The organism is Candidatus Leptofilum sp. (genome assembly GCF_965223525.1).
In the GTDB taxonomy this organism is placed as follows: Bacteria; Chloroflexota; Anaerolineae; order Promineifilales; family Promineifilaceae; genus Leptofilum.
The window spans coordinates 1,036,829-1,094,336 of sequence record NZ_CBDCWX010000004.1 but is presented as its reverse complement, the minus strand read 5'-3'; the positions used below and the strand labels follow the sequence as shown (position 1 = coordinate 1,094,336).

Genomic DNA, 57,508 nt, shown 5'->3' with positions numbered 1-57,508 from the left:
AACCCGAACAGTTGTTGGGACATTGCAGTCCGTATCATTGCTAGTGCGGGTCACAAAGGAGTACCTGATGGCAAAGCAAACCGAAGAAACCTTTTTTGGCATTGACGTTTCCAAAAACCACCTGGATTTAGCCCAGTGGGGAATCGAAGAAGTGTTGCGACACGATAATGACGCAACCGGTATCGCCACCCTGGTGGAAATAATGTCAACGAAAACGGCTGTCACCTTGATAGTGGTTGAGGCCAGCGGTGGATTCGAGCAAGTTATGGTTACAGAACTGGCCGCTGCCTCTCTGCCCATTGTCGTCGTCAACCCGACACGAGTGCGTAACTTTGCTCGTGCCAAAGGGCAAGTAGCTAAGACAGACAAGATCGATGCCCAGATGATTGCCAGCTTTGCCCAGGCGGTCCGTCCAGAGGTACGTACTTTGAAGACGCAAGACCAGCAGCTCATCAAAGCATTGGTCACGCGTCGTCGCCAACTGATCGATATGCAAACAGCCGAGAAGAATCGGCACACCACGGTCAATCCAGAATTGCGGCCTCGTTTGGAGAAGCACCTGGATTGGTTAGCTACTGAATTAGCTGAAATTGAGGAAGACCTCAATGATTGGATCAACAAAAATGCCCAATGGCGCGAAAAACGAACCAGTTTAGAAAGCGTGCCCGGCGTGGGCCAGGTCACCTCCTTTACGTTGCTGGCTGAATTGCCCGAATTGGGTACATTGTCTCGACAAAAAATCGCCGCCTTAGTTGGCCTGGCTCCCTTCAATCGGGACAGCGGCTGTTCTCGCGGACGACGCCATATTTTTGGCGGACGTTCAGATGTTCGTTCTGTTTTGTACATGGCTGCTCTTTCAGGCATTCGTTATAACCCGGTTCTCAAAGCCTTTTATGACCGTTTGATTGCGAAAGGAAAACTCCCCAAAGTCGCTCTCACGGCCTGTATGCGTAAATTGTTAACCATTTTGAATGCCATCGTCCGTGATGGCTCTGCTTGGATATCAGCTTAACGAAATGCGCTTTTTGCTCTTGACTTTTATCACAGTTGCTCCTGCGAAGATGGGAATCCACACAACTGGCCTCTCGCCTTTGCGGGAGCGACAAATAGAAGTCTTGTATTAGACCACAAAAGTTTTACAAAACTTTTGTGGTCTTTTTTATTTCTGCCGTCGAGCCAGGGCATTCATTACCATGACAAAAGCGGTAATTATCCCCAGCATGAAGGTAATGGCGATGATGATGAGAAGGGTTGTGAGCGGGATGAACATATTGGTTACTCCTTCATAATTAGTGAACCTCCCGCAGGTTTCATTCAGAAATTTCTTCGTTGATGAAGCCTGCGGGAGGTTCAAAGTTGATAGCTGACTCTAGCTAAACATGCCTGCGGACATAGCTCCTTGCTGGCTCATGCTAATGGTAGATTGCGACACCAGGTTGAAGATGCGGCACAGTTCCTGGTGGCTGAGGCCAGTGGCCAGTACGTCTGGGAAGCCGATTTCGTCGGCGAGTTGGCGCAGTTCAGCGGGGTTGATGCCGCCGTTGCGGAAGCCGACATATGCTAACGTGTAGATTTCGTGCTTCAGTAGCTCAGTGGCAGCGCGGCGAATTTGCTTGGCACGCTGTTTGGAGGCATTGTCGCCGCCGTCTGAGTAGACGATGACGATACAGCGCACCATCACCCCGCTTTGGCGGAGCTGCTGGGCGTACAGCACCATGTTGGTGAAGCCGCCAGCAACGGCATCGTACAGGGCGGTGGAACCGCTGGGATCGTAACTGCTGCGGTTGAGTGATGGCACATCCTTGAGCGGTATATAGCCGTGCAAAAGGGTGACGGCCTGGTTGAAAACGATGGTGCTCATGAGGATGTCATCGGCGGCGCTGGAGCCAAGCATGGCGGCCAGGTAGTCTTTGTTGTAGGCAGTGATGAGATCGCTGGCGTGTGGTCCCATTGAGCCGCTCATGTCTATGATGTTCATAGCCAGCGTGACTTCATTGCTGGTGAGCTGGTGGAGAGGTGTGCCAACGGCCGTTGCCATCGTTGGCCCATTCAGATTAGAAATCACCAAATCCATTGTGTTGTCCGTCAAACCATCTGCCTGGGCGGATTGAAACAAGTTGTCCAGGTTGCCTAGTCCGTTGTTGTTTGTCATGTTGTTCTCCTTAGTTTTAAAAGCGGGACACGGAGCTTCACAGAGATGCACGGAGAAAATCCGTGAAAATCCGTAGCCAATTTCTTAAAAGGGCAGCTTGTCTGTGCTGTTGATGAAGTTGACGCCCTGCTTCTCGAACTCGGCAAAGCGCGCCTGGGCGATGGCGTGAAAATCAACGTCCGGGTGCAGCACGGGGGAGGTGCAGTCACGCAGGAAGTAGATTTTCTGCAACGCCTCTGGTTGGCTACCAAAATCTTCCACCAAGTCTTCCACCGTTTCTAGTACGCAGTGGCTTTCAGCCTCGCCCGCGATGACGACAACATCTGCTTTGGAGAGCGTATCCAGGAAGGGCTTGTTTTTGCCGCCCATCGGGTGATTGGCGACCGGCACCTCTGGCTGGATGATGGAGTAATGTTCGGTGAGCGGGATGCTGCCTTTGGTGAGCCAGGTTGGTTGGGTTTTGCGGGCGATGCTGTGGTAGAGAACGGCCGTAAACAACTCTGGGTCTAGCGCATTGCCGATGCTGCCAATCATTACGTGGTAGGGCCAGATGGTGAGCTGCTTTTTGGCTTCCTGCTCCAGCGTTTTTACGTAGTTAGTAGATTGCACGGGCGCAACCAGTGGTCGCCACTTGCCTTGCTTAATGTCATCGTAGGTGATGAGCGTGAACGGGGCGGGATGATTACCCGCTTCATCTGCCCACCAGGCGGGGTGGAAAATTTGGTGGGGCAGGTGAGAGTCCAGCGAGCAGGTGATGTTGGTAATGCGCTCGGCATTGTTGTAGATAAATTCGATGGTGCGCTGAATGTCGCCAATTGCGCCGGGAACGTAGAGGCTGCCTTTTTCGTGGCAAAAATCAATTTGCATATCAATGATGACCAAATGGACATCTTCTTTATCTTCAACAGCAGGTTTCAGGCCAACGGCCGTTGCCTCGGCGGCAATCGTGGCAACATCTGGGTAGAACAGCGTCCCAATGCGGTTGGGATCATAAAAGCTGGGAAATTTACTCATAGTTGAGGCTCCTTTTGTTCAATCTGAGATAAGTGTATTATCTACACTAATTGAGATGTGAGAAGTATAGTGTATTTATTACACTTTGTCAAGTGGCAACTATTGCCCTCAACCTCCCGCAGGGTTTATTCGCAAACATTGTACAGGTACAAGCCTGCGGGAGGTTAATTTGTGGGCGGGCTAGATGCGCCAGTAGATGTTGTTTTCGCGGGTCATGAGCTTGTGGTCTATAAGGTAGCGGCGTAGAGAGGCAAAATCGGGGTGGAACTGCTTGAGCGTTTCATTGAGGTCGGCTTCGGGGTAGCGCACGCCGGGTTCAAAATGGTTGGCCACCCATTTCATGACGACGAACTGTTTTTTGTAGCGGGCGGGAAGTTGGGCGAGACGGCCGTCTACCACAAAGCTGCTTAAAATCTTCTGCTCCCAGGCCTGGGTGCTGTCGTCTGTTACCAAGTTTGCAAGCTGCGCCTGTGACAAAATATCCTTACTCATGTTTTCCAGAAATTTCACATCCAGCCAGTAAATGCGGTTGTTGCCTTCGGCACGGCCGTTTATTAGCCCCAGCGCTTTCATCGCTGCCAAGTGGTGAGAAACGGTTGGTTCACGCAGCTCCAGCAGCGCGGCCAATTCGCCCACGCTCCGTTCCTGATTGGCCAGCAGACCCAGAATTTTCAGGCGGCTTTCGTTGCCTAACACCTTGAAAAAACGCAATAATTGCTGAAACTGTTCGTCACCCATTTTATAAAATTGACCCTAGGACAAGACGAAAACCGTTCAGCGCATCCAGGGCGTGCGGTTTGTCGTCATCGGCATACTTTGTGGTTGCATTTTGCAAATTGTACCCCCAATCACCACCCCGCAACACCTTGCTGCCTTTGCTGGCAATGTTGGTATTGGCGGGATTAACTTTATCGTTAAGGCACCATTCCATTAGGTTTCCTGCCATGTCTAGTGCACCACAGGCGGCCGCACCATGAGGGAACATGCCTACGGCCGTTGTCTGCTTCAGCCCAGTTTCAATCGTGTTAGCAAAATTTGGCTGTGCGTCACCCCAGGGATACGGCCGTTCCTCATCACCATTTTGTGCCGCCCACTGCCATTCCCACTCTGTTGGCAGGCGAATTTGAGCATTTTCGCCAACTACCAATTGATGGGCCTTGCTGGGATGGGGCAGCGAAAATCCGGTAAGCCGATAATTAAGCCAGCGGGCAAAAGCAACGCATTGATACCAGGAAATGGTATCGCGCGGATGGTTTGGCCATTCGTTGTACTGGTTAGCCAGCGGTTGCCGCTGAAACCTTTCTGGGAACCCCGCCCACCGGAGCAGGTTCCTAAACCCATCCACAGCTTCCACAAACGCCTGATACTGGGCGTGGGTGACCAAATATTTGGCAATGTAAAATGGCTCTACGACAAATGGGCCAATTTGCTTGAACCTTTCCGCCTGATCTGGCGTGTCGGGCTGCCAATGGCGCAGCAGCATCAGCTCTCCGCCAGGGCTGATGGGCAGCCAGGCAATAGCTGGCAGGCCGTTTTGTACAGTAACGCCGGGGCGCGGATCATCCATTTTTGCCAGTTCCTGGCCGATTTTTAGACGTTGGGTGACGGCCGTTTCCTCGTCTTCCAACGCATCTAACAACACCGTCGCGGTACCCATTTCTTTCCCTCACTGGTTTCTAAAATCAAGCCCTTGTAACTTAGACAGAAATCTAAATAGAATGTTATCTAAATAGTGAGACTTTGTCAATCTGCAATTTGCTTTTGGCGGCTTCACCTGCGTACAATCTGCCTATGAGCTTATCCAGCCTGATTTGGCAAACCTTCCTCTTTTTCCTCACCTTTTGGCTAGGCTGCTACCTCATCGCCCGCGACACAAGCCGCTTGCAGCTTTGGCTGGCAGGGGCGGGCATGCTGGCGTTTGCAGCGGGCATTGTCACCACGTTGTTGGGGACTTTTGCGCCATCGGCTAGCCTAGCGCTGACGCTGTACCGCTTGCAGCGACTGTTTGTGGTGTTGCCTGCGCTCTTTTGGCTGGCAGCGATGGTGTGGCTTATTCCTAATAGAGAGGCTTGGGTGGCGCGATACGGCCGTCAGCAACTGCTGCTTGGTTTAAGCCTGGCCTGCATTTTGGCGTACGGCATTGCCATTGGCATGATCATTATCCCCGGCAGCCAAACAATACCCACCTGGTTGGCAACGGTCATCGGCCTCGATTTGTTCATCTTCGGCCTGGTCATCATCCAGCTCGACGCTTCGGACAAAGGCGAAGCCTGGTTTTACCACTTTTTGCGGGCGTTAGATTACTCATTTTTCACTGCGCTCATTTTTGGCGTGCAGATCATTTTGGTAATGCACTTTTGGATTGGCCTGAATTTTCCGCTCGTTGGTTTGCTGCTCACCAGTGTTGCTGCTTCCGTGCTCATCCAAACCTTTTCTGATCCTGTGCAATCACTTATTGATCGCATTGCCTTCGTTAATGCACCCGCCTTACGCCAATCCCGCGCCGCACAGCGTGTTGAAGATGACGTGGCTCAGCGGCTAGAGACTGCACAAAACCCGCTGGATTTACCCCCTGCTGAATTTGAGCGCCTCACGCGCCGGGCCCTAAGCCAGATGGGCAATTTGCCAAAATTGGCCAGCAGTCCGCTCACTCGCCTCCCTTTGGTGTCTAATCGGCTCTCACAAAATGGGCGGGCGGATGGCACCCTGGCGCGCGCGGCCGAGCTAAAAACGTTGCTCACCGAGAGCATTGCCAAATTGCAGCCCCGCGATGGCGGTGAATTTGGCACGACAGATGCGTGGCGACATTACAATGCGCTCTACTTTCCGTATGTGGTGGGGTTACGGCCGTACAGCCGCCGCACCATTCAAAATGAGGAATACCAGGAAGTGCTTGACTGGTTTCGCCGCCAGGTACCTGAACGCACCTTGTACAATTGGCAAACGGCCGCTGCCCGCCTGGTAGCCCGCGACCTCCGCGAACGCTCCCGCCGCCTTTCTCAACCGCCCCCCCCAGAGTAGCCGCGGATTCTTTCCGCTTTCCCAATATCCGCAAACCTTTCTCCAAATTTGGCACTGTTTGGCACCACTTTTCATAGACTTGGCACAGCCTAAACAGGTAATTTTGCATTGTCTCTGTACAAAAAGTTTTGGAGGAATGCAAATGGAATTGACCCTGATTGATTTTTTGACTGGCTTTTTTCTGATGAACGCGATGCCTCACCTGCTCGTTGGGCTGTTTGAAATCCGTTTTTTAAGCGCATTTGGCTATAAGCCAATGGCAAACTTGGGTTATGCCTTGCTAAATGTTGTTGTTGCACTGCTGTTGTTTCATGTGCAGCATAGTATTCAGGCATTATCAACGCACGGCATTTTGCTTGGTGCTTTAGCAATGTTGTTCATCTATTTGGTAACAGGCCGCTATTTTTACAATCGTTTTCATCTAAAAGCATAAATCTCTGGAGGAAATCACATGCAAACACAATCTTTCTCATCTAATCAACAACATCCCCGTGCAACTTTTCTGCGCCGTGCGTTACAAGCCAATGCGCTCTTCTCGCTGCTAACAGGATTGGCTTTTGTGGTGGCGTCTGGGCCAATTGCCCGCTTCTTGGGGCCGCAAATCCCTGGTTGGAGCGTGCTTGTTGTGGGGCTGGGCCTGCTGCCTTTTGGCGTCATGGTGTACCGTGCTGCAGCCAACGATCTGCAGCAAGCGCGGCTCATCTCCGGCATGGATATTGCCTGGGTTATTGGCAGCTTTTTGCTTTTGGGTCTGGGCTGGTCGCTGTTTACCGTGGCTGGGCGATGGTTTATTGGCTTACAAGCCGAGGCGGTAGCCACGTTTGCCATCTTGCAGCTCATTGGGTTGCGTCGCCTGCAAAAGTGATTTTAATTAAGCCCTTAATTAACCAATCGTGATGAGGTGGAAACCCTTATTCCAGAATTGCAACAACAACTTCCTTACTAACATTCTTGTCGCAATATTGGATTAATACGTTTAATTTTTTCGCTTTGCTGAATTACTAACCCAACTTCTGGCAGGCAGCTTCGATTTTGGTGGCGGGGGATAAGATTTCGCTCCAGGATTGGCTGGGCAGCGGGGCGTGCCACAGTGAGCCGTTGGACATGACGGCAAAAAGCTGGTCATCTCCCTGGACAAAGCGCTCGACCATGTTGCGGGGCTGCGGCTCCGTGAGCGGTTGCCACGTTTGCCCACCGTCGGTTGTGTACTCGATACGGCCGTTCCTTCCCCCAGCATTCTCCGCGGGTCCCAACACCATTTCCTGGCTGTTGGCCGGGTTCACCCAGACCGCCCGCACATAGCAATCGGCATACAGCGGCTGCCAGCTTACGCCCCCGTTGTTTGAGTGGTAAAAACCGCCGCCCGTCGGCGCGTAGAGCAAGTTGTGGCTGCTTGGATGCACCACAATCGAATGCACGTCTGGGTGGATGAGTCCATCTGGCGGCGTGCCAAATTCGGGACGGCCGTTGCTGCCGTCGGCCAGCTGCCAGGAGTCGCCACCATCGTCGGAGCAGAGCAGACCGCCCACTTCCACCGCCGCAAAAGTGTGCTGCCCATGAAAGGCAAAGCCGCGCACGCAGCCCGCTTCTGGCGAGTAGGGCAGCCACCAGCCGTGCTCGTCACGCAATTCTGCCACTTCGGGCCGCTCCACCCAATTTTCGCCGCCGTCGCGGGAGACAAAGAGGGCAGCCGGTTCCGTCCCGGCAAACTCCAAATCGGAGATGTCTGGGTGATACGCTAGCCAGCGGACGTGCTTTTCCGTCAGGCCGTTGCTTTGCGCGTACCAGCTTGCCCCCAAATCATCGGAGCGGAAGATGCCTTCGGTAGTGCCCGCCAAAATCACCCCCTCGCGGGCGATGATGCTGGTGACGATACGGCCGTTCAACCCCCGCGCCTCAGTTTGCCAATTTCCGGTTCGATTATGCGCCAGCAAGACGCCATTTTGCGTTGCTAAAAATAATTCCATAACGATTGCTCCAGACTTTTGAAGTTTCCGAAACTTTAAAAGTCTCCAAAAACCAAAGTTGACAGTCGCATAAACTTTTTGCGACTGCCAACTGTTTGGGAAGATAGGCGTGCTTTTATTTAATCAAAACGTTCTAGGCCACACATCGGCCATTGGGACAGGATCGTCATCTGGCTGAGATCAGTTATGGATGCCAAACTGGGGCAGATTCCTCTTCTGGCGTTTCTGTTACCTGGGTTATTTCCCCCGTTTCAATTTGAATGAGCCAAATGTCGCCATCCTTAACAAAAGCAATCATTTTTCCATCAGGTGACCACACTGGCGTAGCGAGATTCGCATCTTCAAAGCTGGTCAAAACTTCTCTTTCCTTAGTATCCAAATTGATCAAATAGATTTGCGTTTCATAAGCATCGGTCTTAAATTGCCCGACAAATGCAATCTGCGACCCATCAGGTGACCAATTGGGCTGAATAACAAAACCATCTTGTGTAAGTCGTGTGGATTCACCATCTGCTAAGCTTACAATGGTCAGAAATATGTCTTCATTTTCAGTGACTTGTGGCAGTGGCGTATTGCCCAACACGCTCACCAACCCCCCTGAATTAATTGTATCAACCACTGCTACCGAACTGCTGTCAGGGGAACAAGCAATATCCATATACCCTGATCGGTTTGAGACCGTCTCGTCCAGCTCGCCAGATGAATTTAAGATTTCTACCCAACCAAAATCTGGCGAAACACCAGTCCCTGTCACGACAAAGCGCTCAATTCCAGAGCACCAGTCAAGCGAGCCGACCATACTCCTGTACTTTCTAAATAAAGACCTCTGATGAGATTGCAATACGATTGCCTTGCCAGACTCCAGATTGAGCTCGATAAAGTCTTGTTGTGCAGAAACAAAGAGGACATGATTTTTATCGCGCCAGACCAGCGAGTCGGGTGACTCGCCCTGCAAGAAAACATCGAGGGCCAAGTTAGATCCATTCGAAAAATCATATTGATGGAGTTGTTTTTGGCTTTCGTCTCCCTTTAGATAAAGCAAGATAAGGGGGCGTGAAGCTGGCTCATTTTCTGACTGAGAGGTCAGCGAAAGGTTAGCTGTAGAGCTAAGCACGAGATAAGCGATCAGAAAGGTGAAGAAAAGAGCGGTGCTCAAGACGACCCATTTTGTTGGTGTCGAGCTGAATTTGTTTGAATTGCTATTATTTTCTTGCACTGGTAATTGTTCCGCATAATTTTGTATGAAGCGTGGTAAGGATGGTGGTAACGGCCGTTACCATCGTCTCCAAGGCCATGCTAGGGAATTTTCCGGGGCGAACGGCCGCTTGCTGGGGCAAAAAGGGCAGATGCACAAAGCCAGCGGGCATATCTAGCTGCTGCTTGGCCAAAAAGTGCAGCAGTTCGTAAGTCACCTGATTGCACAAATAGGCTCCGGCCGTCAGCGAAAGTTCCGCCGGGATGCCCCCGTTTTGCACCGCCAGCATCAGCTTGCGCACGGGTAGCGTGGTGAAATATGCGGCCGGGCCGTCTGGCTCAATGGGCGCATCTTGCACGAGCTGACCGTCGTTATCGGCCAGACCGTAATCCATCAAGTTGATGGCGACCCGCTCGATGGAGATAGCGTGGCGACCGCCTGCTTCGCCCAAGCAGATGATGGCGTCTGGCTGGGTTTGCAGAACGGCCGTTATCAAAGCCTCTGACCCACGAGTGCGATGTACGGGCAGTACGGCCGTTGCCACACCAAATTCCTCAAACTGCATCGCAGCCAAATGCCGCACCACCTGCTCTGAGGGATTGATGCTGCTTTGGCCAAATGGTTCAAATCCGGTAACTAGAAATTTCATCATTAGAGATCACAGAGATTTTTGAGATTGTTCTCTTTTTCCTCTGCGGTAAAAAAAGAACCGCTAGGTTGATTGCTTGCGGTGCAGCCAGACGGCCGTTCCCATTCCCAAAATTAGCAAAATCCCCCCAAAAAACCAGGGGGTGGGATTCGCATGACCCGGTCTGCCGTCTATGCCGAGGCTGTAGCTGCCGCGGATAGGGTGGCCATCGGCGCTGATGACTGACCACTGCACCGTGTACACGCCATCTGGCAGGGGCGGAACGGCCGTTACCAACTCACTCTCATTTTCCACTACCGGCTGCAAATCTGCCGCCGAAATGAAGTTTTGATGCAGTTGAATTTGCCCGTTGAGGCCAATTGGCTCGCTGAACGTGAGCCGCAGTTCGGTGAGTTCAGCGATGGTACTGCCCGGTTCTGGCATGGCTGAGACCAGTTCTGCATGGGCAAAAACGGTGGGAATGAACACAAAAACGGCCGCTCCCCACAAAATCAGCCAAAATTTTCTCACGGCAGAACCTCATCCAGGGCTTGTGAGAGTTCGCGGGGCGAAACTGGCCCCGGCAAACTAGCTGTCACCTGCCCATCCCCGTCCAGTACAAAAATGTACGGCTCTGTTTCCAGACCCCACTCGGCCATCTCTGGCACGTAGGTCAGTGCCTGGAAATCCTCATACACCTCGATGTGAATGAAGTTGACAGCATCCCCCACCTGCTCGCGCACGGTGGCGACGCTGTTGAGGACGGGGGCGCACCATTTTGTTTCACACAGGCCAGGGGTGATGAAGCCCACGACCGTTGGCTTGCCGCTGGCCACCGCATCGGCCACGGTGAGTTGGTAAAAGGCGGGGTCTGGGTCGTTGCCGGAGCTGAGTTTGAAGATGTCTGGCTCGGTAGCTAGTGTGCGGTTGAGGCTTAATGGTGCCATTTCGCCCGCGCTCACTGCCTCACTTTCTGCTTTGGCTTCAATGGTGAACTGGCTGGTGACGGTACGGCCGTCTGCCAAAACCACCTCTGCCGTGATGCCCCAAAAACCGGGGCTGGGAATAGTGGGATGGGCTACCCAGTACGGCACTTCGTAGTCGCTGTAATTTTCGGCGGAGCCTTGCCAGATTGGTTCAGCTGCTGCTTCGCCTACCTCAGCCATGCTTAGCGCCACGCTTTGGGCATCGGCAACCGCGTCGGGACCATCGAACAGGCCAAATACAATGCGCGGATTGCCAACGGCCGTATCCGCGCTCATCCGGATAATTTGAATGGGCGAAACGGCATCCTGCACCTGTATAGCCTCATCTGCCCCTCCACATGCCACCAGAAAAATAGCGAACACAAGTAGAAAAATCCGTAGTTTAATCATGAATGAACTGTAGCAAAGGGAAATGGCGTGGACAACAACATTAATTTAACGGTTGTGCATAGGGAGATTTTCCTGTAGGGGCACACCCCCGTGTGTGCCCAGCTTTGTCAGGGTAGGATGCTCATATCGGACAGACACGGGGGTCTGTCCCTACCGCTGTTTTAGCATCATGAGGCGGAAGCCGTAGCTGCTGTTTTGGTCATTAGGGCTGCGGCGGGCGCGGAAGGTAGCATTGGCGGCGCGGGTGTCGCTCCAGTACGCCCCGCCGCGCAGTACCATCTCTTCATACAGCTTCACGTCTGGGTCTTCACGGCCGTCTGCTGGATCATACGGAAACGGCCGAAAACGGCTCCCCGTCCATTCCCACACATTGCCGCACATCTCCTGGCAACCTACAGGGGATGGCTGCGGGAAACAGCCAACGGCGCTGCTGGTGGCCACGGCCGTTTCGTTCACGTTAGCGGTTTGTGGGGTGAGGCTGGTTTGGCCGGGATACGGCCGTTGCGGGGCAGGATTTTTGGTAAGTTGCAGGGTAGGGTGCGGATTTTCCATGGCGATGGCAGCCGACACAATCATCGGCCATTGGGGGATTTGCAAACCGCCACGCGCGGCTTTTTCCCAAGCGACTTCGGTGGGGAGCTGCACCTGCCAGCCATCGAGCAAAACGCCAGAATCGCGCCAATGTTGTGTTAGCCAGCGCGTAAATGCCAACGCCTCGAACCAGGTGATGCCCACGATGGGATGATTGGGCAGGTTGAAGGGACGGCCGTACGCAAATGGTTCTGCGCGCCAGCCGCGCTGTGCCCAATCCTGCACCTCGCCCGGTCGCCAGCGGTTAACGGCAGCCGCCTCCGGCCACAGTTCTGGCTGGCTGTAGCCACCTGCGGCCACAAATTGGGTAAACTGCGCCTGCGTTACTGGGAATTGGCTTATCCAATACGGATTTGGCAAGCCATTGTAGAGGGTGGCTTCATCGGCGCGGCCGAGCCAAAATGAGCCGCCCGGTACGTAGCAAAACAGAGCCTGTTCCAGCGTCAGCACGTCGGCGCGGGGATCGCCCAATTGACCCAATAATTGCCCCGCCTGCACCCGCTGGCTGGCTGGCCGACGCACCGTTGTGGTGGTGTGGACAAGTGCTTGGGGAACGGCCGTTTGCAATGCCTCACTCAAATCGGTGTGCAGGAGAACGGCCGTCTCTCCCAATAGCAGCATCGTTTCCCCATCTTCCGCCGGATTTGCCTCTGCCAATAGCTGTTGCAAGATTTGGTTGGCTAAATTGGGGCGGAACTGCACCTGCGCCACAATGCCCAGCGTCAGCAAGATGACCTCGTGCCAGCCGAGGTCGGTTAGTCGTGCCTGGATGGCGGCTAGCAAAGGCACGGTGTCCGTTTCATCGGCCAAATTAGCCAGGGCGAGGGCAGCGGCGTACTCCTGAAAGGTGAGGTGCAAAAAGCCGGCAGTGTTGGGCGCGGGGCTGATCATCAGGCCGGTGATGGTTTGCAGCATTTGCAAAAAGGTGGCGGCGTTGGTGCTGGGTGCCGGATCATCTTGGTCGGCCAGCAGCGCGGTTAGCTGCTGCTGCAATGCGGCCGTTGGCACCTGGCTGCGCTGTGGGCTGGTTTCGTGCATCCACAGTGCCAGCGGGGGCAAAAGTTGGAGCATTTGCTCTGGTGAAAATTGATTCTGCGGAGGGCGATCCAGGCTGCGACCGGTTTGCCAATGGAGCAGCAGGGTGTGCAGGTACAAATCGTACAGGGCGATGCGTTTTTGGGGCAGGAGCGTCCCTTGCCGTTGCAGCAGCAGCAAAATGGTGAGCAGCAGCGGAATCGAAGCCAATTCCTGCACGGCCGTATTTTCATCCAGCAAGGTAAGCAAGCGGTTTTGCTGGGTAGCGGATGCTTTTGGTGAATCTTGTGGGGTGAGGACGGCCGTCCACTGGCGCACAAACTGTTCAATTTGAGAGTGATCTAGCGGCACGACGGTGCATTCCAGTAGGCCATCTGCCAGCAGGCGCGCTCCCTGATACCCGGCCGGGCGGCTGGTGATGACAAATTTGTTGCCATTTTGCCGCTGGATGGTAAAGAGGTCGAGCAGGCGGCTGCTGACGAGATGGCGGAGGGCAGGATCAGTAATCTCATCCAGGCCGTCTAGCAGCAGGAGCGCGTTGCCCGCAGCCAGCGTGGTCTGGAACAGGCCGTCCAGCGGCGCATCAAAACCGATGGCCTGGTAGAAGTCGGCCAAAAACTGGGGGAGCGGCATGTCTTCGCCAGCCAGGGCAGTGGCGTAGGCAGACAGCGAAAGCACCAGCGGCAGCCGGTTGCCCAGGCCGAGTTGCTCACCATGCCCGCTGGCTAGCTGGTGTGCCAAATATTTGAGCCAGGTGGTTTTTCCGCTGCCAGGGTTGCCCAGCACAATGAGGCCATCTTTTTGTTGCAGCAGGGTGAGCAGTGGCTGGATGGGCGGGGGCTGGTTGTGGTCACGGGTGAGGGTGCGGTTGATACGGCCGTTCAGCGGCACATACACGGCATCCAGCGGCAGGCGAATCGGTTGCTCGCTAGCGGGCCCCATCCCGCGAAAATCCAGATATTGGTACCGATTTTGCAGATGCGCCACATATTTTTGGCGAACGGCATCGCTGGCGGGTTGAAATTGAGCGCGTGACCAGGTTTGAGACGGCCGTTTCTCAGCACAAATAGCCAAGAGCTGGTCAGTCAAGCTGCGCCGCTCGCAGTAAAGCACCAAAGCCAGCGCTTTGTCATCAATCGTTTCCCCACGCAAACTTTCGTACCGAATGTTCAAATCAAAGCAGAGGCTGCGTAGCTCATCCAGGCTAAAAGCGTGGCTAATTTGGTCGGGCAAACTGAGCAAAGACATGCTAACTCTCCTACGGCGTGGGGGTTGGGGTGCTGGTGGCCGTTGGGGTCTCTGTGGGTGTATTGGTTGGCGTAGCCGTGGCTGTGTTGGTCGCAGTGGGCGTGGCCGATGGCGTTGGTGTGCTACTGGGTATGGTCGTGGGTGATGCCGTTGGCGTGTTGCTAGGTACGGGCGTACTGCTGGGTGATGTGGTTGGCGTGGCTGTGGCCGTTGGTGTGCTGCTAGGCGGGGGCGTGAGGCTGGCAGTTGGGGTACTGCTGGCGGTTGGTGATGGTGTTTGTGTGGCCGTTGCTGTGCCTGTAGTCGTGCTGGTAGGCGTGGCAGAGGCGGTGGGCAGCGGCGGGACAGTGCCGGTGGGGGTGTTGGTGCTGGTAGCGGTTGAGGTAGCTGTGGCTGTTGCCGTCGCGGTGCTAGTGGCAGTAGGCGTGGCTGTGGCCGTTGCTGGGATGATGTTTGCACCAGGCAGGTAGATGGGTTGGCCAGCATACAGGGTGATAGAGATTAGGCAGTTGGCCTGGACGATGGCGTTAACCGACACGTTAAAGCGTTGGGACAAACGGAAAAGGGTTTGGCCGCGCTGCACGGTGGTAAGCACCCAATTGCTGGGCGGACGGCCGCATATCGGCGTGGCAGATGGCGTCGCGGCTGGATTTGGCAGGTACAGGGCGGTACTGCTGAGCAAGCTGTTGTTAGGCAGGCAGTTGGCCAGCCGAATTTTTTCGGCAGACAGGTTATAGCGCACGGAAAGCGAGAGTAAGGTTTCACCCTCGCTAATTGGGGTCAGCACCCAATCGAGCGGGGTGGTATTGCAGCCCGGCAAAATGCCATTTTCGTCTGAAATGGAGGGTACACCGGGCGGTGTGGGCGTGGCAGAGGCCAGCGGGATGGCAGGTAGGGGAGTGTTGGTGGGCGTGGCGTTGAGATTGCTAATGGCGACGGCAATTGGCGAGGGCAAAATTTGCCGCTGGAGGCCATCTAGCTGGGCCAAAATAAGTGCCAGAAAGACGGTAAACAGCACGCCACCAGTGATGAGCAGATGGGTGCGCCAACTGCCGGAGGGGAGCGTTTGTTCGGTCATGGCTGTCTTTGGCTACCGTTGCTGGGCACATCTGCGGGCATGTGCGGCTCTGGGGCGATGGGGAAGAGCAGCGAGAAGGTGCTGCCGCTGCCTGGCTCACTTTCTACCCAGAGGCGGCCACCATGTTTGTTGGTGAGTTCGTAGGCCATTGAGAGGCCAGCCCCTGTGTCCCCCAGCCCGGCGATGAGCGGCCGTTTCGCATCGTAGTTGGGGTCAAAGACGTAGGGTAAATCTTCCTGGCGAATGCCACTGCCGCTGTCGGTGATGTTGATTTGCAGGAAGCGGATGGTTTCGTTGATGCTGTGTTTGCTGTCGGAAATGGCCTGGGCGTAAGCGGTGGCAACCACACGGCCGTTTTTGCCGGAGGCCAGACACGCGTTACTAAGCAAATTGCTGAAAATCTGGTGCAAGGCGCTGCGGCTGACGGGCAGGGCGGGCAAATCCTGATCAATGTCCAGATCAAGCTGTAGATTTTTATCGCGCAAATGGCTGACGACGCCGTTGACAGCTGTTTCCAGCATTTCGCGTACGTTGACCATCTCTTCTTCCGGGGTGGCTTGGGGTTCTTGTACGGCCGTAAGCTGTAAAATTTGCTCTAGCAAACTGCCCATTCGCTCTGTGTTGGCTTGAATCCGCTGCAAAAAGTCGCGCTGCTTCACGCCCAAAATACCCAGAGTTTCACCCAGCAGCAGGTCGGCAAAGCCGCCAATCGAGGTCATGGGGGTTCGCAATTCCTGAATCAGCGAAATGAGCATGTCGTCAGACAGGCCGCGCTCTCGCTTGGCGAGTTCGCTTTCTAGCTGGGCAATGCGTGCCTGGGCTTCCTCAAGCTGGCCAGAGTAGCGGGTGATGGTGAGCATCACCCATTCGGTGCTGAGTCCGCCTTCGCCAGCAGCGGCCAGCGCCATTGCCTCTTCTGCTTCAATGAGCGATTCGCGCAGGGTGGCGATCTCTTCTTCCAGAGCATTGATTTTTTCATCCCGACTGAGGGTTTCTATCTCTTCCAGGGCAGCAGCTAAATCCTGAGCCCGGCGGGTGGCGGTGGCGGCGCGGGTTTCGGCTTGCAGCAGCCGATTGTTGGCAATTTCCAGATTTTGCACCAGCCGCTCGCGCTCTTCAGTTAGGGCGATGAGACGGCCGCTTAAATTGGGGTCGGTTTCGCTGGGCAGGGGAGTGTCTGGTACGGTCGTTTCCAGCGGCGGCGGTGTTGGGGCGGGCTGGGTTTGGCCGTGGAGGGCAGCCTGCGCCACAAATTTGGCCAGGCCGGGTAACATTTTTTGCTGTGAGGTGGGCCATTGGATACGGCCGTCTGGCAAGGCCAAAATCATCAAGCCAATTATTTCATCTCCCGCTTTGAGCGGTTCTAGCAGCAGCCCCCCCAGCGCGCCAATGCCTAGCGCTTCGTACAAAGCATATACCAGCCGCGCTTTAGAGCCGGTGAGGGGTAGATGCCGCCTTTTGCCAGACTGCATAAGCTGGGCCATCGGCTCCCAATCGGACAGATGGAGCTGCCAGGTGCGGGGGGCGTTGGTTTGCGGCTGGGGCAAATTGCTGATGAGCCGGATGGTGTCTGGTGCTTCGTCGGGCTTTAGGCCGATGCCCACAAAGGCAGCATCGGTGAGGCGGGCAGTCATCTCGGCGGCAGTTTGCAGGCGGCTGCGACGGTTGTCTGTCTCGATGACATTAGCAGCGAGAGCCAGCGAGCGGTTTAGCTGTTGGTGGGCAGGCAGGGTGTTTAGCTGCAAAGCCACCAGCGGGGCGAGCGATTCGCGATAGGTCATGATGGCCCACAGCGGCAGCGCAGCCAGGTAGCCGAGGCGAATCCAGTAGGGAATGTCGGTGCCGGAGGGGATGAGTTCAGGGTAGTTCCAGAAGTGGGCCAGGTGGGTCAGCAGCAGCAAGCCTAAAATGAAGGGGCGGAAGGTGGGGCGGAGACAGCCGTTCACCAAGGTCACAATCAAGCCAACTGCCAGCAACACAATCTGCACCAGCCCCCAAATGGTGGCTTGTGGCGTACCGTTGTAGGGTAGTTGGTTTGGCACGGGGGCATCGGCAACTTGGGCAGCCCACGCTTGGGCAAACGACAAGCCCATGATGCCGATCATCAACAGAGCCAGCAGCAGCAAAATGTGTCCAAGGCGCGGCAGCTTTTGTGGGGAAGGTATGAAGGCCCAGAGGAGGAAAACGGCCGCTACCGTGTTAATCGTCTGCTCCAGAAGCGGCAAAATCACTATGGAGGAGACGTCGTTGTTGATGATGAGCAAGCTGGCGATCATGATGATCAATCGGCCAGCGATGAGGAAAGCAGCGGCGAGGGCGGTGCGAACGGCCGTTTTGTCTTGTCTGTTGCGCCGCCACTGGCTCAAAGTAATCCCTAGCACCGTCTGAAGAGCAAAAAGCGTCACCAAGTGATAGACAATGTTGCCGGGGGATTCAGTTAGAAGCTGGATAATCTGTGGTAACAACGTCATGGGTATGGTAAAAACCTGCTGGTGCAGGAAAAAGCATCTAAAGTTAAGAAGCAAATTATAGCATAACAGAGTGTATTGGTACTGGTGGTGAAAGAGGAGTAAAAGGTGCGGGAGGAAGGGGTGAACGGGTGACAAGGTTTCAGAGGAATTTGATATGACAAAAGAGGCAGAAAAAAAACCGGGACGGGATGCGGCCGTTTCTTTGCGAGAAATTACGAAGGAGACGTTACGGCCGTTTCTCAACATGAAGGTATCTAAACCACAGGAAGAGATGGTGGCCAACAATGCGGTTTCCATTGCCCAGGCTCATTTTGAAGAAAAGGCGTGGTTCCGGGGCATTTATGCAGATGAGACACCGGTGGGGTTCATCATGTTGTTTGACGATCCGGAGGAGCCGGTCTACTTTTTGTGGCGGCTAATGGTGGCTGAGGAGTTTCAGGGGATGGGATACGGCCGTAAAGCTGTAGATCATCTCGTCGAGTACGTCAAAACGCGTCCCGACGCTAAAGAACTGTTGGTTAGCCATGTCAAAGAGCTGCCCGGCAATCCTGGGCCGTTTTACGAAAAGTTGGGCTTTGAATACACGGGCAAAGAAGATCATGGCGAACTGGTGATGCGGCTGCCCCTACGGTAATAGGTGAGCGGCTAAAAAGCGAGCGGCTTCTTGTTCAGCCCAGCAGTTGAGGTTGCCGGGTTGTCCCTCTACAAAGCCCAAATGCCCGCCCTGCGCGGTAATGCCTGCCGTGAGGCAAGGATTAGCCGCGATTGTGTCGTAAGGCACATCGTCTGGCTCAAAAAGGGGATCGTCTAGAGCGCGTAGCAGCAGCGTGGGCACCTGAATGTGGGGCAAAAATTGGGCGGTGCTGCACTTCTCGTAATAATCATCGGCGCCGAGAAAACCGGCTAACGGAGCGGTACCGTAATGATCAAATTCGCGGAACGTTTTGGCAGCCAGCACTTTGTCTAAATCCACCACCGGAGCCAGCGAATCAGCTTTTGCCCTCACTTTTTCGTGTAGAGAATGTAGAAAGTAGCGGGTGTAAAAGCGGGAAAATCCTCGCTCCATCAAAGCGGAGCTGCTTTTCATATCGAAGGGTGGGGAGACGGCAACGGCCGTTTCCACCCAATCTTTGACCCCTACACCCCGTTCCCCCAAAAACTTTAGCGTTTGGTTTGCCCCCAGCGAGAAGCCAATTAGCCCCCGCCTACTGTTGGGGAACCAGTTTGCCAGCGTTTCCAGCACAAAAGCGACATCATCCGTTGCGCCGGAATGGTAAAAGCGAGCTTTGCGATTCATCTCGCCACTGCACGAGCGGTAGTTGATGCCAACGCTGCGAATGCCCAGCTTTGCCAGACGGCGGTACGTTTCGCAAGCGTAGCCGCGCCGGGCGTTGCCCTCCAACCCGTGCAGCAACAACACCAGCGGCGCATCCTCTGGCAGCAAATGGCCTGCTACCTCTGGGAAATCAATGTCAATAAAGTCGCCATCTGGCGTATCCAGGCGACGACGATGAAAGATGATGCCATCTTTGCGTCGCACCAGCCGCCCAAAGATGGTTTGTCCATGGCCACCCCGCAGCCATTTGGTGGGTGTGTATGGATTTAGTTGAAAATCAGCCATTCTCTTGTGTGATTTTTGATTTTAAGGCAGCGAATTATCTCGAATCTTTCGCGGTAATTCGCCCTAATTTGTTGCCAAAATTAAAGAGCATCCTCTGTGAACTCTTTGGCAAAATTATCTTCTTTTTCCGAATCTGACCAAGTTTGATAAGATTCTGTCTATGTCCAACTATCCTTACCCTCAAGTTCCCCGATTTGAGACAGATGCCCTCGGCATTCACACCAGTTATTATGAGATTGGCGAGCGAAACGGCCGTCCCATCATTATGCTGCACGGTATGTCTACCTCTGCCGACAGCTTCCGTGAGATGATGCACGAGTTGGCAGATGAACATTGGCTGATTGCGCCAGACATTCCCGGCTTTGGCTACACCGCCTCAACCACACCGTACAATTTTCCGCATTTGGTGGAGTGGCTGGCAGCGTTTTGTGAGGCGCTCCATTTGCCGTCGGTGGTGCTGCTGGGACATTCATTTGGCGGCACGCTGGCGGTGACTTATGCCAGAGATTATCCGGAGCAGGTAGAAAAGCTGTTGCTTTTAGCCCCGGCGGTGCTGTCATCTGGCGGCTACCCTGAATTCGTGAAGCGCATTGGGGTGGGGCTGGGGCTGATTGATTTGGGATCGGCCGTTTCGCAATCCAAAATCTGGGTGCGGCGGCAAATCAAGACGCCATTTTACAATCCAGATTCAATTGATGATTCGGTGTGGGATAGGCGGCTGGCGGATTATGAATTGGCGCGGCAGTCGGCGGATGTGTTGAAGGCGTCGGCGTTTCATGATTTACGGCCGTTCCTCAAAAACCTCCACCACGAAATTTGCCTGATCTGGGGCGAAAATGACGGCGTGGTGCCGCCCAGCGATGCGGAGGTGCTGGCTGGACAATTTCCCAATAGCCAAACCCACATTGTGCCTGAATGCGGCCACGCACCGATGATCGAGAAGCAGGCTGAGGTGCAGGCGATTGCGAGGCAGTTTTTGAGGTAGGTGTGCAAGTGGGCAAGTAAAAATGCGAACTTACATACTTGCAAACAGAAAAGGAATCTAAATGACCCGACATACGATTTCCGTTTTTGGCAGCTCTGCACCGCAGGCGGGCAGCACGGCGTATGAGGAGGCTCGTCTGGTGGGCAAGCTGTTGGCGGAAGCGGGGTTTGCTGTGGCCACAGGCGGCTATTCGGGAACGATGACGGCCGTTTCCCAAGGTGCATCTGAAGCGGGTGGGCATGTCATCGGGGTAACGTGTGACCAGATTGAACATTTTCGGCCCCTGGGGCCAAATCGCTGGGTGGAAGAGGAAATTCGCTACCCCACACTGCGCGATCGGCTGCTGCATCTGGTGACGCAAAGCGACGGCATGATTGTGCTGCCCGGCGGCATCGGCACGTTGTCTGAGATGACGCTGGCCTGGAGCTTTTTGCAAGTAGGCGAGGTGCCTACCCAGCCGTTGGTGCTGCTGGGCGACCTCTGGCGGCAAACGGTGCAAACCTTTTACTCGCCGGAATATGTGCGAGACCGTGACATGACTTTGCTTTCGTATGCGGATGATCCGGAAACGGCCGTGTTGCACATTATCAACCATTTCAACCATTAACTCTTATATGTAGATCAATTCCAGTTGCTGATTTTCAACCAACCAGATTTTGGTAGCGAACTGCTCGATGAAGTAGCGGTCGTGGACGACGGCAAGGATGGTGCCTTCGAACTGGCTGAGCGCTTCCTCGAACATAGTGCGGGAGGGGATGTCCAGGTGGTTAGTGGGTTCATCCAGCAGCAAAAAGTTGCAGCCAGAGGCCACCAATCGTGCCAAAGCCAGCCGCGCCCGCTCACCGTAGCTCAGTTGGCCGTTGGACCGTAATGAATCATCCCCCGTGAACAAAAAGTAGTGCAAAAAGGAGCGTGCGTCTGTCTCATTTAGTGGGGCGACGGCCTGAATAGTGCTCAGTGGCGTCTTGCCTGGATCGAGAAGTTCTTGCTCCTGCGCCATGTAGCCAAGCTGGACGCTTTGCCCCAGCCGCACCTGCCCGGCTAGCGGCGTAAGCTGTCTGGCGATGGTTCGTAGTAAGGTGGTTTTACCGCTGCCGTTCACGCCTGTTAGGATGATGCGGTCGCCTGCCTGCGCTTGCTGGTTGATTTGGGTAAGCAGTGGCGCGTGGCCGAGATAGCCAACGGCCAAATCTTCCAAAAAGAGGACATCTTTGCCTAAGTGGGGGGCTTCGTCCAAATCAAGCTTCATTTGCCAGCTACGTAGCGGCTTTTCCACACGCTCGTCGGATTCCAGGTAGCGTTCCAGCTTTTTCTCGCGGGATTTGGCTTTTTGCGCCACTTTTTTGGCGAGGCGACGCACGTTGGGCTGTCGAGGTGTGGTGGTGCGCTCTACAGAGCGGGCTTGCTCGAAGGTGCGTTGGATATCTTGCTTCATGCGGCGGATTTCGTACTGCTGGTCTTTCCAGGCAGACAGATGTTTTTCCTGCTCGGTGAGGTATTGGCGCAGGTAGTCGCTATAGTTGCCGGGGTATTCGCGGATGGCGTGGCTGTGCGGATTGAGATTGAGGATGCGGGTGACGGTTTGGTCTAAAAAGGCGCGGTCGTGGGAGACGATGAGGACGCCGCCATTGAACCCGCGTAACCATACTTCTAGCCATTCCAACATGCCAATGTCCAGGTGGTTGGTCGGCTCGTCTAGCAGGAGCAGTTGGGGTTCATCTAGCAGGATGAGAACGAGGGCAAGGCGCGTTTTTTGGCCGCCACTGAGGCTGCGGACTGGCAAATCAGGGTCGAGATGGTCGAGTTGAAAGGTGGCGAGGAGGGGTTGGATACGGCCGTAATCCGCCCGCGCCAATTTATCCAAGGTTGCATCATAAGCAACCTGCACCGCTGCTTGATCTGGATTTTCTGCCAAAGCCAGAGCAAGATTGCCCAATTCAGCTTCCAGCGCATCAGGATCACCCGCGACTTCGTGTAGCAATTCGCCGAGCGTCTGATTTTCATCCTGCAAGAAGCCCTGTGCCAGATAGCCAATTCGCAAGTTCGGTGGGTTGAGCGTGATGCCGCCGCTATCTGGCCGCTCCTGCCCAATGAGCAGGCGCATGAGCGTGCTTTTGCCACAGCCGTTGGGGCCAATAAGCCCCACACGCTCGCCAGCGTTGATGGAGAAGGTGATATTTTTGAGAATGGGGGAAAGCCCGTAGGCTTTTGAGAGATTGTGTGCCGTTAACATGAGTTTACCCAGAGCTAGCCAACAAGGTGCCAGCTAACGATATTCCGCAAGCGGAAAATTCAATAATTAAGAAGAACATTTGGGAAAACTCAGTCTGTCATTGGCCAACCTCGTTTGAAGATGAATCTATTATCCAGAAGCATGTGAATCGTGCAAATTTTATTCGTGCATTTGCCAGGTTCGTGGTAGACTTCCGCCCGGTCGGGGCAAGCCCGGCAATTTATCAACAAGATGTTTTGGAAATTCCAGGTGGTGGCCCGACACATGTAGTCGGGTTCTTTTTTGCCACAGACACGCTCTGAATTTGATTGGTTATTGGGTACGAGCAGGCTGTGGGCAGGATTTTGGCTGATAAACCGCAAGGTCACAGCCGCACAGTGGACGACTCAAAGCCTTTTTTGCCACAGAGGGCACAGAGATAAAAGAGAAATTTTCTCTAAATCCTCTGTGTTCTCTGTGGCCAATATTTAGGAGCATGTCATGACAACCGAATTTAATGATTTAAGCCTGCATCCGCAGCTGGTGCAGGCTGTAGCCGAGCGTGGTTATACCTCGCCAACCCCCATTCAAGCAGGCGTCGTTCCCGTGATGCTGACTGGTAAAGATATTTTAGGCCAGGCGCAGACGGGCACTGGCAAAACGGCCGCTTTTGCCCTCCCCATTTTACACAACATCACCCCCGGACTTGGCCCCGTGCAGGCGTTGGTTTTAGCACCCACCCGTGAGCTTGGGTTGCAGGTGGCAGAGGCGATGGAGATTTACGGTCGTTTCCGACAAATTTCCGTGCTGGCAGTGTACGGCGGCACGGCCTACGGTCCGCAAATAGGGGCATTGCAGCGTGGGGTAGATGTGGTCGTCGGCACGCCGGGTCGCCTCCTCGATTTGCTCAAAAGTAACAAGCTAGATCTAAGCCAAGTGCAAACCATCGTGTTGGATGAGGCGGACGAGATGCTCAGTATGGGCTTTATCGAAGATATTGAAGCGATTTTGGAAGCCACACCTGCCGAGCGGCAGACTGCCCTCTTTTCCGCCACGTTGCCCCGCCAAATTCGCCACTTGGCCGACAAATACATGACCGAACCAGAAGCGATCAGCATTGAGCGTTCCCAGCGTACCGTAGCGGCCATTGAGCAGCGGGCTTACCTGGTCAATGAGAAGGATAAGCTAGCTGCACTGACGCGATTATTTGAAATGGAGCCGATCAGCAGCGCGTTGATTTTTGCCCGCACACGTCTGGGCACGGCCGAATTGGCGAACGAACTTAGCGTGCGTGGCTTTCCTGCCGAAGCGCTCAACGGCGATTTGAGTCAGCAAGCACGCGAACAGGTGCTCAACCGCTTCCGCAAAAACCAGATCAAGGTGCTGGTGGCGACAGACGTGGCAGCACGCGGCCTGGACATTGACGACATTTCCCATGTATTCAACTTTGATTTACCGCAGGATTCTGAAATTTATGTGCATCGCGTGGGGCGAACGGGGCGTGCTGGGCGAACGGGCATCGCTTTGTCTTTGGTAACGCCAAAAGAACAGTGGCGACTGCGTAAAATTGAGCAGTACACCAAGCAAAAAGTCACCCAGATAGCGTTGCCAACCATCGAAGATATTCAAAATCGACGGGAGGCGGAGCTGCTGGAGAAGATGTCAGTTTGGCTGCGGCGGGGTCGCTGCGCCCGCGAGCGCGAGCTGGTCGCAGAACTGGCTAAAGATGGTCATGACTTGCTGGAGATTGCGGCCGTTGCACTCAAGTTAGCTCGCGCCGAGGAAAAGCAGCGGCCCATTGCCCGCATCAGTGAGGTGGTTGCGGAACCGTCTCGTCGAGGGAGAAGGGGGAAGTTTGGAAACGGCCGTACCCACAAAAACAAAAAACAGTCTTCAAGCAACGGCCGAGGCGAGAACGCCAGTCATCGTTCCCATGAGCGCGGCATGGTTCGCATGAGCCTCAGCGCAGGCAAAGTAGATGGCTTGCGGGTAAACGATGTTGTTGGAACCATTGCCTTCCATGCCGATATTCCCGGTTCCACTATTGGTGCCATTCACATTCAGGATGATCGCACATTAGTAGACGTGCCAGAACAGTTTGCCCAGCAAGTGCTAGACAAAACAGGCAACTACCGCGTCCGCAAAAAGCGGCTCTCCATCGAACGGGCTTAGATTATTGGCCACAGAGAACACAGAGCTTTTTGAGATTTTCTCTTTTCCCTCTGTGTTCTCTATGGCTAACTGTTTTTCAAAAGGAAGGTGAGGGGAATGTGGACGCGGGCGCGCCAGGCGGGTTCATTGTGTTCGGCTCCCCCAAAGCGGCGCGTAAGCCAATCAACATTTGGTTGATAGCCTTTTTGCACCATGAGCGTATCCACTGGCTTTTGCAACGGTTCATAAAGTGCATCCAGCGTCTTTGTACCGTAATCAAAGTAGATTTTGTGTTGGCCGGGTGGGGGCAGCGCCTCTTCCAGGTACGGTAAAATGATGCCCTCTACGGCTGGCCAATGAGTGGAGAGACAGCCCGCACCCGCAAAAACCTGCGGATATTCACACAGCGCATAAAGCGAAATCAGCCCGCCCATGCTGGACCCCATAATGAACGTTTCTTCCCTCTCTGGTTTGGTACGGTAGGTGTGATCGATAAATGGCTTTAGCTCTTCGATTAGAAATCTGAGATAGTTGTCTGAGCGGATGGGCACTGCGAAGAATGATCGGAATTTCTGCCACAGATTTTTAGCGTTTGAGTGGGTTAACGGCCGTTCTGGACAGTACTCCTCCCACCGATTCTTGTGATTAAAGATGCCCACAATGATCGTTGGACGCACTTCATTTGATGCGATTAATGTCTGCAATGCTTCAGCCACGCCCCATGTCTGCCCATCGGTTGCTGTCTCTGGGCTGAATAGATTTTGCCCATCGTGCATGTACAGCACGCTGTACCGTGAATTTGGCTGCTGTTCATAATTGTCAAGTAGCCAAACGTGTACGTGCCGCGCGGGAATAAATTGTGAAGGAAAGTTGTCGTGGCGGACGATCATAGTTGGGTACACAACCACCAGTAATCGGTGAATGAAACTGATTACTGATAACCGGTTACGACAATGCTGCGGCAACGCGCTTCAGACGCTCTTCTGCATCACAGGCAATGGCTTCTAAGTCTGGGTGCTCAACCACGCCCAGCATTTGCTGGGGGTTGATGATGCTGATGTGAATACGGCCGTCTTCCTCTTGAGCCACCGTCACATTGCATGGCAGCAACAGGCCGACTTCTGGTACCAGACTCAATGCTTGGTGGGCCAGGGTAGGGTTGCAGGCACCCAGAATTTTGTATGGCCGAAAATCAACATCTAGCTTCTTCTTCAATGTCGCTTTCACATCAATTTCCGTGAGAACGCCAAACCCTTCTTTTTGTAATTCAGCAGTAACGGCCGTAATGGCCTCGTCATAAGAACTGTTCAGGTAAACGTCAAATCCAAGTGATTGTTGCATAGTAACTCCCTAAAAAATGTTGCCGAACATGTCTGGCAAACGGTTTTGTTTGACTTTGCTTAAATTTTACGATCGATTGAAACGGGGGTAAAGAGGCGTGGCGAGACCCGACTTGATTAAAAAGATTAGACAGGCCTCAGGCAATCTTGTTTAGGCAACAGGTGCGCCATACATAGATGATTTAATTTCCATGCAGTCGCGGCGAATTTGGGAATCTGCATCAATGAGGGTAGCGATTTTTTCATAGCCGTAAAGCACAGTTGTGTGGTCACGATTGCCCAACTTTTCACCAATTTGGGGGAGTGAGGCATTGGTTTCTGTACGGGCTAGATACATTGCCATTTGGCGGGGGTAAGCAATTGTTTTCTTGCGGCTGGCGCCAATCAGATCATCATTGGTGACGTTGTAATATTTACAGACGGCTTCAAAGACGTGCTCCACCGTTAATTTTTCGGGGCGGTGCATCAAGTCAGCCAGAGCCATATTGACCAGTTCCATATTGACCCGACCGCCAGACAGATGGGCATAGGCCATCACTTTGTTGAACGCCCCTTCCAATTCGCGGATGCTGTGGCGCACTTGCTGGGCAATAAAATCCATCAGTTCGTCAGGAACAACGAGACCGTTCGCCTCTGCTTTCGTTTGTAAAATCGCTTTACGCGTTTCAATGTCTGGCATTTGAATATCAGCCATCAGCCCCCACTCAAAGCGAGATTGCAGCCGTTCTTCTAGCGTGGCCATCGCTTTCGGGGCGCGGTCGCTTGAGATGACAACCTGCTTGCCCTGGCTGTGCAGTTCGTTAAAGGTGTGGAACAGTTCTTCCTGGGTACTTTCTTTACCAGCAATGAACTGAATATCATCAATGAGCAGCACATCCGGGGTGCGATACCGCTCACGGAATTGTTCCATTTGCTTGTTGCGAATGGATTGCACCAGATCGTTGGTGAATGTTTCTGAGGGAATGTAGCAAACAGAAAGACCTTCTTGCTGGCATTTGTGGCCAATGGCATGTAGTAGATGGGTTTTGCCAAGCCCTACGCCGCCGTAAATGAAGAGTGGGTTGTATGTTTGTCCAGGATGTTCTGCCACAGAAAGTGCGGCTGCGTGGGCTAGCCGGTTGCTGGACCCAACCACAAAGTTGCCAAACGTGAAGCGGCGGGTGAGGCTATTGCCGTTGGTTGAAGGGGGAGACTTTTGGGTTTTTACGGCCGTTTCCCCCATACTTGTCCCATTCAAAGCTGGCTGGGGTTGGGGGTATTCAGCAGCCTCTTCAATTACTGTTTCCAAAGGCACTTCATCTGTCCAAACCATAAATTGAATTTCGACCGGGGCATCTACAATCGCTGAGAGCGTGCGGAGAATGGTGTCGCGCAACCGATTTTCCAGCCAATCTTTAGCATAAGCGTTACGCACACCCACAACGTAAAGATTGTCACTGTAGCGTAACAAGCAGGTATCCTTCAACCAAGTATTAAAAGTTGCTTTGGTCATCTGGAGTTCTAGCTCACCCAGGGTTGCTTTCCATGCGTTCTCAGGAATCATAATGTGTACCATACGGAAGTTTATGCCAGCAATTTTGCGGTCAACAGGCGTGCGGACAGAAACGGCCGTACGCCTCAGCTAACAGATCAATTGCGAGAAATTATTACTGGCCGTTAGACACAGTTTGTGGGTTATGCTTAGAAGTCCCTCAACCCAGAAGTTGTTGCTAGCAACTATCTTTGCCCCGTTAATTGGCTCCTCGTTTTATGGGGCAAAAAAATTATTGATGATCCCTCTTGACCTCAATTTTGTGCTAGTTTTGTTATGCAGATTATTGTGCAACGGCGTAATCATTCTAACAGATGGCTAGCTGTGATGCAATGGAAATTTGCAAATTTTCCCTTAAAAGCTTAGAGATTTTTAGACTTTAAAAACCTTAAAAAAAACAATTTTTAAGGTTTGAATCTTGACAACGGCTATGCTAACCAAGATATACCGTGCAGCGAGCGAATGACCCCATATATGTGGGATTGGCTCCTCAGAATTCGGTGCGAATTCCCATATTTTGCACCGTTGGTTGCAAGAACTTAGCAAAAAAGCGGCAGTGGAAAATGTATTTTTGTGCATTAGCTAAAAAATAACTATGCGTTTCTTTTGCTGGCAAATTCCTGGTTTTGTACTTCAGCTTAAACTTGATTGCAGATGTTATGTAAACGTTAAAGAATTCTGCCAGACGCAGTAGCGTATAAAGCAACGTAACGAATCTTGACAGCCTGTTTTCACTGTGTTAGATTGCCTTGAATTTGTATTTGGTGCAATTTTAGGATGCCTTATGCCAGAAATTGAATCCTTGCCAGATGGTAGTTCGCGGCAGCGGCACAACCTGAACCATCAGGCAATTGAAGATTACCTCAAAACCATTTACATGCTGGCTCAAGATGAGTCGCCAGTATCAACATCGCGTATTGCCGACGCGCGGGATGTAAAACCGGCTTCTGCTACGAGCATGATCAAGCGGCTGGCAAAGTTAAAGATGGTGAATTATGAGAAGCATTATGGTGTTACCCTCACGCCTTCTGGTGAAAAGTTGGCGTTGGAGGTTATTCGGCACCATCGGCTCATTGAACTATATTTGATTGAAGCGCTTGGCTTTTCCTGGGATGAGGTGCATGAGCAGGCAGATATTTTGGAGCATGTAATTAGTGAAAAGCTGGAAGAGCGTATTGCGGCCGCTTTGAATTACCCTGAGTTTGATCCACATGGTGATCCCATTCCGGCCAAAGATGGTAGCATGACGACTGTTGCGGTTGAGAAGCTCTCTACGGTTCCGTCTGGGCAGACAGTGTGGGTGCGCCGCATCATAGATGATGAAAATAGTGAACTGCTGCGTTATTTGGCTGATATGGGGCTTGTGCCGGGAACGGCCGTTACCATTCAAACCGTCGCCCCCTTTGACGGGCCAATGACACTAGTAATTAACGATGAAGCCAAAGTAATTGGTCGAAATGTCGCTGCCTCTGTGCTTGTGGAGCTCGCCTAGACCCCACCATCGTACACAAAATTGAAATCTGCTTCTGCCAAGGTGGGCAGTTTTTGGTCTCTGGCTGAGAGAAGCGGGTTGGAGATAGGCCACGCAATGCCGATTTGGGGATCGTTCCACATGATACCTTTCTCGCTTGCCGGGTGGTAGTAGTCGGTGGTTTTGTACATGAGATCGGCCGTTTCGCTGAGAACACAGAAGCCGTGGGCAAAACCGGGGGGAACGTAGAGGAGACGGCCGTTTTCTGCCGACAAAATCTCCCCAACCCATTGCCCAAACGTGGGCGAACTGCGCCGAATATCTACCGCAACATCGAAAATTTCACCAATGACCACCTTGAGCAGCTTGCCCTGGGCGTGTGGCTCTTTTTGGTAATGCAGCCCGCGCAGTACCCCTTTTGCTGAACGAGAATGATTATCCTGCACAAAGCTGGCTGCGATGCCATTGGCAGCAAATATTTCAAATTGGTACGTCTCCATAAAAAAGCCGCGTGAGTCACCAAAAAGCTGTGGCTCCACTGAGATGACTTCTGGGATGGCAAGCTGGCGAAATTGAAAAGGCATGAATGTGTTCCTCCGTGAACAAAAATACAAATCCTGGCGAATTATAGCACTCCGCTGCCCACAGTTCGATTCTGCATTTATTTTGCTTCTTCGTTACAATTTGTCGGTGCATGAATGAAAATCGTATTGCGCGTTTCGTATTCCGTCATCTTCTACGTAATACGAAATATGCTCTACTTTTGAAGGAGACTTTGGACGTATGCCCTCTCATCCCAACATTGAATTAAATGATATTGTGCAGTTCCCTCTGCCTGGTATGAACATGCCTGGTTCGCTCAAGTTTGCGCCAGACGGCCGTTCCCTCACCTACCTCTTTAGCCCAGAGGGTGGCCTGGTGCGGCAGCTTTATGCTTACGATTTGGAGAGCGGTACGTCTCGCTTGCTCATTGCGCCATCGGCAGAGAGCGGCAGCGAGGAAAATTTGTCGCTGGAGGAGAAGCTGCGGCGCGAGCGGTTGCGCCAGCGTGAATTGGGCATCACCCAGTATCAATGGTCGCCCAAAACGGGCCACATGCTCATCCCGCAGCCTGACGGCCTGTACATTTTTGAGGGAGAAGGGGAAGCGTTACGGCCGTTGCTCACCAATCCCGCTAAACCCATTCAAGATGCCCGCTTCTCACCTGATGGCCAGTGGGTTTCCTTTGTGCAAGATGCAGAGCTGTACGTGATGCTTGCTACTGGTGGCGAGCCGCAGCAAATTACCAGCGGGGTGCGCGGCACGGGCAAAACCAACGGTCTGGCCGAATACATTGCTCAGGAGGAGTTGGGCCGTCGGCGCGGCTACTGGTGGTCGCCAGATAGCCAAACGTTGGCGTTTGTGGAAGTGGATAAGGCGCACATCCCTGTGTATCGCATTATGCACCAGGGCAAAGACGCCGTTGGCGAGGCGGCGCAGGAAGATCATCGCTATCCGTTTGCAGGAATGCCCAATGCGAAGGTGCGCCTGGGCGTGGTGAGCTACACTAGTGGCGCAGTGCAGTGGCTAGATTTGGGTGATAATGAGGACATTTATTTGGCACGGGTGAACTGGCTGCCAAACGACCGTCTCACTGCCCAAATTCTCAACCGCGAGCAAAGCCAGCTAGATTTGCTTGAATTTGAGCTGGCCACGGGCGAAAAACGACTGCTTCTGCGTGAAACCAGCGATGTTTGGATTAACCTGCATAACATCTTTCGCCCGCTCAAAAACCTGCCAGAAAGCCGGGGCAGTGGCTTCATTTGGGCCTCAGAGCGGACGGGCTTCCAACATTTGTATTTATATGATGGGGATGGGCAGGAGATACGGCCGTTAACCTCCGGCAATTGGCAAGTAGACAGCTTGGCCGGCGTGGACGTGAAGAACCAAACGGCCTACTTCATGGCGACCAAAGAATCGCCAACCGAAAGCCATCTGTATCGCGTGTCGCTGCTGGGCGGCGAGCCAGAACGACTCACGCCAGAGCCGGGGATGCACAGCGTGATGCTAGACATCAAGCACAATCGCTTTGTGGATGTGCAGCAGGCAGTTAACGTGGCTCCGAAAATTGTGCTGCGCTCGTTGGCGGACGGCCGTTTGCACAAAACCATCTTCAACCAGCCAGATGATCGGATTGGGCGGCATAACCTGCCCACGCCAGAAATTAGCACCCTGCAAAACCGGGATGGGGTGCTGCTATACGGAGCCATTTACCGCCCGCCGACCAGTTTTGGCAATGGGCCATTCCCGACGATCGTGAGCGTGTATGGCGGGCCACACGCCCAGCGCGTCACAAACGGCTGGCTCCTGACGGTGGATATGCGCGCTCAATATTTAGCCAGTCGCGGCTTTTTGGTTTTCAAATTGGATAATCAGGGCAGTGCTCGGCGCGGTTTGGCCTTTGAAGCCCCTATCAAACACAACATGGGTAGCGTAGAAGTGACCGACCAGGTAGATGGCGTGTGCTGGCTGGTGGCGCAAGGGCTAGCAGACCCCAAGCGGGTGGGCATTTACGGCTGGAGCTATGGTGGTTACATGGCGGCGCTCTGTTTGGCCAAAGCGGGCGATGCGTTTCAGATGGCAGTGGCGGGCGCGCCCGTGACTCATTGGGATGGCTACGACACGGGCTACACGGAGCGGTACATGGGCTTGCCTCAGCAAAATCCAGACGGGTATGAAGTAAGCAGTGTGATGCACCATCTAGACAAAATTGAAGGTAAACTGCTGTTGGTGCATGGCCTCATTGATGAAAATGTGCATTTTCGCCACACGGCACGGCTTATCAACGGCCTGATTGCAGCAAGAAAGCGATACGATTTGCTGCTATTCCCAGATGAACGGCACATGCCGCGCAAAGCAGACGGCCGTCTTTATATGGAAGAGCAAATTGCTGATTACTTTAAGAAGCACCTTTAACGGCATATTGCGTATAGCGTATTCCGTTCTGCCTCGATTTTTACGCAATACGCAATACTTCTATTTTTGCAAGAGCAGGTTGATGACTCCCATATTTTGCATGAGATGGTTGGTGAGGGTTTGCAGATGATCTGGCTGATGGGTGAGGTTGGTTAAACGGCAGTTTGACTCAATTGCCTCCACTTTGGCAAAGCCAAAAGACTGGATTTCTTGCAATGCAGCGACGGGATCATGCCCAAAGGCTTTCAGTGCCTGGGGGTTGTACTCCATGATGAGCTTCAGGTTAGGGGAGTTGGCAATTGTTTGCCGCATCCCGCGCAAAGCCCCAATTTCTGCCCCTTCGATGTCCATCTTCACCAAATCTACCCGCTCGACCTCCTGTGCGGCCAAAAAATCATCTACGGGTGTGGTACGAACAGTGAAAGTTTGAGCGGCAAAGGTTTGCCCAATGCGAGGGGCGATGTCGGTTTCGTGGGTTTGGGCCTTTTGCAAAGCCACCATTGCCTCATCGTAATGCAATGAGCCGCTGGCAGACATCATCAAGTAGTCGTGCAGCTCGGCGGTGCCTTCGTGTTCAGCCAGGGCCAGGTTTACGGCTGTTACCTGCGGCAGATGTTTCACATTGTGTTGCAGAGTGGCAAAAGTGCGGGGGTGGGGTTCAAAGGCAAAGATACGGCCGTTCTCCCCCAAAATCTTCGCGTAGCGACGAGAGTAGTAACCAACATGTGCGCCAATGTCCAGCATTGTCATGCCAGGCGCAGCCAGCCTGTCTAGCTGGGCAACTGTTTCCGTCTCATGGCGATTGGTGAGCAGCTCTAGTCGAAACCAGAAAGGATCATCTGGCATAGTGCGAAAGTGGCGGGTTTTCTCTAAAACTGGTATCGCGCCGTGGGTCATCAGCCAGTGGGTGGCTACGTGTGCGGAACGAAATCGCTTGATTGTTTTGCGGTAGAGCCGCAGGCTCAAATCTGTAATGCTCATGCCCCACTTTTACCAGAAAACAAGGTTGGGAGCGAATTTTGCGGCTAAATTTGAGGAAACAACAAGGTTTTCAATTGTCGCAATTTTAGGACGCAGACTAGCGCGGATGACGCGGAAAACAAATGATTTATCCGCGTCCCACCGGCTAATAATGTAGACTTTTGGAAAACCATGAAGCTGAAAATCGATCTGTTGGACAAAGGAAATAAACAGGGGATAATTCGCAACAATATTAGCATTCCATGCGTGCCAGGTTCCTGTGTTACAGAGTGGAAATAGTATAGGAGATAAACCTTTGTCCAAGAAAATTTATGTAGGAAATTTACCGTTTTCGGCAAGCGAAGATGAAGTGTATGATTTGTTTACGCCATTTGGCAACGTAGACTCTTTGGCGATGATCAATGATCGAGACACAGGTCGTTTTCGTGGCTTTTGCTTTGTAGAAATGGCAGATGCGGAGGCTGAGGCGGCTATTGAAGCATTAGATGGACACGACTTTAACGGCCGTGCTTTGCGCGTCAATGAAGCACGACCACGCGAAAATCGCGGGGGCGGTGGCCGACGCGGCGGTGGAGGTTACCGTGGCGGTGGCAATCGTGATAACTACGGCGGCGGTCGCGGCTGGGGATAATTTCACTTCTAATCAAATCACAAACTGAAGATGGAGGTCAAGCTTATTAGCTTGGCCTTTTTGTTGCTACTGATTCGTTTTATAAATTTGCAGCAGTTGCAATGCAGCGGTGGTTGGGGGGAGTTTGCCCTGGCGCACGGCCGTTTCCAAATCCGGCAGTGCAGCCTGCACGGTAGGCTGGGCATAAAAACTTTGCTTGAGCTGCTCGGCAATAACTGTGTGTAGCCACTCCTGCAGCTGGGCCTTGCGCCGGGCTTGCCACGCCCCGGACTCGGTCATTTTCTCCTGGAACGACTCAATCGCCGACCAAATCTTGTCAATACCTGCATCTTCCAGGGCAGAGGCGGTGTAGGCACGCGGCCGCCAGCCTTCTATGGCGGGTGTCAGGTAATGCAAGGCGCGATTGTACTCAGTCCGTGCTGCCTCAGCTCGCACCTTGTTTTCCCCATCGGCCTTGTTGATCAATATCGCGTCGGCAATCTCCACCACCCCTTTTTTGATCCCTTGCAGTTCGTCGCCAGCGCCGGGAACCAGCAGCAGCAGGAAAAAATCTACCATCGAGCGCACCGTAATTTCGCTTTGTCCGGTGCCCACCGTTTCCACCAAAATCACGTCGTAGCCCGCCGCTTCACACACCAGAATGGACTCCCGCGTTTTGCGGGCCACCCCACCCAACATGCCGCCAGTTGGAGACGGCCGTACAAACGCATTCTCCTCTCGCGTTAGCATCTCCATCCGGGTTTTGTCTCCCAAGATGGAGCCTTTGGTGATGGAACTGGTAGGATCCACAGCCAAAACTGCTACCTTGTGCCCTGCCTGCACTAACTTTAGCCCCAACGTTTCAATGAGGGTAGATTTACCTGCCCCCGGCACGCCGGTTACGCCGACCCGGAGCGATTGGCCGGTGTGAGGCAGCAAGTGGCTCAAAACCGCCTGCGCCTGTTCAAAGTGGCGCTGGGCATTGCTTTCTACCAGCGTAATTGTACGGGCCAGCATCACCCGGTTGCCCGCCAGCACGCCCTCGACGTAAGCTTCTGTTGTTACTTTGCTCATGTGGGTAATGGTAGCGGAAACGGCTGTTCCTGCACAGCCACAAGCGTCCTACGCCTGTCATTTCGACCAAAGGGAAAAACCCCTCTAAACTTGCCCCACTTTGACGTTTAGTAAGCATTGTCAGTAGATCGAAGAGAGGATGCTCACTCCTCCATTTCGAAGGACTGATTATGGAGAGGTAATTATGCGCCCAAGCTTGAGCGTTGTTTCCCCTGAACTTATCACCCAGATTTTGGACGAAGCCAAGCGCATTTTAAGCGAAATTGGCATTGAGGTGCGCGGCCCAGTGCTGCGCCAGCGGCTGCTCGATTATGGTTTGAAGCTGGATGCTGCGGGCGAGCGCATTTTGTTCCCTGCCGATGTGGTGGAGTGGGCCATTGAAGCCACGCCGTCTTCATTTACGCTGTATGACCGCGAAGGAAACCCTCACGCGGAGCTGGGCGGAGACAGCGTGCATTTTGTACCTGGTTCCAGCGGTCTCAAGGTGCTGGATCGCCGCACGGGTGAAACGCGGTTGGCTAATACGGCCGATTTCGCGGAATACGTGCGCCTGGCCGACGGTTTGGAACATATTGCCTACCTGGCCACCGCCTTCTCTACCAACGACGATATTGAAGCGGCCGTTTCTGACGCATGGCGCCTCTATCTTTGTCTTACCAATTCGCACAAGCCCGTGGTTTCCGGTGCATTTACGGAGCGTGGCGTGCCGCGCATGGCGGAAATGATGAGGCTCTTCCGACAAGATCAGGCTGATTTGGCGGCGCGTCCCCTGTCAATATTTACCATCACGGCGACGGGTAACTTCCGCTACGGGGAAGATTCTTGCCAAAACTTGCTGGATTGCGTAGAAGCGGGCATTCCCGTTGAGATTGTCCCCGTCACGCTGATGGGGCTTATCGCTCCGGTGACGTTGGTGGGGGCAACCGTGTTCCATACGGCCGATGTGTTGGCGGGGTTAACGATGGCTCAAATTGTGAAGCCGGGTGCACCAGTGCTGTTTGGCGGCGCACCGGCAACATTTCACATGAAAGCGGCTACCTCGCCGATGGTGGCCATCGAAGCCTTGCATTTGGACGTGGCGTATACGGCCGTTGCCAAGCACCTCAGCCTCCCCACCCAGGCGTACATGGCCCTGAGCGACGGCAAGTTTCTGGATGCCCAGGCCGGGGCAGAAACATTTGGCAGTGCGCTGCTGGCGGCGTTGGCTGGCATAAATTCCGTGTCGGGGCCGGGAATGCTGGACTATGTGCTGGTTTTTAGCCTAGAAAAGTTGGTGGTAGACAATGATCTATGCGGCCAGGCGCTCCATTTTGTGCGGGAAATGAAAGTGCAAGGGGATTTGCCGACGGTAGATTTAGTGCGCCAGCTTTTGGCCGAGGAACACCTCATCACGGCTGAACACACGCTGGCCCATTGGCCCCGATCACTTTATTTGCCAGGTGGGGTCATTGATCGAATGAATCGTGAGAATTGGCAGAAGGCGGGTTCTCCAACATTGCAGGAGCGGGCGAAAACGGCCGTTACCCAACGCCTCGCCGCCTACACCCCCATCCAAACTGATTCCAAGCTAGATGCCGAAATGCGTCGCCTTATCCGGGCTGGCTTAAAAACAAACCAGCCGTTACCTCCCGTGCCGAAACATCATGAAGTGGAAACGGCCGTAACCTCACGGCGTCGGCGTCGTTTTCGGCGGTAGAAAGCCCACAATTTGCACAATTGCAAAGAATTGTACGGCCGTTTCCCTTACCATTATCCTGCACGCACTATTTGTGTCCCCAACAAACTTCTGGAGGTGAAGGATATGGAAGAGAATCACGACATCCCCAAAGACCAGGAAGCAGAAAGCCAAGAGATCCCTAAAGGTCAAATTTGGTTTGACAAAATTTTCCTGCTGCTGGCACTTTCAATTGCTATTTCCGGTTTAGTCTACAACGCTTGGGGTCTTTGGGAACTGTTCCGCTAATACCCCACCATCACATTTGCCACATTGCAGGTGGTTGCTGGTGGCTTACACTAGCCGCTAACCACTAGCCACGACTCCAAAGGAGGAATTTATTATGCTTGCCCCTGAGCGAACCTGGTGGAAACCCCTCCACCGTTATGAAAGAAGCTGGCTTATCATCGCGTTCTTCTGGTGTATTTTATTAACAGCGATGATGCCGATTTGGTACTTTTACGGCCGTCAAAACGTTCCCGCCGAAACCTTAAGCACCACCCCAGAAGCCTTCGAAGAAAAGGTCCAGGAAATGGTTGCCCAATATGAAGTTGGTACAGAAAACGGCATCCCTGTTGTTGCGCCGCCACCCGGCAGCGATGTTTATTATTTAGCTCGGCAGTGGCAATGGTATCCAGTTTTGCAGCTTGAAGAAGGCGAAACGTACCGATTGCATCTCTCTTCATTAGACGTGCAGCATGGGTTTTCTTTGCAGCCAGTGAATTTGAATTTGCAAGTTTTGCCGGGCTATGACTACATTGCCACCATCACCCCAACCCAAACTGGGGAATTTTCAGTTGTGTGTAACGAATTTTGCGCCATCGGCCATCACCTGATGGTGGGCAAGATCATCGTTAATGAGTAATGAGATGGCATGAACCCAATCTCGACATCATTAAAAATTAACAGATTTCGCAGATAGCACGCTTTGCGCGACAGATTTCTCTCTTTTCTCTGTGATCTCTGAGGCAAAATTATTTTGCAAGGAGGAAGAAACAATGGCGACCATTGCTGTACCCCAACCACAGGATGATGCAAACTTTCGTACGTGTCCTGTCACTGCCCTCAAAGTTGATTTAGCCGCCGAGAAGTTAATTATTGCCAATGCGGTTGCGGCCGTTGTCTTTTTGGCAATCGGCGGTTTGTTTGCCTTGCTGTTGGCACTTACCCGTTGGCAGGCCATTCACCTGCTAAACCCCGTCTGGTTCTACCGCATCTTAACCGCACACGGCTTCGATATGCTCGTTTGCTGGATTGTCTTTTTTGAAGTGGCTGGCCTCTACTTTGGCAGCGCGGTGATGCTAAACGCCCGCCTGGTGCAGCCCAAAATTGGCTGGGCAGCCTTTATCCTTATGGCGGGCGGCGCACTTATGACCAACATCATGGTTATGCTTGGCGAAGCTGACGTGATGTTTACCGCTTACGTTCCCCTGAAGGCACATCCGCTCTTTTATTTGGGCATTGTGCTTTTTGCTGTGGGCGCGCTCATTGCCGTCATACTCTTTTTTGCTACGGTCATCACTGCCAAGCGAGAACGCCGCTATGAAGGCTCTGCTCCCTTGGTAACTTATGGACTCATTGCTGCGGCTATCATTGCCGTTTACACGCTGCTGTCTGGCGCGTTGGCCTTTGTACCTGCGCTGCTTTGGTCATTAGATTGGATTCCACCGCTTGACCCAGGCTACTACCGCAACCTGTTTTGGGGCTTTGGCCACCCAGCACAGCAAATCAATTTGGCGGCAATGGTTGCCATTTGGTACGCTCTGGCAGCCATTACCGTTGGTGCCGTACCTCTAAACGAAAAGCTGTCACGGTTGGCATTTATTCTCTACGTCTTGTTTATCAACCTCGGCTCTGCCCATCACCTGCTAACTGATCCTGGCTATAGCTTCCTTTGGAAGGTGACCAACACCTCGTACGCCATGTATTTGGCGGTTTTGGGTAGCCTCATTCATGCCTTCTCCATTCCCGGCGCAGTCGAGGCGGCACAGCGACGTAAAGGATACACTAAGAGCTTGTTTGAATGGATTCGTAAAGCACCCTGGCGCGAACCAGGATTCTCGGCCTTGGTTATTTCAATGGTGCTGTTTGGCTGGATTGGCGGCGTTACGGGCGTGACGATTGGTACCGAACAGGTCAATATGCTGGCGCATAACACCATGCGCCTGCCGGGTCATTTCCACGCCACAGTGGTTTCTGGTACCACGTTAGCTTTTATGGGGCTTACCTATTACTTGATTCCGCTAATTTTCCGACGCGAGCTAAAGCTGAAGAGTTGGGCATCTCGCCAGCCTTATGTGTTTGGTTTCGGGATGCTGCTGGTTTCCATCGGCATGATTGCCAGCGGCTTGCAGGGTGTGCCGCGTCGCCATTGGGACATCACGTTTGCTTCATCAACGTTTAAGGCTTTTATTCCTAGCACGGCCGAATTTATGCTAGGCATTATGGGTATTGGGGCAATTATCGCCATTGTTGGCGGCGTGATGTACCTGACTGTTGTTTTGACTTCAGTATTGACGGGTAAGCGGCAAGAAGCTCGCCGCCTGACGTTGGTTATGAGCCAGGAAAATCCGCTGGTAGACGATGCGATTCCGGCCAATGGAAAAGAAGCAACAGGTAAGATTGCTCCCAAAGGCACGGTGGTTTTGGTGTTTGGTTTCTTGATGTTCTTTGTCATTTACTACTTTAGCAACTGGTGGCTGCTGGGTCGTACTTGGATGATCAATTAGTAAGGGCGAGGCAGGTGGTGACAAGTTGATTTGCTTTGCACAAATTTGCCCCACCTGCCTAGCCCCTACATGAAACGGTAAAAATGGTTGCTGTTTTTGTACTAGGTTTAACTGGCAGTTTGGGGCATTGCGCCACGATGTGTGGCGGGGTGTCTGTGTTGCTAGCGAGACGTGGTGTAACGCAAGGCTGGCGCTGGCTGTTGGTTCAGCTAGGTCGCATTTGCAGTTATGGCATTTTGGGTGGCTTGGCTGGTTGGGTTGGTCAGGGTTTGATAATGGGCATGGGTGGGGAGCAAATGGCGCATTCGCATCATGATTCTGATGTTTCTGCGGCCACGCTCTTGCCAGGGTTGAATGTTTGGCAGGGTGGGCTGGCTTTGCTTACGGCCGTTCTCGCTTTTTACATCGCTTTGGCAATGTTGGGACGAGTGCCCTCGCCAGAACTGCTGTTGGTACGCGTCACCCGTGCTTGGGGGCGTTTGATGCGCCGCCTGACGATTCAGCCAAAACAAAGCACGGAACAAGCTGGGGTTATAACCGCCTTTGGGCTGGGGATTGCTTGGGGATTTTTGCCTTGCGGGCTGGTGCTGGCGGCGCTGCTGGCTGCGGCTGTCGCTGGTTCGCCTTTGTTGGGGGGGCTAACCATGCTGGCATTTGGCGTGGGCACGTTGCCGCTAACCTGGGGGATGGGGCTGCTGGCGCGGCGACCAAATTGGCAAACGGCCGTTCCCCACCTACGCACCATCGGAGCGGTGGCAGTGGTGCTGTTTGGCGTGCAGATGAGCCTGCGCGGTTTGGCGATGTGGGGCTGGGTGAGCCATCTCCATTTGGGCAGCGTGATGATATGGTAGCCGACGCCATCGCCTGCGACCTGTGCGGTTTACCTGCCTGGCATCCAATTTTGGGCGAAAACGGTGAAACCTTTTGTTGCCCATCGTGCCGAGAAGTGAGCAGCTTGCTGCGCGAGGCGGAGCCCATTTTGCCTGGGGTTGAAATTGAGGGCGGGGAAGTGGAGACAGGCGTATTCTCCCTGGGCGGCTTGTGGTGCCCCTCCTGCGCCTGGCTCATTCGGGAGCGGTTGAGCCGCACACCGGGCGTGGCCGAGGCCGACGTGAGCTTTTTGCAGCGCGAAGCCCGCATCAGCTACGATCCGGGGCGCGTGACGCCCAAACGCATTGTGCGGCGGGTGCGGCAGCTAGGCTACAACGCTTGGCCAGAAGGCAAATCCGCCAGTGATGAAGAAGAATCCCACTGGAATCGGCTGCTCATTAGCGGCGTTTTGACGATGCACATTATGGTGTTGAGCTTTATGCTTTACTTCCGCCAATGGACAGGTCGTGCCTCACCAGACACGGAATGGCTGGCGCATATTTTTGAGATCATGATTTTGATCATGAGCGTTCCCACGGTGCTGATCCTGGGCTTGCCCATCTTACGAGCGGGGCTGGCGGGGCTGCTGCGCGGCCGGCCGAATACCCACACGCTCATTGCCGTCGGCGCATTTTCTGCCTTTATTTTATCCTTGCGTAACTTTATTGTAGGACAGGGTGGCATCTATTTTGATACCGCCGCTGTCCTGCTTTTTTTGGTGGCCATTGGCCGCTGGCTGGAGATGTGGGCGCACAAGGTGAGCAATGAAGCCGTGCAGCAGCTTTGGCAGCGGATGCCGCCGCTGGCTACCTGGCTAACGGCAGACGGAGAAGAACAGGTGGCGGCCGATGCGCTGCCGCCTGGTGCCAGGGTGCTGGTGCGCCCCGGTGAACGCTTCCCTGTCGATGGTATTGTGGCTGTGGGCGAGGGGGATGTGGATGAGAGCCTGCTTACAGGCGAGCCGGAAGCTGTTTTGCGGCAGGCCGGGGATCGCGTTTTAGCGGGAACCGTCAATTTGGATGGCTCTTTTGAGGTGATTGCCTCGGCGACGGGGGCCGAGACGATGGTGGGGCAAATTGGGCGATTGCTGCATCAGGCATTGTGGCAACGGGCTCCGGTTGAGCGTTTGGCAGATAAAGTGGCGGGACTTATGGTGCCAACGGCCGTTTTCTTAGCTACCCTCACCTTTATTTACTGGTCTACCCAAGTTGGTTTTGAAACCGGACTGATTCACGCTTTGTCGGTGCTGCTCATTGCCTGCCCCTGTGCGCTGGGCATTGCCACGCCGCTTTCTTTGTGGCTAAGTCTGGGTCGTGCCTCGGAGTTGGGCATTATTTTGCGCCAAACTGGCGTGCTGGAGCAGTTGGCGCAGGTGAACCACGTCTTCTTTGACAAAACGGGGACGCTGACGCAACGACCATTGCAGTTGGCCGATGTGGCGGTAGACGGCGTGGTGCGCGATCAATTTTTGGCGTGGGTAACGGCCGTTGAGGCCAAATCAGAACATCCCATCGCCCAATCCATTGTGGCGGGTGCCGCCTATGTTGGGGAGTTGCCAACTGTTACTGCGTTCCGTGCCTTGCCCGGCAAGGGCGTTACTGCTCTGGTCAACGACATGCCCATGTGGGTGGGTAGCCAGCGTTTAATGATGGCGGTCAACTTGTCCCTTTCGCCACGCCTGGCTACGATGGCCCTGCATTGGCAGGCGCAAGGGTTGATGGTGATTTACGCAGGGTGGGCAGGTGAAGTCCAGGGAATTGTGGGGTTAGGGGAACAGCTGCGGCCAGAAACGGCCGTTACCTTGCAAATGTTGCGGTCGCTGGGCCTGGAAATTTCGGTGCTAACCGGAGATGGTGAGATGGCCGGACACCGCTGGCAGCAGCAGTTGGGCGTCTCTGTTCATGCTGCCCAAACCCCGGCAGATAAGGTGGCCTGGTTAGAAGCCGTGGGCCCGGGGTCGCTGATGGTGGGTGATGGCATCAACGATGGGCCAGCATTGGCGGCAGCGGGGGTAGGCATTGCCGTCAGCCAGGGTACCGATGTGGCTCAAGAAGCCGCCGATGCCATTTTGATTCAGCATAATTTAACGGCCGTTCCTTGGCTCATTCAACTGGCTCGGCGCACTATGCAAACCGTGAAGCAAAATTTGGTTTGGGCCTTTGTTTACAATGTGGTGGGGATTGGCCTGGCCATCACCGGGCATTTGCAGCCAGCTTTGGCCGCGCTTTTGATGGTTCTCAGCAGCGCGATTGTTACGGGCAATGCCCTGCGCTTGCGTAAATTTCCCCTTGCCTCCGTTCAAGCTGAACAGGAAGCCCCGGAGATGCCTCCTTCAATCAATTTATCAACAAAAGCAATATCACATGGCTAAACAACCTTCAATTTATCCCCGACGCCGCCTGCTGCGGGCCTTGGAACGCGGCACGGCCTGGCTGGAGCGGGCGATCAATCGGTTTGGTACGGTGAATGAACGGATACGGCCGTACAATCCCCTCTACCATTTGGGTACGCTGGCCATCTTTTTACTCATCGTGCTAACCATCACTGGGCTATACCTCACCGTGTTTTACCGCCCCGGCGTAGACCGCGCCTACGCCAGCGTGGCGGGCATGTCGGCCACCTGGCTAGGGTCGCTCATGCGTACCGTTCACCGCTATGCTTCCGACGCTTTGATTGTTGTTTCCATCCTGCACGCGCTGAAAACATTTTTTAGCGACCGCTTTTGGGGGAGCCGCTGGCTGGCCTGGCTCTCTGGCTGGATATTGCTGGTGCTGTTTTGGATTATTGGCCTGATGGGTTACTGGCTCATTTGGGATCAACCTGCCCAGTGGTTAACTGAATATTTTATCCAACTGCTGCAAGGCCCATTTGCCTACACATTTTTTGGCGGTCAACTTGAGTCAGCCACTTTCTCACTGTTTGTGATTGTTCTGTTCCTGCATATTTTCCTGCCGATATTGCTCATCATTGGCATCATCGTCCATCTGTTGCGGATGGCGCGGGCCAGTTACTGGGCGCCTCGCTGGCTGATGATTGCGACGGTGTTGGTTTTAACCGCGCTGGCGCTGTGGTGGCCACTCAAGTTGGCGCTTCCGGCCGATGTGAACGTCATTGTGCAGCAAGCACCGCTGGATTGGTGGTATTTGGGCTTTTTGCCATTGGCAGAGCGGTTGGGGGACGGTTGGTTTTGGGGAACGGCCGTACTCATTCTCATAGGTGTTATTGCCTTTCCATGGCTATTCCCGGCTCGGCATGACGGCCCGGCAGTTGTGATTGACCAAAATTGCACCGGCTGTAGCGCCTGCGCCCACGAATGCCCCTACACCGCCATCGAGATGGTGGAGCGGAATGACGACACCGAGTTCACCATGCTGGCGGTGGTAAAACCGTCGCTTTGCACCGGCTGTGGCATCTGCGTGGGGTCTTGCCCCGATAAAGCCATCGAGCTAGATCGGCTGCACTCCGGCGTTATCCGGCAAGATTTGCAGCGCACGCTGGGCCTGGCGCAGGCAGACGGGGAAGCGGCCATTGCCGTGTACGCCTGCGAACGGCACGATGCGCTGGGTACGCTGCCACCGCTGGCCAAACCCAAGCCATTGGCCGAAGCAGATTTAACGATTGGCGGAGCCATTCCCTTGCTGCAAGCCAAGCTGCCGCCGCGCATCAACGTGGGCAGCTGGTCAGACGATCAAGATCAGCCGCGCCCGGTAATCACCTGCGTGGTGCCTTGCACCGGGATGTTGCATCCCAACTGGGCTGCCGAAACGATTGAAGCGGGTGGGGCAGGAGCCATTGTAGTGAGCTGTCCGGCGCATGATTGCTCATACCACGAAGGGCCAAGCTGGATTGCCAATCGGCTCAAGCGGCGGCGCACTTTGCGGAAGGGGAATGTTCATTTTTGGGAGCTGGCTCCTGGCAGCCGCCAGCAGGTGTTGGCGCTTTGGCGGCAAATGCTCGGCAATGGCGACGAAGGCAGTTCTGCTGGGCAGGTGGTGACGATGGTTGGTGGGGGAACGGCCGTATCCACTCTCTCCCGATTTGCTTTTTTGCGCCACTCACTGGTGGGTTTGGTGATTCTGTTTGTTACTTTCCTGGGGGCGATTTGGCTAACGCCACTCACGGCAACCAGCGCACCGGCCTCAGGCCAAATTCGGGTGGTCATCAACCACGGTGGCGAGGTAGTCATTGATGCCGGTGATCTGTCAACAGACATTTTGGAAAAGCTGCCAGAAAATGTAGACCCGGCGCAGGTGCTGGGCGGCGAGCGGCTGCCGGTGCGCCTGCGGGTGGCGGTGGATGGCAAGATTATCATTGAAGAGAGCTACGAAGCGCGAGGCTTACGCGGCGAAGGTGCTATCTATGGCCTTGAATCGTGGTGGGGGGAACCAGGAGAGCACGACGTTACGATTTGGTTGATGGATGATGAGACAGAATGGCGCACGGTGTTTGCTGATACAGTCACAGTGCCGGAAGATGGCGTTGTGGGGTTGCTGTATAATCCAGAGCGAGATGCGTTTGAGGAGTAGCCGCGGATTCTTTCCGCGCGGGCGCAGTAAGAAATTGCGGCTACAATTTGTGTGAAATGCAGCAAAAGATAGTTGGCTTTCATAAAGATAAGGTGGGTGATTGGGTGGCCGATTTGGCCTGCGGCCATGGCCAGCATGTGCGGCACAATCCGCCGCTGACCAGCCGCCCCTGGGTGCTCACAGAAAGCGGGCGGCAGCACTTTTTGGGGGCCGTGCTGAACTGCAAGCATTGTGACGAAGAGCAGGATTCGTAAGTCAATTTTATAAAATTGAGCTACGACGTGATATATTTGGATGATGGAAACGGCCGTAACCCAAGCAACCCAAAAAATCATCTCCCGCTGTGCCTTGATGCACGACTTAAACGATGCAGAATGCCTGGCAATTATTGAACAAAGCCAGCAATGCCGTGTTGAGAAAGGGCGCTTCTTTTTTCATCAGGGGGAAGATGCAGTCAAGATGTACATCATTTCGTCTGGGCGGGTGAAGTTAACGCAGGTGACCCAAGCGGGTGATCAGGTGATTGTGGGATTTTGTAGCCCTGGGGATGGGTTGGGTATTATTGTGGCCCTCAGCCAGCTTGAATACCCGCTTTCGGCTGAGGCGGTGACGGATTGTACGGCCGTTTCCTGGCAGCGTGGGCAAATGGAGCAACTGATGCTCACCTATCCCCGGTTAGCGTTAAACGGTACCGGGATGATTGCCCAGCGCTTTGTGAAGCTGCAAGATCGGTACCGAGACATTGCCACGCGCCGCGTGGAACAGCGCATTGCCCGCGCTTTGCTGCGCCTGGTGCGCCAATTTGGCAAAAAGGCGGAGCGTGGGGTGTTGATTGATATGCCGCTTTCTCGGCAAGATTTGGCAGAGATGACGGGGACGAATATTTACAACGTCAGCCGGATTTTGAGCAAATGGGAGCGGGCAGAGTGGGTGTCTAGCCAAAGGCAGCGCATCATTTTGTGCAAGGCACATGAACTGGTGGTATTAGCCGAAGATTTGGCCTGATTCCGTATTGGATGGCGCTATGGAAAATTCCACGATAACCACAGAACTTATTGCTGAGAAAATGATTTCAGATTTATTGGAGCGTTGGCCAGAAACGGCCGTTCTCTTCAAAAAACACAACATGGCCTGCGTGGGTTGCGCGGTAGCTCCGTTTTACTCTGTTGATGATGCCATCACTATCTATAGCCTTCAACGAGATGAATTTCTTGCGGAACTCATGTTGCTCATTCGGGAATAAGCCCAGCGAAAAATTTTTAACGAAACATTGTTCTATTTTGAACTATGCAGAATGTTAAAAGAGTTTTGTTTCCAGTCGCTCAGAAATTGATCAAGCGTATTTAAAGTGCGGTTCGCGTTGGGGCAGGTTGATGGTGTGGAGTTTGACCTGCACGGGCGTATCCAGCGGGGTAGGCTCTTTTTGATAGATACTGGTTTCTATGCCCAATTCTGGTAACAAAATCAGGTCGCGTTTGCCTCTGCGGTCAATCACGATGCCTTCGCCTGTCCATTCTGGATTTCGCTGTAGGTAAACGGCCGTCCAATGTCCATTCGATAGCCGTTCAGCATACCGAATATCGCCGCTCACGGCGTAAGCTGCCCCGACTCGCTCCATCACCGCTTGGTCATCCAGCAGCGATTCGCCGCGCAAAAAGGCGCGTAGCTGCTGGTGAACTACCAAATCCAGGTAGCGGCGCAGCGGGCTTGTCGCCTGCACGTATTGATCCAGCCCCAATCCAGCGTGTCGTCCGGCCAGGTTGCCTGGCTGGCTGGCGGTCATCGTTTTGCGGCGGGCAAAGTTGGCCGAAGGAGTATCTCCTTCCACAATTTCGGTGGGGGCATCCTGCGTGGTGAAGGGGATGGGGATGTTGTGCTGCTGGGCAAATTGGGCCACGGCTCCGCCCGTCATCAGCATCGCTTCGCGGACGAGATCACGGCTTTGGAGGGGGGGCAACGGCTGTATTTCCACCTCACCAGCCTCATTCAGCCGAATTTTAACCTCTGGCAAATCAATTTGCACCGCGCCGTTGGCAATACGTCGCCTTTCAAACGCTTTGGCAATTTCCAGCAGTTCACGAAACGGGGATTCGTCCAGCCGTGCCTGCGCTTCATCATAGCTTAGGCGGATAACGCGCACGGTGCTTGGCACAATTTCCACGTTTGTGATGGTGCCGTTGGGCTGCACGTCTAAGCCAAACGAGAGGGCAGGCGAGGTGTCTGCTAATCCCAAAGCCAGGGCGGAGGTGGCGGCTTCGGGCAGCATGTGGATGGTGCCTTCTGGCAGGTAGAGGTTGGCTCCACGGGCGCGGGCCTCTAAATCGGCGGGGCTATTAGGGGGGATGAGGGCGGCAACGTCGGCGATGTGTACCCAGAGACGGCCGTTTTCCCAGCTTAGCGCATCATCCGGATCACGACTGCCCGCATCGTCAATTGCCAGGGCTGTCAGGTGGGTCAAATCCTGCCGCTCTTCATCGGGCAAGCTAGGGATAGTGTAGTTTGGCTGGCTTGTGTTCACGCCGAGGCGGCTCGGGTAGGGATTGACGGTTTCGTCCCAGTAGCCCAGCTTGAGCAGCAGGGCATGAGCATTTTCTGGGGTTTCGCTCTGGTTCAGATTGCGTAGCACCTGGCTTTTTTCCTGTTGTCCCATCCCCACAGCGGCGATTTCTTGGAGGAAACGGCCGTCTTCCAAAGTGTATTGATTTTGCTGAAATCGCGCGGTAAAGGCATCCCACGCCGCTGCTTCGGCGACTTTAGCGGCGCGTTTTTTTTGTTCAGCGGCAACCTCCTCAGCGGAATGTACGGTAATCGCTTGCATGTTGCCACTGAAATGAAGCCCGTTGTTTACCGCTTGCCAAATGGCCCAGGCGGTGGCGGGGCTAAAATCATCATAGGCCAGTTCAGATAACTCTTCTAGGCTGGTGGTTTCGCCAGCGAGCAGCTCCCAGGCGGTGAGCAGTTCACCCTGTGGTTGGGCAAGTTCGCCAAAATTGCGAAGTGGCCCAGGATGTAGCAATTCAACATCTTTAGGTCGCACAGAAACGGCCGTGCCGTCCTGCAACGCAATATTAATTTTTTTACCACCTACGTTGGTGATGCGGGCAGCCTGATTTTTGTAGAGAACAAAATTGTCGGCACGAAAATTGTCATTCATGCTGCAATTGTAATGAGCGGTTGCCAAATACGCTATTCACATTCAACATATTGTTCTTGGCTGTTTGGCGTTTCTTTGGGATTGGCTGCAGTGGCGGGAACGGCCTTTAGCCGGTTAATGCTGCCATAATCAGAATTAGCAAAGCAAAAATAATCACGCATCGGTCAAAGAATGTCTGTGTCATTGCAAAAACTCCTTTTCTTCATTTCCATACTCTCAACGACAATCGCGCTTATTTTGTTCCCAGCCTGGGTCATGTGACTGTCATGTGACGACCGGCACTGATGGATATGACCCTGCCTCTGTTAAGGTGAACGCATCAAGTTCACGATTATGGAGGTAAACCTGATGAATACATTGACAAGCTGGATGGATTCAAAGCAGTCACAGGCATCATTGTGGCAGCGGATTATTGGTACAGATAGATTTTTAGCCTGGGTTGCGGCGGGCAGTGTGGTTTTATTTGTGGCAACAATTGTGCTTTCAATCTTCGATTCGCGGTTGATTACGGGTGCACCGGCCTGGATTAAGCCGATGAAGTTTGCTATATCCACAATTTTATATGCCGGTACGCTGGCCTGGATGTTGAGCTTTGTGAAGGGATATCCGCGTTTGGTGCGCTGGATTGGTGGTCTCACGGCGCTGGGTTTGGTGGTGGAGCTGGCGGGTATTTTCTTTCAGGCGGGGCGTGGGGTGGCTAGCCATTTTAATGTGAGTACACCGCTAAATGCGGCCATCTTCTCGCTGATGGGGACGTTTGTGATGGTGATTTGGGTGATGAATGTGGCTACGGCCGTTCTGCTGATGCGGCAAAAGATGGAAAATCGGCCGTTTGCCTGGGCCTTGCGGCTGGGTTTGTTAGTAACGGCCGTCGGTTCTATTCTGGGCTTCATGATGACCCAGCCAACGCCAGAGCAGTTGGCTGCGCTGCAGGCTGGCGAAACGGTAAGCGTCGTTGGCGCACACAGCGTCGGCGTGGCGGATGGTGGTGCTGGCTTACCGTTTGTGGGCTGGAGCACTGAAGGGGGCGATATGCGCCCCGCGCACTTTGTGGGCCTGCACGCGCTGCAGCTTATTCCACTGCTGGGCGTTTTTGTGAATCGCCGTTTTAACACTCGGCTTTCTGAGGGACGTCGTACGGCGTTAGTGGCCATTGGCGGTTTGGGCTACCTGGGTTTTGTGCTGCTGCTATTGTGGCAGTCGCAGCGGGCGCAGCCGCTCATTGCGCCAGATGCCCTTACGCTAACTGTTTTAGGGGGATTGGTTGGAGCGGTGTTTTTGGCAGCAATGGCCGTTGCTGCCAAAAAGCGCATCGAGCCTGAAAAGTTAACGGTAAATTAGGCAGATGGCCATTCTGGTTTATAATCTAATTTAGGCAGATAAGTGGTGGGGATTAGAGATTGGAGATCAAAAGCTCTAGTCTCTAATCTCCTTTTTTTATGAAAAAACTCACAAAGGCACAATCCAACTATAGCTTTTGGCTGCTTAACGCAGCAGCTTACCTCACCTGGCTAGGTGTTTTTGTGGCGACGCTGCCCGATTTGACTGGTGACCCAAACAGAACCTGGATTTTGGTTTTGTTTGGTCTCTTTTTTGTGGGGCTTACCGCTTATGCTTTTTTAGAAGAGCGGCCAACCCTTTTGCATCTTTATTTGCTTATTCAGGTTATCATCGTTTGGTATCTTTCTGGGCTGGTTCCCAGATCGGCAAACAGCAATGTGTCTACCTTGCTGTTTGTGTTGAGTGCCCAAGCGATGCTCTTTTTACCGCTCATTCCGGGGCTGGTGTGGATTGCCGTGTTTATTGTCGTTACCTTTTTGGGGGGTGTATTCGCGTTTGAGGTGATCCATGCGATAGATTTTGTGGCCATGATGGGGGGCTATCTCTTTTTTGGCACGTTTGGTGCAGCACTGCGCCAGGCCAATGAGGCACGGCAGCAAACCCAGCAGCTTCTGGCCGATTTGCAAGAGGCGCACGATCAGTTGCAGGCGTACACGGCACAGGCACAGCAGTTGGCAGTGGCTGAAGAGCGGAACCGGCTGGCGCGCGAGATGCACGATGCGCTGGGGCATCGCCTAACGGTGGCGGTGGTTCAGCTAGAGGGGGCGCAGCGGCTGATTCCCACAGAACCAACTCGTTCTGCCAACATGATTGGCACCATGCGCGATCAGTTGAAGCAGGCGTTGGCAGAACTGCGGCAAACTGTGTCGGCCTTGCGCTCTCCTGAATCATCCCCTTCGTTAAATGGCTCTTTGGAAACGGCCGTCACCCATCTGGTGCAAACATTCCAAGAAGCAACCGGCCTGCCAGTCCATGTGACGCTGCCAAATGAACTGCCGCTGCTGCCAGAAGCCCATCGGCTGGCGCTCTACCGAGCTGCCCAAGAGTCGCTTACCAATGTGCAGCGGCACGCTAGCGCCGAGCAAGCCTGGCTTGCTCTTTCTGCCGATGGGTCTCAGGTGACGCTCACTGTGGCCGATGACGGGCAGGGGTTTCAGCAAGAGGTGACCGACGGCCGTTTTGGGCTAGTGGGCTTGCAAGAGCGGGCCAAGCAGTTGGGTGGCTTTCTTGCTCTGGGAGCGTCAGAGCGAGGCGGGGCGCAGCTTCGGCTGCAGCTACCCATCCCCACTGTGGAGGCAGCCGATGCCTGAGGCCATTCGCGTGCTTTTGGTAGATGATCAGCGACTCATGCGAGACGGCTTGCGTACTTTGTTAGAGCTAGAGTCAGACATCGAGGTAGTGGGTGAGGCCAGCAATGGGCAAAAAGCCATACAAGTCTATGCAGACCTTCAGCCAGATGTGGTGCTGATGGACGTTCGGATGCCGGTGATGACCGGTGTGGAGGCAACTGCCCGGCTGTGCCAAGATTGGCCTGACGCCAACATCATCATTCTCACCACGTTTGATGACGACGCCTACGTTTTTGAAGGGTTGCGCGCTGGTGCCAAAGGGTATTTGCTGAAGGATGTGTCGGGGGAGGAGTTAGCAACGGCCGTGCGCGCCGTGGCAGGTGGCAGTGCCTTGTTAGGTTCGGCCGTGGCTCAGCGGGTGTTAACCCAATTCGCAGGCATGGCATCCCAGAAATCGGACACTGCCTTACCTGAACCACTTTCTGACCGTGAACTGGAAATTTTACAGCTCATCGCTCTGGGGTTGAGCAACCCAGAAATTGCCACCCGGCTTTTTCTGGCTGAGGGTACGGTGAAAAATTACGTCTCCAGCATTTTGCAAAAAACCAATACCCGTGATCGTACCCAGGCAGTGCTAAAGGCACAATCTTTGGGATTGCTCACTTCGTAACGGCCGTTTCCGCTTGACTCTCCCCTCAGGGCAAGGTGTATCATAGTTGCAGTTCTGGCCCGAACAAACTTTATTCACGGTAGGAGAGATGAATGCTCAAGATTGGGGAGTTTGCCAAACAAGCGCAAATTACTGCCAAAACGTTGCGCCATTACGAAAAGCTCAACTTGCTTAAGCCAACCTGGATAGATCGCTTTACTGGCTACCGCTACTACTCGCGGGAGCAATTTTCGCGACTTAACCGGATTGTTGTTTTGAAGGATTTTGGCTTTACATTGGAGCAAATTGGCCAAGTTTTGCAGGAGGATTTGAGCGTGGATGAGTTGCGCGGCATGTTGCGGTTAAAACATGCCGAATTGGCCCAGCACATTCATGAAGAACAGGCTCGGCTGGCAAGGATTGAAGATCGGCTTATCCGCATTGAGCAGGCAGATGATTTCCTCTTAGCCCTCATCTCTCAACAAAAGGAGCAACTAGAAATGGAAGCTGAAATTGTGACGCTGCCCGCGTTCACGGCCGTTGGCCTGATGTACTTCGGCAAAAATGAAAACCAGGAGATTCCCCAAGTGTGGGGCAAGCTAAACGCACGCATTGGTGAGATTGCCAACAAAAATGGGATTGCATATGGCGTGTGTGGCGAGATGCATGAAGACGGCCGTTTCAAATACATGGCTGGCTACGATGTATCAGAGGTAACCAGTTTGCCCGATGGCATGGAACGCTGGGACGTGCCGGAGCAAAAATATGCGGTCTTCTCCTGCACCCTCAAGACGATTGGCCAAACTTACCAATACATTTTTGACACCTGGTTTGCCAAATCTGGCTATGAAAAAGCAGACGGCCCAGACCTTGAATATTATGGCGATGAGTTTGATTTGAAAACAGGGGAGGGAATGGCGATTTACATGCCGGTGAAGTAGAGATTTAGATTGTTTGCGAAACGGCCGTTCCGGGTGGGGAACGGCCGTTTTTAGCGAAAACATGCGGATTTTGGCTTGTTTTTTTTAAGTACCTTTTCGCACTTCTACTCCATAAACCCCTTGTTCCTTATCCTTATCCATCAAAAGTTGGATAGCAAAATCCATCAGGAGCTAGATGATGCCACAAAGCCAATTGCCCTATACTTTCTTCATCTTACTTGTGGAGGCACAAAATGAATGGTGCAAAGGAAGTTGTGGAGAAATGAAGTGGAAATGGGGAAATGTCCCAATTCCGATACAGCACCTTGCCGGACTAATTCTTGGCACTATGCTCCAAGTGTCGGTTCCGCGACCAATTTTCAATGACCCGCGAGTCGGGAACATCCTTGGTTTGGTGATTGCCGCGACAGGTATTGGAATTGTTATCTGGTCTGTCATTGCGGCGGGACATGTTGATATTGAATCTCCACAGAAGCTCGTTACCTCCGGGCCTTATGCTCGAAGTCGTAATCCAATGATGTTCGCTTGGACACTCATTTATGTGGGGATCGCTTTAGTGGCAAACTCTGTTTGGATTCTTGCTCTCCTTGTATTGGTCATTCTTGTCACGCACTTTGCTGATATTCCCAAGGAGGAGCGGTTCCTTGAGAATCAATTTGGAGATGAATATATCGAATATCGGCATCGAGTGCGCCGTTACTTATGAGGCGTTCTCTGTAATCAAACACCCAACACTTGGCAGCCTAACAACTCGTTAGCCCGCTTGCCGCACCACGGCGGCTCTGGCACTGAAGGTGTGCGTAACATGTAGCCGCTTCGGTTCCCCCGCTTTACGCGTTATCTTCATTTATTAACTGATGTTACGCACTTCGTCTAGGGAGACTACAAAAGTCTTGGCCGCATTTCAGGTACTTGCCTGACTGAGTAAGACTTTTGTAGTCTTGGACTGTGTAACATGAGTTATTAACCTCGGTGGTTATGGACTATACTAATTACATGACAGAAAATCAGGCAAACACCAAGCGCGAAGTATGGGAACAGTGGGATTGGATTTGGCATCTAACTTCCTATGCTGTTCTGGCAATATTAATTGTTCTTGTATTTCGTCGAGACCCACCTGTTGAGCGGTTACCGCTTTTTTTTATCCTTTCAGCACTATTGGCTATTTGGTATTTCCCTTTCGTCACAACCCCCGTTGTGCGGTGGTACGATACACCTCGACGTGGGTTACTGTATTTTCTCATTGGTTTCGTATTATGGGGTGGGCTGCTTGCCATAACTGGATCTTCCCTGATGCTAACCGCGATGTTCAGCATCATGATCTTCACCCGCTTCCCCATTCGATGGGCAATCGGTATCATGATTTTCCTAACGTTGGGCTTTCTCCTCCTCTATCTCCTTCTCTACCCCTCAGAAAATTGGTTACTCATCGTTTTGGTTGTTTTGGCCTCGTTGTTCTTAGCCGTCCTAATGGGCAATTTCATCACGGCAATTGCTGGTCAAAGTCTGGAGCGTCAGCGCCTAATCGAAGTAATGCAAAAGAATCGTGAGTTGGAAGAAGCTTATTTACAACAAGAAATCATGTTGAGACACAACGAAAAACTGGCGACTTTAGGCAAGCTCAGTGCTGGGATCGCCCACGAGCTGAATAATCCGGCTGCTGCCGCCCAACGTGCCGCAGCTCAATTACAAAGTACGCTCTTGGCGCTGGAACAAGCTGAATTTGAAGTAGGCGAGTTGAACCTTTCTACGCCGCAACTTAAGGCTTTAGAATCGCATACCCAACGCATCTATGAACGGGTTAGGCAACCCATCTTTTTAGATCCACTCACCCGTAGCGACCGGGAGTATGAAATAGAAAGTTGGCTCGAAGGGAAAGGGATGGAGGACGCTTGGGAATTTACCCCCGCGCTGGTAAACATTGGCTACACTTCCCCAAACTTATCGAATTTAGCAGATGTCTTCACTGACGGGAAAATTGCAGGGGTTGTGGCTTTACTAAGTCACGTTTATGAAACTCGAAATTTGCTTGCGGAAATTGGGCAAGGAACAGGTCGCATTGTCGAAATTGTCAAAGCCTTAAAATCATACAGTTACCTTGATCAGGCCCCGATACAATCAATTGATATTCATGAGGGGTTGAACAACACATTGGTCATTTTGCAGAGCAAACTGAAGGATGGGATTGAAGTGCGTCGTGACTATGCCCCAGAGTTGCCGGATATTGATGCCTTTGGCAGCGAGCTTAATCAAGCTTGGACCAATATTATTGACAATGCCATTGACGCAATGACGGGACAGGGCACACTCATCCTGAAAACCTACCAAGAAGATGAGTGGATTGTTGTGGAGATTGCGGACACGGGGCCAGGCATTCCTCCGGAGATTCAAGAAAACATCTTTGATCCGTTCGTGACGACCAAACCACCGGGTGAGGGAAGCGGTTTGGGGCTAAATATTAGCCACCACATTATTGTTCAGAAGCATAGGGGACAAATAAGCGTTACCTCCAAGCCTGGACAAACCTGTTTTCAAGTAAAACTTCCTATCCATTTTGAAGAACCAGAGGCAGGGATTTAATTCTTCCACCACTCGGCAATTCACCCTTGTTAGAGTACCATACAGAATTTCAACTCCCATTATTGCCTTATATGTAATCGGCAAGAAGTTCTTGAAATTAGCGAGCCATGATTTTGGCCGCTTACCTGAGTAAACCGCAGAGCAATGGCTTCTTTTTCATCCGAAAACTTTCTGCGGTTTACTTAATGGTACTGAATTAGGAAACAGTATGAAAGGCCTGAAACTAAGGCGGGTAATCGTAACGCTGCTTGCCAGTGTTGGCGTTACCTCAGACGATGACGAAGGTATACGCCTACAAAAAACGATCCTCATTGTTACGACAGTCATCATTAGTGTGATGGCTGTCGTGTGGGGCTTATTCTATCTCTCTCTCGATCAACCCTTAGCTGCTTCGATTCCTCTATCTTACTCGTTAATTTCATTTGTTAACCTTATCCTCTTACGTAGAAAGCTGGATTTCCCGTTTTTCCGCACTAGCCAGCTTTTGCTTTTTCTGCTGCTACCCTTTTTTTTAACGCTCGTGTTAGGCGGTTTTGTCAATAGTAGTGCTGTTATCTTATGGGCTTTGCTTGCTCCTCTTGGGGCTCTCCTTGGCGGTCAATCCCGGCAAGCAATGTACTGGTTTTTGCCTTATGTTGCTTTAGTCCTTATCAGTGGGTTTGTTGACTCATTTTTGAGACCGAAAATTCTTGATGAAAATGTTATTACATTTTTCTTTGTTTTAAATATTGGTGCAGTTTCATCTGTTGCTTTTTTTCTATTGAATTACTTTGTAAAACAGAAGGATTTGTTGATCGAAGTGATGCAGAAGAATCGTGAGTTGGAAGAAGCCTATTTACAACAAGAAATTATGCTGCGGCACAACGAAAAGCTGGCGACTTTGGGTAAACTCAGTGCCGGGGTGGCCCATGAGTTGAATAATCCTGCTGCGGCTGCACAACGTGCCGCTACCCACTTGCAAAGCACCCTCTTGGAACTGGAACAAGCTGAGTTTGGCTTAAGGCAGTTGAACCTTTCGCCAGCGCAGCTTAAGGTTTTAGAATCACATATCCAGCTCATCTATGAGCGCGCTAGGCAACCGACCTTTTTAGACCCTCTCACTCGTAGCGACCAGGAATATGAAATAGAAAACTGGCTCGAAGATAAAGGGGTGGGGGAGGCTTGGGAATTTGCTCCAGCTCTGGTCAATATCGGCTATGGTTCTCCAGAGTTGTCCAGTTTAGCCAATCACTTCGCCGGTGAGCAATTTACGGGTGTTGTCGCTTTACTGAGTCATATTTATACAACTCGGAATTTGCTTGAGGAAATTGGACAGGGAACTGGTCGCATGGTTGAAATTGTCAAAGCCCTCAAGTCATATAGTTATCTTGATCAGGCTCCAAGACAATTGATTAATGTTCACGAGGGGTTAAACGACACATTGGTCATTTTGCGGAGCAAACTGAAGGATGGGATTGAAGTCCGCCGTGACTATGCCCTAAAGTTGCGGGATATTGAGGCCTTTGGCAGCGAGCTTAACCAAGTTTGGACCAATATTATTGACAATGCCATTGGCGCAATGGCCGGGCAGGGCACGCTCGTTTTGAAAACCTATCAGGAAGATGAGTGGATCGTTGTGGAGATTACAGATACGGGGCCAGGCATTCCCCCTGAGGTTCAGAAAAACATCTTTGATCCGTTTGTTACGACCAAACCACCGGGAGAAGGAACCGGTTTGGGGCTAAATATTAGCCATCACATTATTGTTCAGAAGCATAAAGGACAAATAAGCGTCACTTCCAAACCCGGGCAAACCTGTTTTCAAGTGAAACTGCCTATCCATTTTGATAACAACCTCTGAGGTTTAATTTTCTAACCAAAGAAGAAATTCACAATAAGGTATGATCCATGGCTAAACCAATTATTTTGACTGTTGATGATGAAGTACAGGTGTCCAATGCGATTGAGCGTGATTTGAGGCGCTATTATGGTAAAGAGTATCGCATTGTAAAAGCCACCTCTGCGGCCTCAGCTCTAACAACCGTGCAGCGGCTTAAACAGCGTAACGATCAGATTGCCCTCTTTTTGGTAGACCAGCGTATGCCGGACATGGAAGGCACTGAGTTTCTGGCCGAAGCAATGAAAATATATCCTGATGCCCGCAAAGTGTTGCTTACTGCTTATGCCGATACTCAAGCGGCCATTAGCGCGATCAATACTGTTGGGCTGGATCATTACCTGATGAAGCCTTGGGATCCTCCTGAACAAACGCTTTATCCCATTCTGGATGATCTGCTGGGCGATTGGCTGGCGACGGCTCAGATACCTTTTGACGGGATTCGGGTAGCGGGGACGCTATGGTCACCAGCTTCTCACAGAATTAAAGATTTCTTGGCTCGAAGCCAAATCCCTTATGAATGGCTGGATATTGAGCAGGACGCCGAGGCTAGGGCCTTGGTGGAGACGGTAAATGAAGATCAACATCGCTTGCCGATTCTCTTTTTTCCTGATGGCCAAATGTTAATAGCGCCTGATATTACGGCCGTTGCGGACAAAGTAGGCTTGCAAACACAACCAACGCAGCCTTTTTATGATCTCATCATTATTGGTGCTGGGCCAGCCGGACTGGCTGCTGCTGTTTACGGTGCTTCTGAGGGATTACATACCCTGCTAATTGATAAAGAAACAACAGGCGGACAGGCAGGTACTAGTTCACGCATTGAGAACTATTTGGGCTTCCCCAAAGGCTTAAGCGGGGCTGACTTGGCACGCCGAGCCACCGCCCAGGCCACCCGCCTGGGAGCGGAGATATTGACAGCCCAAGAGGTTGTGCAGATCAGTATCAACGATCCTTATCGGTCTGTTACGCTGGCTGATGGTACTGAATTGAACTGTCGGGCACTTATTATTGCTACGGGTGCTTCGTTACGCACCCTTGATGTTCCCGGTATTGAAGCGGTCACGGGTGCTGGGGTTTATTATGGGGCAGCCATAACCGAAGCGGCTTATTATAAAGGTGAACATGTCTT

Annotated in this window: 51 protein-coding genes (1 of these 51 only partly in view); 30 read left to right on the top strand and 21 right to left on the bottom strand. The window is 53.0% G+C overall.

The features are described 5' to 3' along the window. Window positions 1–67 precede the first annotated feature (67 nt). Window positions 68–1,012, top strand: coding sequence for an IS110 family transposase (locus ACOQPM_RS04810; RefSeq protein WP_420627234.1), 945 nt, complete (start codon window positions 68–70; stop codon window positions 1,010–1,012). 357 nt (window positions 1,013–1,369) lie between these two features. On the opposite strand, the gene ACOQPM_RS04805 is transcribed toward ACOQPM_RS04810, so the two are convergent. From ACOQPM_RS04805 to ACOQPM_RS04790, 4 genes are all read right to left on the bottom strand, one after another. Then, entirely contained in the window at window positions 1,370–2,152 is a 783-nt protein-coding gene (locus ACOQPM_RS04805; RefSeq protein WP_420628094.1) for a vWA domain-containing protein, read from the bottom strand. Between the two features lie 84 nt (window positions 2,153–2,236). Further along, window positions 2,237–3,166: a hypothetical protein gene (locus tag ACOQPM_RS04800; protein ID WP_420628093.1), complete on the bottom strand. Its 930-nt coding sequence runs from the start codon at window positions 3,164–3,166 to the stop codon at window positions 2,237–2,239. A 180-nt stretch (window positions 3,167–3,346) separates the two neighbouring features. Continuing rightward, entirely contained in the window at window positions 3,347–3,904 is a 558-nt protein-coding gene (locus ACOQPM_RS04795; RefSeq protein WP_420628092.1) for a metalloregulator ArsR/SmtB family transcription factor, read from the bottom strand. Between the two features lies 1 nt (window position 3,905). Then, window positions 3,906–4,823, bottom strand: a complete 918-nt coding sequence (locus tag ACOQPM_RS04790; protein WP_420628091.1) for a formylglycine-generating enzyme family protein — start codon at window positions 4,821–4,823, stop codon at window positions 3,906–3,908. A 134-nt stretch (window positions 4,824–4,957) separates the two neighbouring features. Here ACOQPM_RS04790 and ACOQPM_RS04785 point away from each other — a divergent pair, with 134 nt between their 5' ends. From ACOQPM_RS04785 to ACOQPM_RS04775, 3 genes are all read left to right on the top strand, one after another. Beyond that, window positions 4,958–6,187 carry a hypothetical protein gene (locus ACOQPM_RS04785; RefSeq protein WP_420628090.1) on the top strand — a complete coding sequence of 410 codons (1,230 nt, stop codon included), beginning with the start codon at window positions 4,958–4,960 and terminating at the stop codon, window positions 6,185–6,187. Window positions 6,188–6,335: 148 nt separating this feature from the next. Next, window positions 6,336–6,620: a hypothetical protein gene (locus tag ACOQPM_RS04780; protein WP_420628089.1), complete on the top strand. Its 285-nt coding sequence runs from the start codon at window positions 6,336–6,338 to the stop codon at window positions 6,618–6,620. A gap of 18 nt (window positions 6,621–6,638) precedes the next feature. After that, the gene (locus ACOQPM_RS04775; RefSeq protein ID WP_420628088.1) at window positions 6,639–7,052 is read left to right on the top strand and encodes a hypothetical protein; all 414 of its coding nucleotides are present in this window, start codon (window positions 6,639–6,641) and stop codon (window positions 7,050–7,052) included. A 136-nt stretch (window positions 7,053–7,188) separates the two neighbouring features. On the opposite strand, the gene ACOQPM_RS04770 is transcribed toward ACOQPM_RS04775, so the two are convergent. From ACOQPM_RS04770 to ACOQPM_RS04735, 8 genes are all read right to left on the bottom strand, one after another. After that, on the bottom strand, window positions 7,189–8,154 hold the full coding sequence (locus tag ACOQPM_RS04770) for a WD40/YVTN/BNR-like repeat-containing protein (protein ID WP_420628087.1): 966 nt from the start codon (window positions 8,152–8,154) through the stop codon (window positions 7,189–7,191). A gap of 184 nt (window positions 8,155–8,338) precedes the next feature. Further along, complete coding sequence (locus tag ACOQPM_RS04765) at window positions 8,339–9,370, bottom strand: TolB family protein (RefSeq protein WP_420628086.1); 1,032 nt, start codon at window positions 9,368–9,370, stop codon at window positions 8,339–8,341. Beyond that, the gene (gene pcp, locus ACOQPM_RS04760) at window positions 9,357–10,001 is read right to left on the bottom strand and encodes a pyroglutamyl-peptidase I (protein WP_420628085.1); all 645 of its coding nucleotides are present in this window, start codon (window positions 9,999–10,001) and stop codon (window positions 9,357–9,359) included. The genes ACOQPM_RS04765 and pcp overlap by 14 nt, the downstream gene beginning before the upstream one ends. Before the next feature lie 60 nt (window positions 10,002–10,061). Next, window positions 10,062–10,508, bottom strand: coding sequence for a copper resistance CopC family protein (locus tag ACOQPM_RS04755; RefSeq protein ID WP_420628084.1), 447 nt, complete (start codon window positions 10,506–10,508; stop codon window positions 10,062–10,064). Next, window positions 10,505–11,326 carry a TlpA family protein disulfide reductase gene (locus tag ACOQPM_RS04750; RefSeq protein ID WP_420628083.1) on the bottom strand — a complete coding sequence of 274 codons (822 nt, stop codon included), beginning with the start codon at window positions 11,324–11,326 and terminating at the stop codon, window positions 10,505–10,507. The genes ACOQPM_RS04755 and ACOQPM_RS04750 overlap by 4 nt, the downstream gene beginning before the upstream one ends. A gap of 177 nt (window positions 11,327–11,503) precedes the next feature. Then, the gene (locus tag ACOQPM_RS04745) at window positions 11,504–14,227 is read right to left on the bottom strand and encodes an NACHT domain-containing protein (RefSeq protein ID WP_420628082.1); all 2,724 of its coding nucleotides are present in this window, start codon (window positions 14,225–14,227) and stop codon (window positions 11,504–11,506) included. Window positions 14,228–14,237: 10 nt separating this feature from the next. Then, window positions 14,238–15,305, bottom strand: a complete 1,068-nt coding sequence (locus ACOQPM_RS04740) for a LysM peptidoglycan-binding domain-containing protein (protein ID WP_420628081.1) — start codon at window positions 15,303–15,305, stop codon at window positions 14,238–14,240. Beyond that, a complete protein-coding gene (locus ACOQPM_RS04735) occupies window positions 15,302–17,776 on the bottom strand; it encodes a sensor histidine kinase (RefSeq protein WP_420628080.1) in 2,475 nt (824 codons plus the stop codon). Before ACOQPM_RS04735 ends, ACOQPM_RS04740 begins: the two co-directional genes overlap by 4 nt. A gap of 154 nt (window positions 17,777–17,930) precedes the next feature. On the opposite strand from ACOQPM_RS04735, the gene ACOQPM_RS04730 reads away from it, so the two are divergent. Continuing rightward, window positions 17,931–18,410, top strand: coding sequence for a GNAT family N-acetyltransferase (locus ACOQPM_RS04730; RefSeq protein WP_420628079.1), 480 nt, complete (start codon window positions 17,931–17,933; stop codon window positions 18,408–18,410). Here ACOQPM_RS04730 and ACOQPM_RS04725 read toward each other — a convergent pair. Continuing rightward, window positions 18,402–19,397: a YheT family hydrolase gene (locus ACOQPM_RS04725; RefSeq protein ID WP_420628078.1), complete on the bottom strand. Its 996-nt coding sequence runs from the start codon at window positions 19,395–19,397 to the stop codon at window positions 18,402–18,404. The genes ACOQPM_RS04730 and ACOQPM_RS04725 overlap by 9 nt on opposite strands. A 160-nt stretch (window positions 19,398–19,557) precedes the next feature. On the opposite strand from ACOQPM_RS04725, the gene ACOQPM_RS04720 reads away from it, so the two are divergent. Continuing rightward, window positions 19,558–20,382: an alpha/beta fold hydrolase gene (locus ACOQPM_RS04720; protein WP_420628077.1), complete on the top strand. Its 825-nt coding sequence runs from the start codon at window positions 19,558–19,560 to the stop codon at window positions 20,380–20,382. A 61-nt stretch (window positions 20,383–20,443) separates the two neighbouring features. After that, on the top strand, window positions 20,444–20,989 hold the full coding sequence (locus ACOQPM_RS04715; protein ID WP_420628076.1) for an LOG family protein: 546 nt from the start codon (window positions 20,444–20,446) through the stop codon (window positions 20,987–20,989). A 3-nt stretch (window positions 20,990–20,992) separates the two neighbouring features. On the opposite strand, the gene abc-f is transcribed toward ACOQPM_RS04715, so the two are convergent. Continuing rightward, complete coding sequence (abc-f, locus tag ACOQPM_RS04710; protein WP_420628075.1) at window positions 20,993–22,615, bottom strand: ribosomal protection-like ABC-F family protein; 1,623 nt, start codon at window positions 22,613–22,615, stop codon at window positions 20,993–20,995. A gap of 26 nt (window positions 22,616–22,641) precedes the next feature. On the opposite strand from abc-f, the gene ACOQPM_RS04705 reads away from it, so the two are divergent. Together ACOQPM_RS04705 and ACOQPM_RS04700 are read left to right on the top strand one after the other, a co-directional pair. Continuing rightward, entirely contained in the window at window positions 22,642–22,917 is a 276-nt protein-coding gene (locus tag ACOQPM_RS04705) for a hypothetical protein (RefSeq protein ID WP_420628074.1), read from the top strand. Between the two features lie 178 nt (window positions 22,918–23,095). After that, entirely contained in the window at window positions 23,096–24,766 is a 1,671-nt protein-coding gene (locus ACOQPM_RS04700; protein ID WP_420628073.1) for a DEAD/DEAH box helicase, read from the top strand. Between the two features lie 65 nt (window positions 24,767–24,831). Here ACOQPM_RS04700 and ACOQPM_RS04695 read toward each other — a convergent pair whose 3' ends face one another. From ACOQPM_RS04695 to dnaA, 3 genes are all read right to left on the bottom strand, one after another. Further along, window positions 24,832–25,647: an alpha/beta hydrolase gene (locus tag ACOQPM_RS04695; protein WP_420628072.1), complete on the bottom strand. Its 816-nt coding sequence runs from the start codon at window positions 25,645–25,647 to the stop codon at window positions 24,832–24,834. Between the two features lie 43 nt (window positions 25,648–25,690). Further along, window positions 25,691–26,086: a DUF302 domain-containing protein gene (locus tag ACOQPM_RS04690; RefSeq protein WP_420628071.1), complete on the bottom strand. Its 396-nt coding sequence runs from the start codon at window positions 26,084–26,086 to the stop codon at window positions 25,691–25,693. A gap of 150 nt (window positions 26,087–26,236) precedes the next feature. Then, window positions 26,237–27,628: a chromosomal replication initiator protein DnaA gene (gene dnaA / locus ACOQPM_RS04685; RefSeq protein ID WP_420628070.1), complete on the bottom strand. Its 1,392-nt coding sequence runs from the start codon at window positions 27,626–27,628 to the stop codon at window positions 26,237–26,239. A gap of 772 nt (window positions 27,629–28,400) precedes the next feature. On the opposite strand from dnaA, the gene ACOQPM_RS04680 reads away from it, so the two are divergent. Further along, window positions 28,401–29,108 (top strand): metal-dependent transcriptional regulator, encoded by a 708-nt coding sequence (locus ACOQPM_RS04680; RefSeq protein ID WP_420628069.1) that lies wholly within the window; start codon window positions 28,401–28,403, stop codon window positions 29,106–29,108. Here ACOQPM_RS04680 and rfbC read toward each other — a convergent pair. After that, window positions 29,105–29,671 carry a dTDP-4-dehydrorhamnose 3,5-epimerase gene (rfbC, locus tag ACOQPM_RS04675; RefSeq protein ID WP_420628068.1) on the bottom strand — a complete coding sequence of 189 codons (567 nt, stop codon included), beginning with the start codon at window positions 29,669–29,671 and terminating at the stop codon, window positions 29,105–29,107. The genes ACOQPM_RS04680 and rfbC overlap by 4 nt on opposite strands. Window positions 29,672–29,870: 199 nt before the next feature. Between rfbC and ACOQPM_RS04670 the strand changes: the two genes are divergently transcribed. Continuing rightward, window positions 29,871–32,042, top strand: a complete 2,172-nt coding sequence (locus ACOQPM_RS04670) for a DPP IV N-terminal domain-containing protein (protein WP_420628067.1) — start codon at window positions 29,871–29,873, stop codon at window positions 32,040–32,042. A 60-nt stretch (window positions 32,043–32,102) separates the two neighbouring features. Here the strand turns inward: ACOQPM_RS04670 and ACOQPM_RS04665 are convergent, their stop codons facing one another. Further along, complete coding sequence (locus ACOQPM_RS04665; protein WP_420628066.1) at window positions 32,103–33,023, bottom strand: FkbM family methyltransferase; 921 nt, start codon at window positions 33,021–33,023, stop codon at window positions 32,103–32,105. A gap of 295 nt (window positions 33,024–33,318) precedes the next feature. Here ACOQPM_RS04665 and ACOQPM_RS04660 point away from each other — a divergent pair, with 295 nt between their 5' ends. Then, window positions 33,319–33,654 (top strand): RNA recognition motif domain-containing protein, encoded by a 336-nt coding sequence (locus ACOQPM_RS04660; RefSeq protein WP_420628065.1) that lies wholly within the window; start codon window positions 33,319–33,321, stop codon window positions 33,652–33,654. Window positions 33,655–33,720: 66 nt separating this feature from the next. Here the strand turns inward: ACOQPM_RS04660 and meaB are convergent, their stop codons facing one another. Beyond that, complete coding sequence (gene meaB, locus ACOQPM_RS04655; RefSeq protein ID WP_420628064.1) at window positions 33,721–34,707, bottom strand: methylmalonyl Co-A mutase-associated GTPase MeaB; 987 nt, start codon at window positions 34,705–34,707, stop codon at window positions 33,721–33,723. A 184-nt stretch (window positions 34,708–34,891) separates the two neighbouring features. Here meaB and ACOQPM_RS04650 point away from each other — a divergent pair, with 184 nt between their 5' ends. From ACOQPM_RS04650 to ACOQPM_RS04605, 10 genes are all read left to right on the top strand, one after another. Further along, the gene (locus ACOQPM_RS04650) at window positions 34,892–36,403 is read left to right on the top strand and encodes a trimethylamine methyltransferase family protein (protein WP_420628063.1); all 1,512 of its coding nucleotides are present in this window, start codon (window positions 34,892–34,894) and stop codon (window positions 36,401–36,403) included. A gap of 105 nt (window positions 36,404–36,508) precedes the next feature. Continuing rightward, window positions 36,509–36,670 carry a hypothetical protein gene (locus ACOQPM_RS04645; RefSeq protein WP_420628062.1) on the top strand — a complete coding sequence of 54 codons (162 nt, stop codon included), beginning with the start codon at window positions 36,509–36,511 and terminating at the stop codon, window positions 36,668–36,670. Between the two features lie 94 nt (window positions 36,671–36,764). Next, entirely contained in the window at window positions 36,765–37,286 is a 522-nt protein-coding gene (locus ACOQPM_RS04640) for a cytochrome C oxidase subunit II (RefSeq protein ID WP_420628061.1), read from the top strand. 133 nt (window positions 37,287–37,419) lie between these two features. Next, entirely contained in the window at window positions 37,420–39,150 is a 1,731-nt protein-coding gene (locus tag ACOQPM_RS04635; protein WP_420628060.1) for a cbb3-type cytochrome c oxidase subunit I, read from the top strand. An 83-nt stretch (window positions 39,151–39,233) separates the two neighbouring features. Continuing rightward, window positions 39,234–40,001: a sulfite exporter TauE/SafE family protein gene (locus ACOQPM_RS04630; RefSeq protein WP_420628059.1), complete on the top strand. Its 768-nt coding sequence runs from the start codon at window positions 39,234–39,236 to the stop codon at window positions 39,999–40,001. Beyond that, a complete protein-coding gene (locus tag ACOQPM_RS04625; protein WP_420628251.1) occupies window positions 39,995–42,391 on the top strand; it encodes a heavy metal translocating P-type ATPase in 2,397 nt (798 codons plus the stop codon). Before ACOQPM_RS04630 ends, ACOQPM_RS04625 begins: the two co-directional genes overlap by 7 nt. Next, on the top strand, window positions 42,384–44,546 hold the full coding sequence (locus ACOQPM_RS04620) for a cytochrome b N-terminal domain-containing protein (RefSeq protein ID WP_420628058.1): 2,163 nt from the start codon (window positions 42,384–42,386) through the stop codon (window positions 44,544–44,546). Before ACOQPM_RS04625 ends, ACOQPM_RS04620 begins: the two co-directional genes overlap by 8 nt. Window positions 44,547–44,602: 56 nt before the next feature. After that, window positions 44,603–44,800: a DUF3565 domain-containing protein gene (locus ACOQPM_RS04615; protein WP_420628057.1), complete on the top strand. Its 198-nt coding sequence runs from the start codon at window positions 44,603–44,605 to the stop codon at window positions 44,798–44,800. A gap of 40 nt (window positions 44,801–44,840) precedes the next feature. Next, window positions 44,841–45,551: a Crp/Fnr family transcriptional regulator gene (locus ACOQPM_RS04610; protein WP_420628056.1), complete on the top strand. Its 711-nt coding sequence runs from the start codon at window positions 44,841–44,843 to the stop codon at window positions 45,549–45,551. A 19-nt stretch (window positions 45,552–45,570) separates the two neighbouring features. Next, window positions 45,571–45,789, top strand: a complete 219-nt coding sequence (locus ACOQPM_RS04605) for a hypothetical protein (RefSeq protein WP_420628055.1) — start codon at window positions 45,571–45,573, stop codon at window positions 45,787–45,789. A 90-nt stretch (window positions 45,790–45,879) separates the two neighbouring features. Here the strand turns inward: ACOQPM_RS04605 and ACOQPM_RS04600 are convergent, their stop codons facing one another. Next, complete coding sequence (locus tag ACOQPM_RS04600; RefSeq protein ID WP_420628054.1) at window positions 45,880–47,700, bottom strand: ribonuclease catalytic domain-containing protein; 1,821 nt, start codon at window positions 47,698–47,700, stop codon at window positions 45,880–45,882. 348 nt (window positions 47,701–48,048) lie between these two features. Here ACOQPM_RS04600 and ACOQPM_RS04595 point away from each other — a divergent pair, with 348 nt between their 5' ends. From ACOQPM_RS04595 to ACOQPM_RS04560, 8 genes are all read left to right on the top strand, one after another. Continuing rightward, window positions 48,049–49,041 carry a hypothetical protein gene (locus ACOQPM_RS04595; protein WP_420628053.1) on the top strand — a complete coding sequence of 331 codons (993 nt, stop codon included), beginning with the start codon at window positions 48,049–48,051 and terminating at the stop codon, window positions 49,039–49,041. Window positions 49,042–49,139: 98 nt separating this feature from the next. After that, on the top strand, window positions 49,140–50,351 hold the full coding sequence (locus ACOQPM_RS04590; protein WP_420628052.1) for a sensor histidine kinase: 1,212 nt from the start codon (window positions 49,140–49,142) through the stop codon (window positions 50,349–50,351). Beyond that, window positions 50,344–51,000: a response regulator gene (locus tag ACOQPM_RS04585; RefSeq protein WP_420628051.1), complete on the top strand. Its 657-nt coding sequence runs from the start codon at window positions 50,344–50,346 to the stop codon at window positions 50,998–51,000. Before ACOQPM_RS04590 ends, ACOQPM_RS04585 begins: the two co-directional genes overlap by 8 nt. A 92-nt stretch (window positions 51,001–51,092) precedes the next feature. Beyond that, window positions 51,093–51,920, top strand: coding sequence for a MerR family transcriptional regulator (locus ACOQPM_RS04580; RefSeq protein ID WP_420628050.1), 828 nt, complete (start codon window positions 51,093–51,095; stop codon window positions 51,918–51,920). Between the two features lie 175 nt (window positions 51,921–52,095). Further along, window positions 52,096–52,626: a methyltransferase family protein gene (locus ACOQPM_RS04575; RefSeq protein WP_420628049.1), complete on the top strand. Its 531-nt coding sequence runs from the start codon at window positions 52,096–52,098 to the stop codon at window positions 52,624–52,626. Window positions 52,627–52,898: 272 nt separating this feature from the next. Next, on the top strand, window positions 52,899–54,500 hold the full coding sequence (locus ACOQPM_RS04570) for an ATP-binding protein (protein ID WP_420628048.1): 1,602 nt from the start codon (window positions 52,899–52,901) through the stop codon (window positions 54,498–54,500). A 208-nt stretch (window positions 54,501–54,708) separates the two neighbouring features. Next, window positions 54,709–56,340, top strand: coding sequence for a sensor histidine kinase (locus ACOQPM_RS04565; RefSeq protein WP_420628047.1), 1,632 nt, complete (start codon window positions 54,709–54,711; stop codon window positions 56,338–56,340). A gap of 47 nt (window positions 56,341–56,387) precedes the next feature. Beyond that, window positions 56,388–57,508 carry the 5' portion of an FAD-dependent oxidoreductase gene (locus tag ACOQPM_RS04560; RefSeq protein ID WP_420628046.1) on the top strand. 541 nt of this gene lie beyond the right edge of the window, so 1,121 of the gene's 1,662 nt are visible here — the first part of the coding sequence; it begins with the start codon at window positions 56,388–56,390; its stop codon lies off the right edge, out of view.

Bases quoted from the DNA above. Each gene is read 5' to 3' on its own strand.
- ACOQPM_RS04630 (WP_420628059.1), top strand. From the start codon at position 39,234: ATGGTTGCTGTTTTTGTACTAGGTTTAACTGGCAGTTTGGGGCATTGC.
- ACOQPM_RS04690 (WP_420628071.1), bottom strand. From the start codon at position 26,086: ATGCAACAATCACTTGGATTTGACGTTTACCTGAACAGTTCTTATGAC.
- ACOQPM_RS04785 (WP_420628090.1), top strand. From the start codon at position 4,958: ATGAGCTTATCCAGCCTGATTTGGCAAACCTTCCTCTTTTTCCTCACC.
- ACOQPM_RS04635 (WP_420628060.1), top strand. From the start codon at position 37,420: ATGGCGACCATTGCTGTACCCCAACCACAGGATGATGCAAACTTTCGT.
- ACOQPM_RS04680 (WP_420628069.1), top strand. From the start codon at position 28,401: ATGCCAGAAATTGAATCCTTGCCAGATGGTAGTTCGCGGCAGCGGCAC.
- ACOQPM_RS04810 (WP_420627234.1), top strand. From the start codon at position 68: ATGGCAAAGCAAACCGAAGAAACCTTTTTTGGCATTGACGTTTCCAAA.
- ACOQPM_RS04740 (WP_420628081.1), bottom strand. From the start codon at position 15,305: ATGACCGAACAAACGCTCCCCTCCGGCAGTTGGCGCACCCATCTGCTC.
- ACOQPM_RS04725 (WP_420628078.1), bottom strand. From the start codon at position 19,397: ATGGCTGATTTTCAACTAAATCCATACACACCCACCAAATGGCTGCGG.
- ACOQPM_RS04670 (WP_420628067.1), top strand. From the start codon at position 29,871: ATGCCCTCTCATCCCAACATTGAATTAAATGATATTGTGCAGTTCCCT.
- dnaA (WP_420628070.1), bottom strand. From the start codon at position 27,628: ATGATTCCTGAGAACGCATGGAAAGCAACCCTGGGTGAGCTAGAACTC.
- ACOQPM_RS04790 (WP_420628091.1), bottom strand. From the start codon at position 4,823: ATGGGTACCGCGACGGTGTTGTTAGATGCGTTGGAAGACGAGGAAACG.
- ACOQPM_RS04730 (WP_420628079.1), top strand. From the start codon at position 17,931: ATGACAAAAGAGGCAGAAAAAAAACCGGGACGGGATGCGGCCGTTTCT.
- ACOQPM_RS04795 (WP_420628092.1), bottom strand. From the start codon at position 3,904: ATGGGTGACGAACAGTTTCAGCAATTATTGCGTTTTTTCAAGGTGTTA.
- ACOQPM_RS04580 (WP_420628050.1), top strand. From the start codon at position 51,093: ATGCTCAAGATTGGGGAGTTTGCCAAACAAGCGCAAATTACTGCCAAA.
- ACOQPM_RS04575 (WP_420628049.1), top strand. From the start codon at position 52,096: ATGATGCCACAAAGCCAATTGCCCTATACTTTCTTCATCTTACTTGTG.
- ACOQPM_RS04625 (WP_420628251.1), top strand. From the start codon at position 39,995: ATGGTAGCCGACGCCATCGCCTGCGACCTGTGCGGTTTACCTGCCTGG.
- ACOQPM_RS04620 (WP_420628058.1), top strand. From the start codon at position 42,384: ATGGCTAAACAACCTTCAATTTATCCCCGACGCCGCCTGCTGCGGGCC.
- ACOQPM_RS04805 (WP_420628094.1), bottom strand. From the start codon at position 2,152: ATGACAAACAACAACGGACTAGGCAACCTGGACAACTTGTTTCAATCC.
- meaB (WP_420628064.1), bottom strand. From the start codon at position 34,707: ATGAGCAAAGTAACAACAGAAGCTTACGTCGAGGGCGTGCTGGCGGGC.
- ACOQPM_RS04650 (WP_420628063.1), top strand. From the start codon at position 34,892: ATGCGCCCAAGCTTGAGCGTTGTTTCCCCTGAACTTATCACCCAGATT.
- ACOQPM_RS04800 (WP_420628093.1), bottom strand. From the start codon at position 3,166: ATGAGTAAATTTCCCAGCTTTTATGATCCCAACCGCATTGGGACGCTG.
- ACOQPM_RS04735 (WP_420628080.1), bottom strand. From the start codon at position 17,776: ATGACGTTGTTACCACAGATTATCCAGCTTCTAACTGAATCCCCCGGC.
- ACOQPM_RS04605 (WP_420628055.1), top strand. From the start codon at position 45,571: ATGGAAAATTCCACGATAACCACAGAACTTATTGCTGAGAAAATGATT.
- ACOQPM_RS04720 (WP_420628077.1), top strand. From the start codon at position 19,558: ATGTCCAACTATCCTTACCCTCAAGTTCCCCGATTTGAGACAGATGCC.
- ACOQPM_RS04700 (WP_420628073.1), top strand. From the start codon at position 23,096: ATGACAACCGAATTTAATGATTTAAGCCTGCATCCGCAGCTGGTGCAG.
- ACOQPM_RS04775 (WP_420628088.1), top strand. From the start codon at position 6,639: ATGCAAACACAATCTTTCTCATCTAATCAACAACATCCCCGTGCAACT.
- ACOQPM_RS04610 (WP_420628056.1), top strand. From the start codon at position 44,841: ATGATGGAAACGGCCGTAACCCAAGCAACCCAAAAAATCATCTCCCGC.
- ACOQPM_RS04715 (WP_420628076.1), top strand. From the start codon at position 20,444: ATGACCCGACATACGATTTCCGTTTTTGGCAGCTCTGCACCGCAGGCG.
- pcp (WP_420628085.1), bottom strand. From the start codon at position 10,001: ATGATGAAATTTCTAGTTACCGGATTTGAACCATTTGGCCAAAGCAGC.
- ACOQPM_RS04665 (WP_420628066.1), bottom strand. From the start codon at position 33,023: ATGAGCATTACAGATTTGAGCCTGCGGCTCTACCGCAAAACAATCAAG.
- ACOQPM_RS04745 (WP_420628082.1), bottom strand. From the start codon at position 14,227: ATGTCTTTGCTCAGTTTGCCCGACCAAATTAGCCACGCTTTTAGCCTG.
- ACOQPM_RS04590 (WP_420628052.1), top strand. From the start codon at position 49,140: ATGAAAAAACTCACAAAGGCACAATCCAACTATAGCTTTTGGCTGCTT.
- ACOQPM_RS04565 (WP_420628047.1), top strand. From the start codon at position 54,709: ATGAAAGGCCTGAAACTAAGGCGGGTAATCGTAACGCTGCTTGCCAGT.
- ACOQPM_RS04615 (WP_420628057.1), top strand. From the start codon at position 44,603: ATGCAGCAAAAGATAGTTGGCTTTCATAAAGATAAGGTGGGTGATTGG.
- ACOQPM_RS04770 (WP_420628087.1), bottom strand. From the start codon at position 8,154: ATGGAATTATTTTTAGCAACGCAAAATGGCGTCTTGCTGGCGCATAAT.
- rfbC (WP_420628068.1), bottom strand. From the start codon at position 29,671: ATGCCTTTTCAATTTCGCCAGCTTGCCATCCCAGAAGTCATCTCAGTG.
- abc-f (WP_420628075.1), bottom strand. From the start codon at position 22,615: ATGTTAACGGCACACAATCTCTCAAAAGCCTACGGGCTTTCCCCCATT.
- ACOQPM_RS04595 (WP_420628053.1), top strand. From the start codon at position 48,049: ATGAATACATTGACAAGCTGGATGGATTCAAAGCAGTCACAGGCATCA.
- ACOQPM_RS04645 (WP_420628062.1), top strand. From the start codon at position 36,509: ATGGAAGAGAATCACGACATCCCCAAAGACCAGGAAGCAGAAAGCCAA.
- ACOQPM_RS04585 (WP_420628051.1), top strand. From the start codon at position 50,344: ATGCCTGAGGCCATTCGCGTGCTTTTGGTAGATGATCAGCGACTCATG.
- ACOQPM_RS04600 (WP_420628054.1), bottom strand. From the start codon at position 47,700: ATGAATGACAATTTTCGTGCCGACAATTTTGTTCTCTACAAAAATCAG.
- ACOQPM_RS04640 (WP_420628061.1), top strand. From the start codon at position 36,765: ATGCTTGCCCCTGAGCGAACCTGGTGGAAACCCCTCCACCGTTATGAA.
- ACOQPM_RS04570 (WP_420628048.1), top strand. From the start codon at position 52,899: ATGGACTATACTAATTACATGACAGAAAATCAGGCAAACACCAAGCGC.